Source organism: Brachybacterium sp. SW0106-09 (genome assembly GCF_001293905.1).
Lineage (GTDB): Bacteria > Actinomycetota > Actinomycetes > Actinomycetales > Dermabacteraceae > Brachybacterium > Brachybacterium conglomeratum.
On the sequence record NZ_BCAK01000060.1, the window covers coordinates 1 to 47,800 of the forward strand.

At 72.5% G+C, this 47,800-nt stretch carries 43 protein-coding genes, 2 tRNA genes, 2 pseudogenes and 1 riboswitch; of the genes and pseudogenes, 31 read left to right on the forward strand and 16 right to left on the reverse strand.

Going from position 1 to position 47,800, the window contains the following annotated elements:
- Window positions 1-75 precede the first annotated feature (75 nt).
- Window positions 76-205: riboswitch (FMN riboswitch) on the forward strand.
- 114 nt (window positions 206-319) lie between these two features.
- The 7 genes from ribD to Y09_RS16355 all read left to right on the forward strand — a co-directional run bounded on the left by ribD (window position 320) and on the right by Y09_RS16355 (window position 9,991).
- Window positions 320-1,435, forward strand: coding sequence for a bifunctional diaminohydroxyphosphoribosylaminopyrimidine deaminase/5-amino-6-(5-phosphoribosylamino)uracil reductase RibD (gene ribD, locus Y09_RS16325; RefSeq protein WP_053918931.1), 1,116 nt, complete (start codon window positions 320-322; stop codon window positions 1,433-1,435).
- Between the two features lie 17 nt (window positions 1,436-1,452).
- Window positions 1,453-2,091, forward strand: coding sequence for a riboflavin synthase (locus Y09_RS16330; RefSeq protein ID WP_053918932.1), 639 nt, complete (start codon window positions 1,453-1,455; stop codon window positions 2,089-2,091).
- Window positions 2,088-3,431: a 3,4-dihydroxy-2-butanone-4-phosphate synthase gene (gene ribB / locus Y09_RS16335; protein WP_053918933.1), complete on the forward strand. Its 1,344-nt coding sequence runs from the start codon at window positions 2,088-2,090 to the stop codon at window positions 3,429-3,431. The genes Y09_RS16330 and ribB overlap by 4 nt, the downstream gene beginning before the upstream one ends.
- Entirely contained in the window at window positions 3,428-3,910 is a 483-nt protein-coding gene (gene ribH / locus Y09_RS16340) for a 6,7-dimethyl-8-ribityllumazine synthase (protein ID WP_053918934.1), read from the forward strand. Before ribB ends, ribH begins: the two co-directional genes overlap by 4 nt.
- Window positions 3,911-4,352: 442 nt before the next feature.
- Window positions 4,353-6,482 carry a DNA topoisomerase (ATP-hydrolyzing) subunit B gene (gene gyrB, locus Y09_RS16345; RefSeq protein ID WP_082358941.1) on the forward strand — a complete coding sequence of 710 codons (2,130 nt, stop codon included), beginning with the start codon at window positions 4,353-4,355 and terminating at the stop codon, window positions 6,480-6,482.
- 86 nt (window positions 6,483-6,568) lie between these two features.
- Entirely contained in the window at window positions 6,569-9,433 is a 2,865-nt protein-coding gene (gyrA, locus tag Y09_RS16350; protein WP_053918936.1) for a DNA gyrase subunit A, read from the forward strand.
- A gap of 3 nt (window positions 9,434-9,436) precedes the next feature.
- Entirely contained in the window at window positions 9,437-9,991 is a 555-nt protein-coding gene (locus Y09_RS16355; protein WP_053918937.1) for a DUF3566 domain-containing protein, read from the forward strand.
- A 400-nt stretch (window positions 9,992-10,391) separates the two neighbouring features.
- On the opposite strand, the gene Y09_RS16360 is transcribed toward Y09_RS16355, so the two are convergent.
- Both Y09_RS16360 and Y09_RS16365 read right to left on the reverse strand, forming a co-directional pair.
- The gene (locus Y09_RS16360; RefSeq protein ID WP_053918938.1) at window positions 10,392-10,871 is read right to left on the reverse strand and encodes an aminoacyl-tRNA deacylase; all 480 of its coding nucleotides are present in this window, start codon (window positions 10,869-10,871) and stop codon (window positions 10,392-10,394) included.
- A 49-nt stretch (window positions 10,872-10,920) separates the two neighbouring features.
- Window positions 10,921-11,361, reverse strand: coding sequence for a GNAT family N-acetyltransferase (locus Y09_RS16365; RefSeq protein WP_053918939.1), 441 nt, complete (start codon window positions 11,359-11,361; stop codon window positions 10,921-10,923).
- Window positions 11,362-11,541: 180 nt separating this feature from the next.
- Here Y09_RS16365 and Y09_RS16370 point away from each other — a divergent pair, with 180 nt between their 5' ends.
- Both Y09_RS16370 and Y09_RS16375 read left to right on the forward strand, forming a co-directional pair.
- Window positions 11,542-12,351 carry a hypothetical protein gene (locus tag Y09_RS16370; RefSeq protein ID WP_053918940.1) on the forward strand — a complete coding sequence of 270 codons (810 nt, stop codon included), beginning with the start codon at window positions 11,542-11,544 and terminating at the stop codon, window positions 12,349-12,351.
- Between the two features lie 129 nt (window positions 12,352-12,480).
- Entirely contained in the window at window positions 12,481-13,875 is a 1,395-nt protein-coding gene (locus tag Y09_RS16375) for a deoxyribodipyrimidine photo-lyase (protein ID WP_053918941.1), read from the forward strand.
- 3 nt (window positions 13,876-13,878) lie between these two features.
- Here Y09_RS16375 and Y09_RS16380 read toward each other — a convergent pair whose 3' ends face one another.
- The 4 genes from Y09_RS16380 to Y09_RS16395 form a co-directional block, all read right to left on the reverse strand.
- Window positions 13,879-15,465, reverse strand: coding sequence for a molybdopterin-dependent oxidoreductase (locus Y09_RS16380; protein ID WP_082358937.1), 1,587 nt, complete (start codon window positions 15,463-15,465; stop codon window positions 13,879-13,881).
- Window positions 15,462-16,400: an anti-sigma factor gene (locus Y09_RS16385; RefSeq protein ID WP_053918942.1), complete on the reverse strand. Its 939-nt coding sequence runs from the start codon at window positions 16,398-16,400 to the stop codon at window positions 15,462-15,464. Before Y09_RS16385 ends, Y09_RS16380 begins: the two co-directional genes overlap by 4 nt.
- Complete coding sequence (sigK, locus tag Y09_RS16390) at window positions 16,397-17,029, reverse strand: ECF RNA polymerase sigma factor SigK (RefSeq protein WP_053918943.1); 633 nt, start codon at window positions 17,027-17,029, stop codon at window positions 16,397-16,399. Before sigK ends, Y09_RS16385 begins: the two co-directional genes overlap by 4 nt.
- Before the next feature lie 87 nt (window positions 17,030-17,116).
- The gene (locus Y09_RS16395; RefSeq protein WP_053918944.1) at window positions 17,117-17,815 is read right to left on the reverse strand and encodes a fasciclin domain-containing protein; all 699 of its coding nucleotides are present in this window, start codon (window positions 17,813-17,815) and stop codon (window positions 17,117-17,119) included.
- A 250-nt stretch (window positions 17,816-18,065) separates the two neighbouring features.
- On the opposite strand from Y09_RS16395, the gene Y09_RS16400 reads away from it, so the two are divergent.
- From Y09_RS16400 to Y09_RS16405, 3 genes are all read left to right on the forward strand, one after another.
- Window positions 18,066-18,139: transfer RNA gene (locus Y09_RS16400), tRNA-Ile, on the forward strand.
- A 21-nt stretch (window positions 18,140-18,160) separates the two neighbouring features.
- Window positions 18,161-18,331, forward strand: a complete 171-nt coding sequence (locus tag Y09_RS17745; protein WP_126986023.1) for a DLW-39 family protein — start codon at window positions 18,161-18,163, stop codon at window positions 18,329-18,331.
- Window positions 18,332-18,372: 41 nt separating this feature from the next.
- A tRNA-Ala gene (locus Y09_RS16405) sits at window positions 18,373-18,448 on the forward strand.
- Between the two features lie 80 nt (window positions 18,449-18,528).
- Here the strand turns inward: Y09_RS16405 and Y09_RS16410 are convergent.
- The gene (locus tag Y09_RS16410; protein ID WP_053918945.1) at window positions 18,529-19,665 is read right to left on the reverse strand and encodes a glucose-1-phosphate adenylyltransferase family protein; all 1,137 of its coding nucleotides are present in this window, start codon (window positions 19,663-19,665) and stop codon (window positions 18,529-18,531) included.
- A gap of 165 nt (window positions 19,666-19,830) precedes the next feature.
- Between Y09_RS16410 and Y09_RS16415 the strand changes: the two genes are divergently transcribed.
- Window positions 19,831-21,063 (forward strand): nucleoside permease, encoded by a 1,233-nt coding sequence (locus Y09_RS16415; protein WP_053918946.1) that lies wholly within the window; start codon window positions 19,831-19,833, stop codon window positions 21,061-21,063.
- Between the two features lie 30 nt (window positions 21,064-21,093).
- On the opposite strand, the gene Y09_RS16420 is transcribed toward Y09_RS16415, so the two are convergent.
- Window positions 21,094-21,522, reverse strand: a complete 429-nt coding sequence (locus Y09_RS16420) for an Lrp/AsnC family transcriptional regulator (protein ID WP_053918947.1) — start codon at window positions 21,520-21,522, stop codon at window positions 21,094-21,096.
- A 163-nt stretch (window positions 21,523-21,685) separates the two neighbouring features.
- On the opposite strand from Y09_RS16420, the gene Y09_RS16425 reads away from it, so the two are divergent.
- From Y09_RS16425 to Y09_RS18050, 6 genes and pseudogenes are all read left to right on the forward strand, one after another.
- Complete coding sequence (locus Y09_RS16425) at window positions 21,686-22,315, forward strand: LysE family translocator (protein WP_053918948.1); 630 nt, start codon at window positions 21,686-21,688, stop codon at window positions 22,313-22,315.
- 33 nt (window positions 22,316-22,348) lie between these two features.
- Entirely contained in the window at window positions 22,349-23,041 is a 693-nt protein-coding gene (locus Y09_RS16430; RefSeq protein WP_053918949.1) for an SDR family oxidoreductase, read from the forward strand.
- A 164-nt stretch (window positions 23,042-23,205) separates the two neighbouring features.
- Window positions 23,206-23,982: a CHRD domain-containing protein gene (locus Y09_RS16435; protein ID WP_053918950.1), complete on the forward strand. Its 777-nt coding sequence runs from the start codon at window positions 23,206-23,208 to the stop codon at window positions 23,980-23,982.
- A gap of 1 nt (window position 23,983) precedes the next feature.
- Window positions 23,984-24,748 (forward strand): class F sortase, encoded by a 765-nt coding sequence (locus tag Y09_RS16440; RefSeq protein WP_053918951.1) that lies wholly within the window; start codon window positions 23,984-23,986, stop codon window positions 24,746-24,748.
- 96 nt (window positions 24,749-24,844) lie between these two features.
- Window positions 24,845-25,275, forward strand: a pseudogene (locus Y09_RS18045) (PepSY domain-containing protein); the annotation flags it as partial.
- Window positions 25,276-25,384: 109 nt separating this feature from the next.
- Window positions 25,385-25,840 carry a PepSY domain-containing protein gene (locus Y09_RS18050; protein WP_234695774.1) on the forward strand — a complete coding sequence of 152 codons (456 nt, stop codon included), beginning with the start codon at window positions 25,385-25,387 and terminating at the stop codon, window positions 25,838-25,840.
- 31 nt (window positions 25,841-25,871) lie between these two features.
- Here the strand turns inward: Y09_RS18050 and Y09_RS16450 are convergent, their stop codons facing one another.
- Window positions 25,872-26,546, reverse strand: a complete 675-nt coding sequence (locus Y09_RS16450) for a GntR family transcriptional regulator (protein WP_053918952.1) — start codon at window positions 26,544-26,546, stop codon at window positions 25,872-25,874.
- Between the two features lie 89 nt (window positions 26,547-26,635).
- Window positions 26,636-28,096, reverse strand: a complete 1,461-nt coding sequence (gene tcuA, locus Y09_RS16455; protein WP_053918953.1) for an FAD-dependent tricarballylate dehydrogenase TcuA — start codon at window positions 28,094-28,096, stop codon at window positions 26,636-26,638.
- Window positions 28,097-28,306: 210 nt separating this feature from the next.
- Here tcuA and Y09_RS18270 point away from each other — a divergent pair, with 210 nt between their 5' ends.
- The 4 genes and pseudogenes from Y09_RS18270 to Y09_RS16470 all read left to right on the forward strand — a co-directional run bounded on the left by Y09_RS18270 (window position 28,307) and on the right by Y09_RS16470 (window position 31,516).
- A complete protein-coding gene (locus tag Y09_RS18270; protein ID WP_371440375.1) occupies window positions 28,307-28,849 on the forward strand; it encodes a hypothetical protein in 543 nt (180 codons plus the stop codon).
- A 27-nt stretch (window positions 28,850-28,876) separates the two neighbouring features.
- The gene (locus Y09_RS18275; protein WP_371440376.1) at window positions 28,877-29,290 is read left to right on the forward strand and encodes a Bug family tripartite tricarboxylate transporter substrate binding protein; all 414 of its coding nucleotides are present in this window, start codon (window positions 28,877-28,879) and stop codon (window positions 29,288-29,290) included.
- A gap of 8 nt (window positions 29,291-29,298) precedes the next feature.
- On the forward strand, window positions 29,299-29,994 hold the full coding sequence (locus Y09_RS16465; protein ID WP_148639705.1) for a tripartite tricarboxylate transporter TctB family protein: 696 nt from the start codon (window positions 29,299-29,301) through the stop codon (window positions 29,992-29,994).
- Window positions 29,994-31,516, forward strand: a pseudogene (locus Y09_RS16470) (tripartite tricarboxylate transporter permease). The gene Y09_RS16465 and the pseudogene Y09_RS16470 overlap by 1 nt, the downstream one beginning before the upstream one ends.
- Window positions 31,517-31,653: 137 nt before the next feature.
- Here Y09_RS16470 and Y09_RS16475 read toward each other — a convergent pair.
- Window positions 31,654-33,306, reverse strand: a complete 1,653-nt coding sequence (locus tag Y09_RS16475) for a helix-turn-helix domain-containing protein (protein ID WP_053918955.1) — start codon at window positions 33,304-33,306, stop codon at window positions 31,654-31,656.
- Window positions 33,307-33,473: 167 nt separating this feature from the next.
- Between Y09_RS16475 and aceA the strand changes: the two genes are divergently transcribed.
- From aceA to Y09_RS16490, 3 genes are all read left to right on the forward strand, one after another.
- A complete protein-coding gene (gene aceA / locus Y09_RS16480; RefSeq protein WP_053918956.1) occupies window positions 33,474-34,811 on the forward strand; it encodes an isocitrate lyase in 1,338 nt (445 codons plus the stop codon).
- A gap of 154 nt (window positions 34,812-34,965) precedes the next feature.
- Window positions 34,966-36,651, forward strand: coding sequence for a malate synthase A (gene aceB, locus Y09_RS16485; RefSeq protein WP_010551998.1), 1,686 nt, complete (start codon window positions 34,966-34,968; stop codon window positions 36,649-36,651).
- A gap of 132 nt (window positions 36,652-36,783) precedes the next feature.
- Window positions 36,784-38,247, forward strand: a complete 1,464-nt coding sequence (locus tag Y09_RS16490; RefSeq protein ID WP_234695775.1) for an Hsp70 family protein — start codon at window positions 36,784-36,786, stop codon at window positions 38,245-38,247.
- 18 nt (window positions 38,248-38,265) lie between these two features.
- Here the strand turns inward: Y09_RS16490 and Y09_RS16495 are convergent, their stop codons facing one another.
- Window positions 38,266-38,670 carry a MerR family transcriptional regulator gene (locus tag Y09_RS16495; RefSeq protein ID WP_148639706.1) on the reverse strand — a complete coding sequence of 135 codons (405 nt, stop codon included), beginning with the start codon at window positions 38,668-38,670 and terminating at the stop codon, window positions 38,266-38,268.
- 225 nt (window positions 38,671-38,895) lie between these two features.
- On the opposite strand from Y09_RS16495, the gene Y09_RS16500 reads away from it, so the two are divergent.
- Window positions 38,896-39,282 carry a barstar family protein gene (locus Y09_RS16500; RefSeq protein ID WP_053918958.1) on the forward strand — a complete coding sequence of 129 codons (387 nt, stop codon included), beginning with the start codon at window positions 38,896-38,898 and terminating at the stop codon, window positions 39,280-39,282.
- Between the two features lie 17 nt (window positions 39,283-39,299).
- Here Y09_RS16500 and Y09_RS16505 read toward each other — a convergent pair whose 3' ends face one another.
- The 3 genes from Y09_RS16505 to Y09_RS16515 all read right to left on the reverse strand — a co-directional run bounded on the left by Y09_RS16505 (window position 39,300) and on the right by Y09_RS16515 (window position 44,289).
- On the reverse strand, window positions 39,300-41,186 hold the full coding sequence (locus tag Y09_RS16505; protein ID WP_053918959.1) for a DUF222 domain-containing protein: 1,887 nt from the start codon (window positions 41,184-41,186) through the stop codon (window positions 39,300-39,302).
- Window positions 41,187-41,732: 546 nt separating this feature from the next.
- Window positions 41,733-42,014 (reverse strand): hypothetical protein, encoded by a 282-nt coding sequence (locus Y09_RS16510; protein ID WP_053918960.1) that lies wholly within the window; start codon window positions 42,012-42,014, stop codon window positions 41,733-41,735.
- Between the two features lie 37 nt (window positions 42,015-42,051).
- On the reverse strand, window positions 42,052-44,289 hold the full coding sequence (locus tag Y09_RS16515) for an ATP-binding cassette domain-containing protein (protein WP_053918961.1): 2,238 nt from the start codon (window positions 44,287-44,289) through the stop codon (window positions 42,052-42,054).
- Window positions 44,290-44,351: 62 nt separating this feature from the next.
- Here Y09_RS16515 and Y09_RS16520 point away from each other — a divergent pair, with 62 nt between their 5' ends.
- From Y09_RS16520 to Y09_RS16530, 3 genes are all read left to right on the forward strand, one after another.
- Entirely contained in the window at window positions 44,352-45,449 is a 1,098-nt protein-coding gene (locus tag Y09_RS16520; protein WP_053918962.1) for a YafY family protein, read from the forward strand.
- Between the two features lie 71 nt (window positions 45,450-45,520).
- On the forward strand, window positions 45,521-45,859 hold the full coding sequence (locus Y09_RS16525) for a hypothetical protein (protein WP_053918963.1): 339 nt from the start codon (window positions 45,521-45,523) through the stop codon (window positions 45,857-45,859).
- Window positions 45,856-46,521, forward strand: a complete 666-nt coding sequence (locus Y09_RS16530) for a hypothetical protein (protein WP_053918964.1) — start codon at window positions 45,856-45,858, stop codon at window positions 46,519-46,521. Before Y09_RS16525 ends, Y09_RS16530 begins: the two co-directional genes overlap by 4 nt.
- 60 nt (window positions 46,522-46,581) lie before the next feature.
- Here Y09_RS16530 and fdxA read toward each other — a convergent pair whose 3' ends face one another.
- A complete protein-coding gene (gene fdxA / locus Y09_RS16535) occupies window positions 46,582-46,911 on the reverse strand; it encodes a ferredoxin (RefSeq protein ID WP_010551989.1) in 330 nt (109 codons plus the stop codon).
- A gap of 105 nt (window positions 46,912-47,016) precedes the next feature.
- Here fdxA and soxR point away from each other — a divergent pair, with 105 nt between their 5' ends.
- Window positions 47,017-47,520 (forward strand): redox-sensitive transcriptional activator SoxR, encoded by a 504-nt coding sequence (gene soxR, locus Y09_RS16540; RefSeq protein ID WP_053918965.1) that lies wholly within the window; start codon window positions 47,017-47,019, stop codon window positions 47,518-47,520.
- Window positions 47,521-47,800: the final 280 nt, after the last annotated feature.

Genomic DNA, 47,800 nt, shown 5'->3' on the forward strand with positions numbered 1-47,800 from the left:
CCTGATCCGGCGTTCATCCGCCGTCATCCTCCCGGCCGACCCTGCTACGGTGGGCTCTCGACGAGCTGATGATGCTCGCGTGCACTGGGGTCGGTGAAATTCCGAGCCGGCGGTGACAGTCCGCGACCCGAGGGCCCATGGCCCAAGGCTGACCAGGTGGAACTCCTGGACCGACGGTGAGAGTCCGGATGGGAAGCGCACGCGGTCGATGTCGCCTGGCGTACCTGCCGACCCTCTGGGCCCGGCCGGCGCCCCCGGTGACGTCGTCCCCTTACTTCCTCTCCGTCCGGGACCGCGAGCAGCGGACGGAGGAGAGGCCATGGACCCCGGCACCACGCAGGACGCCCCGCGGAGCGACCGCGCAGGGATCACCCCCGCGGAGACCGCCGCGCTGCGCCGCGCGCTCGAGATCGCCGCGGACCCCGCCGTGCCGCTCGGCCCGAACCCCCGCGTCGGCTGCGTTCTCCTCGCCGCCGACGGGACGATCCTCGCCGGGGGCCATCACCGCGGGGCCGGCACCGCCCACGCCGAGGCCGACGCCCTCGCCCGTGCCCGGGAGCTGCCGGGAGCCCCCGCGGCCCTGCGCGGCGCGACGGCCGTCGTCACCCTCGAGCCCTGCGACCACACCGGTCGCACCGGCCCCTGCACCCAGGCGCTGCTCGAGGCCGGGATCGCCCGTGTCGTCGTCGCCCGGCGCGACCCGAACCCGCAGGCCGCAGGCGGCATCGACCGCCTGCGCGCGGCCGGGGTCGAGGTCGTCGGCGAGGTCCCCGCCGAGCTCGCCGCCACCGCCGCGGCCCTGAACCGAGGCTGGGAGCACGGCCTCGCCCATGCCCGGCCCCTGGTCACGGCGAAGACCGCGCTCACCCTCGACGGGCGCGCCGCCGCCGACGACGGCACCAGCCGGTGGATCACCGGCCCCGCCGCCCGCGAGGAGGTCCACCGGCTGCGCACCACCTGCGACGCCGTCCTCGTCGGCACCGGCACCGCCCGCAGCGACCGCCCCACGCTGACGGCCCGACGGCCGGACGGGACCCTCCACCCCCGCCAGCCGCTGCGCGTCGTGATGGGCACCTCCGAAGCGCCGGACCTGCCCGCCGTCGACGGCGCCGGGGAGGCGCTGCACCTGCCCACCCGCGACCCGTCGGCCGCGCTCGCGACGCTCTTCGACCGCGGGATCCGGCACGTGCTGCTCGAGGGCGGGCCCACCCTCGCCGCCGCCTTCCTCCGCGCCGGGCTCGTCGACGAGCTGATCGTGCACCTCGCCCCCACCCTGCTCGGCGCCGGCCGCCCCGGCGTCGCCGACCTCGGGATCACCACCCTCGCCCAGCGGCTCGACCTCGAACTGGTCGACGTCGCCCCGCTGCCCACGCCGGGCGGCGCGAGGGACCTCCGCCTCACCCTCCGTCCCCGCACCACCCCCACCCCGGCCTGACCAGGAAGGACACCACCATGTTCACCGGAATCATCGAGGAGCTCGGCACCGTCGAGGCGCTCGACCTCGGCGCCGACCCCGCCGCCCTGCGGATCCGCTCCCCGCGCGTGCTCGAGGGCATCGCGCTCGGCGACTCGATCGCCGTGAACGGCTGCTGCCTCACCGTCACCGCCGTCGTCGGCGAGACGTGGAGCGCCGACGTCATCGCCACCACCCTCGCCGCGACCACTCTCGGCACGCTCCGCCCCGGCGACCGCGTGAACCTCGAGCGCTGCGTGCGGGCCGACGGCCGCCTGGACGGGCACATCGTGCAGGGCCACGTCGACGGCGTCGGCGAGATCCTCTCCCGCGACGAGCAGGCCGGCACCACCCTCCTGCGCCTGCGCCTGCCGGGCGGCCTCTCCCGCTACGTGGTGCCCAAGGGCTCCCTCGCCGTGGACGGGGTCAGCCTCACCGTCGCCGCGATCGACGGCGACGAGGTCACCATCGGCCTGATCCCCGAGACCCTCGAGCGCACCACGCTGGGCACCCGCGCCGTCGGCGAGGGCGTGGACCTCGAGGTCGACGTGCTCGCGAAGTACGTCGAGAAGCTCACCGCCGGTCTGCTGCCCGCGGGCGCCCCGGAGGCCGTGACCGGGACGGAGCAGGGACGATGACCGGCCTGCGCCTGGATCCCGTGCCCGCCGCGATCGCGGAGATCGCCGCCGGCCGGCCCGTCGTGGTGGTGGACGACGAGGACCGCGAGAACGAGGGCGACCTGATCCTCGCCGCCGCGACCGCCACCCCCGAGCAGGTCGCCTTCGCGGTCCGGCACTCGAGCGGGCTGCTGTGCGCGCCGATGAGCGCCGAGCGGGCCGACGCCCTCGAGCTGCCGCTGATGGTCGCCGCCAACGCGGACCCCTTCCGCACCGCGTACACGATCACGGTCGATGCGGCGGAGGGGGTCACCACCGGCATCTCCGCCGCCGACCGCGCCCGCACCCTCACCGTCCTCGCCGATCCCGGCTCCGTCCCGACCGACCTGATCCGGCCCGGGCACGTGCTGCCGCTGCGGGCGAAGGCCGGCGGGGTGCTCGAGCGGCGCGGCCACACCGAGGCCGCCGTGGACCTCGCACGGATGGCAGGTCTGCCCGCGGTCGGGATGATCGTCGAGCTCGTCCACGACGACGGCACCATGCAGCGCGGGCCCGCGCTGCGCGCCTTCGCCGACCAGCACGGCCTGGCGATGATCTCCATCGAGGACCTCGCCGCGCACCGGCGGGAGATCGGGGAGGCGGCGGCACCGCTCGCGCCGGCAGCGCCGTCGTCCGCCCCGGCCGCCCCGGCGTCGGCCGCGTCGGCCGGGCCGGTCCCCGCCCTGCTCGAGTTCACCGAGGCGGTGCCGCTGCCCTCGGCCCACGGCGCCTTCCGCGCCCTCGCCGTGCGGGAGGGCACGGCGGAGCACCTGGTGCTGGTGGCAGGGGACGTCACCGGGGAGGAGCCCGTGCTCACCCGCGTCCACTCCGAGTGCGTGACCGGCGACGTGATCGGCTCGCTGCGCTGCGACTGCGGACCCCAGCTGCACGAGTCCCTCGCCCGGATCTCCGCCGCCGGCCGCGGCGTGCTGGTGCTGCTGCGCGGGCACGAGGGCCGCGGCATCGGCCTGGTCCAGAAGCTGCGCGCCTACGCCCTGCAGGACGCGGGCCGCGACACCGTCGAGGCGAACCTCGACCTCGGGCTGCCCGTGGACGAGCGCAGCTTCGCCGCGGTCCCGCGGATCCTCGAGCACCTCGGCGTCGGCGCGATCGACCTGCTCACCCACAACCCCGAGAAGGCCGACGCCCTGCGCGCCGGCGGCACGCGCGTGCACCGGGTCCTCGACCTCGAGGCCCACCCCACCCCCGAGAACCTCGCGTATCTCACCACCAAGCGGGACCGGCTGGGCCACCACCTGACCGGGCTTCCCGCGCTCGATCCCACCACCACCCCTATCACGACCCCCGGAGGAACCTCATGAGCGGCCACGGCGCCCCCACCCCGCAGATCACCGCCCGTCCCGACGCCCGCGTCGCGATCGTCGCCGCGTCCTGGCACGAGGAGGTGATGGACGGCCTGGTCGCCGGCGCCCTGCGCGCCTGCGCCGAGGCCGGCATCGACCATCCCACCCTGGTGCGCGTGCCCGGCTCCTTCGAGCTGCCCGTGGTCGCGGACCGCCTCGCCCGCAGCCACGAGGCCGTGATCGCCCTCGGCGTCGTGATCCGCGGCGGCACCCCGCACTTCGACTACGTCTGCTCCGCGGCGACCGACGGGCTCAGCCGGGTGTCCCTCGACCACGGCGTCCCCGTCGGCTTCGGGCTCCTGACCTGCGACACCGACGAGCAGGCGCGGAATCGGGCCGGCCTGCCCGGCTCCGTGGAGGACAAGGGGCACGAGGCGGCCGCGGCGGCGCTCGCCACCGCCGAGGTGCTCGCGGGGCTCCCGGACGTCGCCCGCTGAGCCCCGTGCGGGACGCCCGAGAGCGGACATCCCAGGCGCGCCTGTGCCGCCTCCGGACCCCCTCGGGCGTACCCGACCCCATCCGAGGCTCCCGGAGCGCGTTGAAGAGGCCGTCACGGAGCGTCTGGGACGCATCCAACGCCGCGTCGTCCACAGGAACGGGGCGTCGACTAGGCCCAGCACCCGTTCTCCGATAGGATGACGGCGGTTCGGCCGACGTCGACCGGGGTCGAAGCAGCCCGGTCACCTCGATGCCGTCGGCCCGATCGCCGAGGCCTGCGGGTGCCGCTCGCGCGCGTGCGCGAGGAGCTCCTGCGGATCCCGCACGCGTCGGGCCGCAGGGACACCGCCGCACGGTGCCGCCGGACCACCCTCGGTCCGTCCGACCGAGGGACGACCGGACTGCGAGGAGCCACATCAGGTGAGCGACAGCGACCGCCCCATGCCCGACCAGGACCTGCCCGAGGGCACCTCGGACCCGTCACCGGGAGCGGACGGCGCAGCACCGGCCCCCGAGGCGACGTCGGCCCCGGCGCCGACCACCGCGGGGGAGAAGGCGGCCCGCGCGCCCGAGCACTACGAGGCCTCGGACATCACCGTCCTCGAGGGCCTCGAGGCGGTCCGCAAGCGCCCCGGCATGTACATCGGCTCCACCGGTGAGCGCGGCCTGCACCACATGGTCCAGGAGATCGTCGACAACTCCGTGGACGAGGCGATGGCCGGCCACGGCGACACCATCGAGGTCACCCTCCTCGCCGACGGCGGCGTGCGCGTCGTCGACCACGCCCGCGGCATCCCCGTGGACATGCACCCCACCGAGAACAAGCCCGCCGTCGAGCTGGTGCTCACCGTGCTGCACGCCGGCGGCAAGTTCGGCGGCGGCGGCTACGCCGTCTCCGGCGGCCTGCACGGCGTCGGCTCCTCCGTGGTCAACGCCCTCTCCATCCGCATGGAGGTCGAGATCCGCCGCCAGGGCCACGTCTGGCGGCAGGCCTACTCCCGCGGCGTCCCCGAGGCCCCGCTGGAGAAGGGCGAGGAGACCGACGAGACCGGCACCACCATCACCTTCTGGGCCGACGGCGAGATCTTCGACTCGACCGAGTACGACTTCGAGACGCTGCGCAAGCGGTTCCAGCAGATGGCCTTCCTCAACAAGGGCCTGCGCATCACGCTGACCGACGAGCGCGCCGACGAGGCCGAGGAGGACCAGGAGGTCGACGTCGAGCTCGAGGCCGAGAAGGCCGAGCAGGGCGAGACCTCCGGCGGCCCCCGCACGGTCTCCTACCTCTACGAGCGCGGCCTGCAGGACTTCGTCGAGTTCATCAACTCGGCCAAGCGCGCCGAGGTGATCCACCCCGACATCATCTCCTTCGAGTCCGAGGACACCGACGCGAAGATCTCCGTCGAGGTCGCGATGCAGTGGACCGGCGCCTACACCGACTCCGTCCACACCTACGCCAACACGATCAACACCCACGAGGGCGGCACCCACGAGGAGGGCTTCCGCTCCTCGCTCACCTCGATCGTGAACCGCTACGGCCGCGCCCAGGGCCTGCTGAAGGAGAAGGACGCCAACCTCACCGGCGAGGACATCCGCGAGGGCCTCACCGCGGTGATCTCCGTGAAGCTCGGCGAGCCGCAGTTCGAGGGCCAGACCAAGACCAAGCTCGGCAACACCATCGCCCGCACCTTCATGGTCAAGGTGATGACCGACCAGCTCACCGACTGGTTCGAGTCCCACCCGAACGAGGCCAAGGCGATCGTCATGAAGGGCCAGGCCGCGGCGATGGCCCGCGAGGCGGCCCGCAAGGCCCGCGACGCGACCCGTCGGAAGTCCCCGCTGGAGACCGGCGGCATGCCCGGCAAGCTGCGCGACTGCTCCTCCCGCAACCCCGCCGAGTCCGAGATCTTCATCGTCGAGGGCGACTCCGCCGGCGGCTCCGCCGTGCAGGGCCGCGACCCGCGCACCCAGGCGATCCTCCCCATCCGCGGAAAGATCCTGAACGTGGAGAAGGCGCGGCTGGACCGGGCGCTGGACAACCAGGAGGTCCGCTCGCTGATCACCGCCTTCGGCACCGGCATCGGCGAGGACTTCGACGCGACCAAGCTGCGGTACCACAAGATCATCCTGATGGCCGACGCGGACGTCGACGGCCAGCACATCTGCACCCTGCTGCTGACGCTGCTGTTCCGCTACATGCGCCCGCTGATCGAGCTGGGCCACGTGTTCATCGCGATGCCGCCGCTGTACCGCCTGAAGTGGTCCAACGCTCCGCACGAGTACGTCTTCAGCGACGAGGAGCGCGACGAGCGCCTCACCGCCGGCCAGTCCGCCGGGCGCCGCATGCCCAAGGACAACGGCATCCAGCGCTACAAGGGTCTGGGCGAGATGGACTGGAAGGAGCTGCAGTCCACCACCATGGACCCCGCCACCCGCACCCTCAAGCAGGTCACGGTCGACGAGGCCGCCGACGCCGACACCATCTTCTCCGTCCTGATGGGCGACGACGTCGAGTCCCGGCGCCGCTTCATCCAGGAGAACGCCAAGGACGTCCGCTTCCTCGACATCTGAGCGGGCCCCGGGGCGGCGCCGACCCCTCTCGCGCGCCCCCGGGACCCCCATGACCCACCGGCCCCACCCGAAAGGCCCTCCCCGCCATGAGCGACACCCCGAACGACCCCACCGGCCCCGAGGACGACCAGTCGTCGGCCGAGACCCCGACCCCCGCCGAGAGCGCCGGGATCGGAGGTCAGGAGATGCCCGAGGGCTCCAGTGAGCTCTCGGCCGACGAGGCCGCCTCGCGCACCGTCACGCTCGTCGACCCCCTCGACGAGGACGAGGTCGACCGCATCACCCAGGTCGACCTCAACCAGGAGATGCAGCGCTCCTATCTCGACTACGCGATGAGCGTCATCGTCTCGCGCGCCCTCCCGGACGTGCGCGACGGCCTCAAGCCCGTCCACCGCCGCATCGTCTACGCCATGTACGACGGCGGCTACCGCCCCGACCGCTCCTTCTCCAAGTGCGCGAAGGTCGTCGGCGAGGTCATGGGCAACTACCACCCCCACGGCGACTCCGCGATCTACGACGCGATGGTCCGCCTGGTCCAGCCCTGGAACATGCGCTACCCGCTGATCCTGGGCCAGGGCAACTTCGGCTCCGCCGGCGACGACGGCGCGGCCGCCCCCCGGTACACCGAGTGCAAGATGGCGCCGCTGGCCCTCGAGCTGGTCCGCGACATCGAGCAGGACACCGTGGACATGCAGGGCAACTACGACAACACCGTCGACGAGCCCTCCGTCCTCCCCGCCCGCTTCCCGAACCTGCTGGTCAACGGCTCCGCCGGCATCGCCGTCGGCATGGCCACGAACATTCCGCCGCACAACCTGCGCGAGGTGGCCGGCGCCGTCCAGTGGCTGCTCACGAACCACGAGGCGACCAAGCCCGAGCTGCTCGAAGCGTGCTTGAGGTTCATCAAGGGCCCCGACTTCCCCTCCGGCGCCACGATCGTCGGCACCGACGGGATCGAGGACGCCTATCGCACCGGCCGCGGCTCCATCACCCAGCGCGCCGTGGTCTCCACCGAGGAGATCAACGGCCGCATGGCGCTCGTCGTGACCGAGCTGCCCTACCAGGTCAACCCCGACAACCTCGCCCGCAAGATCGCGGAGATGGTCAAGCTCGGCAAGATCCAGGGCATCGCCGACATCACCGACGAGACCTCCGGCCGCACCGGCCAGCGCCTGGTCATCACTCTCAAGCGCGACGCCGTGGCGAAGGTGGTGCTGAACAACCTCTACAAGCACACCCAGCTGCAGGAGAACTTCTCCGCGAACATGCTCGCCCTCTCCGGCGGCGTGCCCCGCACCCTCTCGATCGACTCCTTCGTGCGCGAGTGGACGAAGCACCAGATCGACGTCATCGTGCGCCGCACGAAGTTCCGCCTGAGGAAGGCCGAGGAGCAGATCCACATCTACCGCGGCTACCTCAAGGCGCTGGACGCGCTGGACGAGGTCATCGCGCTGATCCGCCGCTCCCCGGACGTCGACGAGGCCCGCACGGGCCTGATCGACCTGCTCGAGATCGACGAGATCCAGGCCAACGCCATCCTCGCGATGCAGCTGCGGCGCCTCGCCGCCCTGGAGCGCCAGAAGATCATCGAGGAGCACGACCGGCTCCAGGCCCTCATCGAGGAGTACACCGCGATCCTCGCCGATCCCGCCCGCCAGCGGCAGATCGTCTCCGAGGAGCTCGGCGAGCTGGTCGACAAGTACGGCGATGACCGTCGGACCCAGATCCTCCCCTTCCACGGCGACATGTCGATGGAGGACCTCATCCCCGAGGAGGACGTGGTCGTCACGATCACCCGCGGCGGCTACGTCAAGCGCACCCGCGAGGACCAGTACCGGGCCCAGAAGCGCGGCGGCAAGGGCGTGCGCGGCGCGTCCCTGCGCGAGGACGACGTGGTCGAGCACTTCTTCACCACGACCACCCACCGCTGGCTGCTGTTCTTCACCAACCAGGGCCGCGTCTACCGCGCCAAGGGCTACGAGCTGCCGGAGGCGCCGCGGGACGCGAAGGGCCAGCACGTCGCGAACCTGATGGCCTTCCAGCCCGACGAGCACATCGCCTCCGTCCTCGCGATCGACTCCTACGAGGACGCCGAGTACCTCGTGCTCGCCACCGAGTCGGGCCTGGTCAAGAAGACGGCGATGACCGCCTTCGACTCCAACCGCACCGGCGGCATCATCGCGATCAACCTGCGCGACATCGACGGCATCGACGGCACCCGCCCCGACCGCGTGATCGCCGCCCGCGCGGTGAACGGCGACGACGAGCTGCTGCTCGTCTCCCGCAACGGCCAGAGCGTGCGCATGCCCGCCGCGGACGACGTGCTGCGCCCGACCGGCCGCGCCACCAGCGGCGTCACCGGCATGAAGTTCCGCCATGACGACCAGCTGCTGGCGATGGACGTGGTGCGCCCCGGCACCTTCGTGGTCACCGTGACCGACGGCGGCTTCGCCAAGCGCACCAGCGTCGACGAGTACCGCCTCCAGGGCCGCGGCGGCCTGGGCATCCGGGTCGCGAAGCTGCCCGACGACCGCGGCCACCTCGCCGGTGCCGCCGTCGTCGAGGAGACGGACGAGCTGCTGGTGGTGATGGAGCGCGGCCGCGTGGTCCGCTCGAAGGTCTCCGAGGTGCCGCCGAAGGGCCGCACCACCATGGGAGTCACCTTCGCCAAGCCCGACAAGGGCGACCGGATCCTGCTGGTCACCACCGGTCCGGAGAGCGAGCTCGACGAGGACGAGGCCGAGAAGCCGGTCCTCGAGGACGCCGGCGACGGCGGTGCGGAGTCCGCGGACAGCGCGGCGAGCCCCGCCTCGGCCGACGAGGCCGGAGGCGAGGAGGATGTGGAGATCTCCGACACCGCCGCCTCCGCGACCGAGGGCGGGCAGGGCGATGCTCTAGGCTCTGACGAGTCCGAGACCTCGACCGACGACGCAGACCAGAACGAGGAGTGACCCGTGAGCACCAGTGACTCCAGGACCGGCACCGGGAAGACCGACGCCGCCGAGTCCACCTCGAAGCTCCCGGCCTTCGACAGCGCCTCCTCGCCGTCGGAGCAGGGACTCGGCTCCGGCAAGGGATCCGCGGCCCGCGGCGCGAGTCGCAGCCCGAAGAAGTCGGCACCGGCAGGCGGGTCGGAGAAGGAGCGCCGCGGTCCCCGCCGGGTGCGCCTGACCCTGGCCCGCCTCGACCCGTTCTCGGTGATGAAGCTGTCCTTCCTCGTCGCGATCGCCGTCGGCATCGCGACCGTGATCGCGGTCGTGCTGCTGTGGAACCTCGTCGAGGCGATCGGCCTGTGGGGCAAGGTCGACCAGCTGGGCCGCGACCTGAACGGCGGCACCCCGCTGCCCTTCATGGAGTTCTTCAGCTTCTCGAAGATGACCAGCTACGGCACCATCGTCGCGGTGGTGAACGTCGTGATCATCACCGCGCTCGGCACCCTGGGCGCCTTCCTCTACAACCTCGTCGCCGCGCTGCTGGGCGGGCTGAAGATGACCTTCACCGACGAGTGAAACCCGGGGCGGGCGGGGACGGCTCACGTGCTGCCCGCGCGCCGGGCACGGACCCGTCCGCCCGCCGGGGACCGATGACCTGACCGACGCCGCCGCGCCTCCCCGAGGCCGGCGGCGTCGTCGTGTCCGGGACGATTCCGGCGGCGACGTGGCGTCGGCGTGCGCCTGGACCCGCCCCGGCTCCGCCGCACACCCTCGGCGGGCCCACGTCGTCGTCCCTCCCCGTGTCCCGTCTCGCCGGCCGGCGAGACGTGGCTTTGTGGCGGAATGGGCCCTCATTCCGACACAAAGCCACGTCTCGGGTCGGCGCGGCCCCTTGGGAGCAACTTCTGCGGCCCCAGGACCGATGTGGGGCCGACATGAGTCGTCAGGGGCGCAGAACCTCTCCGTCAGCCCGGGGTCAGGGCTGCTGGAGCTCGGTGACGTCGGCGATCCGGGCGTCGAGACGGGCGAGGGCCTCCTCGGAGGAGACCGTCGCGGCGACGCCGTGCGCGCCGGCTCCCATCGAGATGCGTCGCTCGGGATCACCGGCCAGGGACGCGTCGGCCACCACCGGCCAGGCCGTCGTTGCGCCGAAGGGCGTGATCGTGCCGCGCTCGTAGCCGGTGACCTCCCTGGCGACGTCCTTGTCCGGCATCGACAGGCGGTTCACGCCCAGCAGTGCGCGCAGCTTCGGCCAGGAGATCTCCCGATCCCCGGGCACCAGCACGAAGAGGAAGTCGCCCTCGCCGCGACGCACCACGAGCGTCTTGACGATGTCGCGGGGCTCGACGCCGCGGGCCGCGGCGGCCTCGGCGAGGGAGCCGACCCTCCCGTGCCAGGTGATCTCGTGGGTCAGGCCCAGGGCCTCCAGGGCGTCGGTCGCGCGCTGCTCGCTCATGGAGCCAGCGTAGGCCCCGTCACCGGGAGTGCAGTGACCGGGCGCGCAGTCACCGGGAGCGCAGCTCCATCCAGTCGTCGGGGCCCTCGAGCGGCGTCCAGCCGGCCCGCTCGTACAGCGGCCTGCCCGCCTCGGACGCCTTCAGCACGATCCGCTTCAGCCCCATCGGGTCCAGGTCCGCGAGGATGCGGTCGACCAGGGCGGCGCCCAGTCGTCGTCCCCGGTGCGCGGGATCCACGATCACGTCGGCGAGCCAGGCGAAGGTGACGCCGTCGGTGACGACTCGGGCGTAGGCGACCTGCTCCCCGTCGGCCCGGCTGTAGAGGCCGTAGTTCCGGGACGCGGCGATGTTCGCCTGCTGCGCCTCGAGGGTCCTGCCCGCGGCCCAGGAGGCGTGCTCGGCCAGCAGGGAGTGCACGCGGCCGGTGTCGATCCGACCGGGGTCGGCGGAGAACTCGTAGCCGTCGGGGAGCGGGGAGGGGCGCGTCATGGCTGCCATTGTGGGGCCGCGGGTGGTCGGCGCGGGAGAGCGTCCGGGTGCCGACGGCGACTCCTGTGCCCGGGGGGCGCGGCGGCGACGCATCCCGGCGCGGGCAGCGCGGGTCGCCGTCGGGGTGAGCGTCGTCGCGAGGGCCCGGGGAGCCCGCCGGCCCCGCGCTATGGTCGAAGGATGCCCTCCGCGACCTCCTCCGACCTCGCACGCCCCGAACCCGTCCTCGCTCCGACCGCCGCACCGGAGGACTATCCCTGGGTGGGACCTGCGGTGCGGTCCGCGCTGCTGCTCGCGGACGGGGTGGTGGATCTCGACCCGGCGGGCGGCGTCGAGGTCCCCAGCGAGGAGCTCGGGGTGCCGCTCGTGGACCGTGCGGCGATCGAGCAGGCCCTCGCCGCGGAGGGGGCCGCGCCGCTCGCCGAGCGGACCCTCGTCCTGGCCGTCGGGTCGAACCAGACCCCGCGGACGATCGCCCGGAAGTACGCTCGCGCCCGGCGCTCCGTGCCCGTGACCACGCCCTTCGTGCGCTGCACCGTGCGTGACCTCGCCGTCGGGCACGTGCCCCGGGTCGCCGCCCCCGGCTACGTGCCGGCCGCCCCGTACCGCGCCGAGGGGGAGCGGATGGAACTGGTCGCGACCTGGTTCGACCAGGAGCAGCTGGCGGTGGTCGACGCGACCGAGCCGAACTACCACCGGCTGCGGCTGGATGCCGCGGACTGCCCGGTCGTCCTCGCCACCGGGCAGGAGCCGGACCACGTGGACGTCTACGCCTCGCGGTGGGGCGTGCTGGCCCGCGACGGGGTGCCGATCCCGCTGCGGCACCGGCAGCAGGAGCTGTTCGACGAGCTCCAGGGGCTCACCGGCGAGACGCGCCTGATCGGCGACGCGGCGGAGGTCTGCGGCCGGCTCGCCGAGCAGCCCGACCTGGTGCACGACCTCGTCCTCGAGCACGGGCTCGTCGCCGCCGACGGGCTGCCGAGGTCCTGAGCTCCGCCCGAGCCCGGGCCGTCCGGGGACCTGGGAAGGCGGATGCCCCGAGCGCCAGTTCGATAGCTAGGCTACAGAGTGGCGGTGCCCCCGCCGACCCGTGATCCGTCGAGGACAGGAGCACCTCCGATGACCGCTCTCTGGTGGGTGCGCGACGACCTGCGCCTGCATGACAATCCCGCGCTCACCGCCGCCGCCGCGGAGGACGGCGACGTCATCGCCGTGCACGTCGACGAGCGCATCGAGGACGTGCGGGACCTGGGCGGGGCGACCCTGTGGTGGCTGCACCACTCGCTGGCGCGCCTCGGCGCTGCGCTCCGCGCGCAGGGCATCCCGCTGGTGCTCGTCAGCGGTGACCCGGAGGAGCTGATCCCGCAGCTGGTCCGCGACAGCGGTGCCGACTCCGTGCTGTGGAACCGCCGGTACCACGCCCCTCGCAGGGCTGTGGATGCTCGGTTGAAGAGTGCGCTGCGCGAGCAGGGCCTGCGGGCGGAGAGCTTCGACGGCTACCTGCTGCACGAACCCTGGACGATCGCCACGCAGTCCGGTGACCCGTACAAGGTCTACTCCGCCTACGCCCGGGCCTGTGGGGAGTCGGGTTCGCCTCGCTCCGCCGACGGACTCCCGCCGAGCCTCAGCGGGCCGCCCGACGGAGTGCGCGCCGGCGGGCACGAGATGCGCACCTGGCTCCGCGCCGAGCACTTCGAGCGGATGCTCGACCGCCGCGGCTGGCTGCCGACGTCGCCGGACTGGGCGGGCGGGCTGCGCGAGGCGTGGTCCCCGGGCGAGGAGGGCGCCAGGCAGCGCCTCGAGGACCTCGACGAGGTGCTGGGCCCGTACGCGGAGGACCGGGAACGGCCCGCCACGGCAGGGACGACCCGTCTGTCCCCGCATCTTCGCTTCGGGGAGGTCTCGCCCCACGAGGTGTGGCATCGGAGCGTCGAGTGCGGCCGAGGCGCGGGCCCGGAGTCCTTCCGCAGGGAGCTGCTGTGGCGGGAGTTCGCCTGGCACCGGCTGTTCCACCTGCCGGATCTGGCGACCCGCAACGTCCGTCGACAGTTCGACCGCTTCGACTGGCGGGAGGACCCGGAGGATCTGCGCGCCTGGCAGCGGGGACGCACCGGCATCGATCTCGTCGACGCCGGGATGCGTCAGCTCTGGGAGACCGGGTGGATGCACAACCGGGTGCGGCTCGTGACGGGCTCCTTCCTCACCAAGAATCTCCGGCAGCACTGGCGGCACGGGGAGGAGTGGTTCTGGGACACGCTGGTCGACGCCGACGAGGCCTCGAACCCGTTCAACTGGCAGTGGGTGGCGGGGAGCGGGGACGACGCCGCGCCCTACTTCCGCGTGTTCAACCCCGTCCGGCAGCAGGAGCGCTTCGATCCCGACGGGAGCTACGTGAGTCGCTGGGTGCCGGAGATCGGCACCGAGCGGCGGGAGGCGCCGATCGTGGACCTGCGAGCCTCGCGGCGCGATGCGCTGGCAGCCTACGAGGAGGTCAAGGGCGCATCGGCCTCCTGACCCTCACGCCACGGTGAACTGCACGGTGTGCCAGCCGCTCGCACCGTTCGGGACGGGGTCGGCGCGCTCCTCCGTCTGCACCTCGCCCTCGCCGTCGGTGGCCCGGACCGAGACGGTGTGGTCACCGGGTGCGGCGTCGTCCCAGCGCAGCGACCACTGCGTCCAGGTGTCGGCGGAGACCTCGGCGCCGAGCTCGGCCTCCCGCCAGTCGCCGTCGTCGATCCGCACCTCGACCGCCGCGATGCCGCGCTGCTGCGCCCAGGCGGTGCCGCCGAGCATCACGGCGCCCTCGGCGTCGGGAGCGAGGTCCGCGAAGGAGCGGGGCACGTCGACGCGGGAGGCGATCTTGATCGGGCCCCGCTCGGACCAGCCGCGGTCGGTCCAGTACGCGGCGTCGTCGGCGAAGCGGGTGACCTTCAGCTCCGTGAGCCACTTGGTGGCCGAGACATAGCCGTACAGGCCGGGGACCACCATCCGCGCCGGATAGCCGTGCTCGGCCGGCAGCGTCTCACCGTTCATCCCCACCGCGATCAGCGAATCGCGGGAGTCGGTGAGCGCCTCTAGCGGTGTGGAGGCGGTGAAGCCGTCGATCGAACGGGAGAGGACCATGTCCGCCCCGTCCTGCACCCCGGCCCGCTCCAGCAGGGTCCGCACGGGGACGCCGAGCCAGGTCGCGTTGCCGGCGAGATCCCCGCCGACGGCATTGGACACGCAGGTCAGGGTCACGTGCGCCTCGACCATCGGCTCCTCGAGCAGCTCCGCGAAGCTCATCTCGACCTCTTCGCGGACGAGTCCGTGGATCCGCAGCGTCCACGACCCCGGGTCGATCCGCGGCACGGCGAGGGCGGTGTCGATGCGGTAGAAGTCCTCGTTCGGGGTGACGAAGGGCGGCATGCCCTCGAGGTCGATGTGGGCATCCGGCGGGATCGGGTCCGCGGCGGTCCGCGGCTCGGGCAGGACGAAGCGGGCGAGCTGGCGGGCCCGGTCGCGCCCCGCGCTGACCCCGCGCGCACCGGCGGCCGCGACCACGGCGAGCAGCCCCACCGCGCCGACGCCGAGGAGGGCGCGTCGTCGCCTCCAGCCCGCGCCGGGCTCCTCCTGCGTGGAGGGGGCGGTGACGGTGCGGCGCAGGAGCAGCAGCGTCGGCACCGCGACCAGTGTGCCGAGCAGCGTGGGGAGCACGTCGAGCACGGTGTTCTGGGCGCGGGTGAGCACGACGGCCATCGCGAAGGCGCCGAGAGCGGCGAGGGCGAGGGCGCCCAGGACCGGGCGACGTGCGGCGAGGCGGCCGATCAGCGCCGTCAGCAGCACGTACACCGCGATCATGCAGGCGTTCAGCACGACCTTGTCCCACGTGCCGAACAGGCCCACCACGAGGTCCTTCACCGCCGGCGGGACGATGTCGACGAACCCACCGCCGACGGCGACGAACGGTGCGGAGGAGGAGCTGAAGGCCAGGGAGACGAGCTCGGCGACGGCCAGCAGGACCACCCCGGAGATCACCCCGACCAGGGCCGTCCACCGGCGCGAGACGCGCCCGGCGGGGGCCTCACCGCCCCCGGGCACCCCGTCCCGGGCCGGGGTGCTCATGTCAGCACCTCGGAACCGATCGGATCCATGGTCGGCTGGTCCGAGCCGCCTGCCGGCTCGATGGTCAGGCCGACCACGACGCCCTCCGGGATCGCACCCGGACGCATCACCGCGGCCGCCGGGTCCTCGAGCAGACCGGCACTGGTGATGTCGTCGTCGCCCTCGATCATCCACAGCTGGTAGGTCCGGTCGGCGGGGAGCGCCTCGAGACCGTCGGGCTGGACGATCATCGCCTGCTGCTCGCGGGAGTACATCAGTGCGAGCGACCCGCCGTCGGCGATCGGGACCGCCACCTGGGTGGAATCGTCGGCGGCGAGGATGCTCGAGAGCATCTCCCGCTCCTCCTGCGCCTCGGCCTGCTCCGACTCCATCGCGGCGAGGGTCGCCTCCATGTCCTCCTGCGCCGCGCGCTCGCCGTTCCACAGGCCGACGCCCGCGATCGTCGTCAGCAGCAGCGCGCCGGCGGCGACGGTCGTCCAGCGGCTGCGGCGCACACTCGCGCGATAACGGTCGAGGGGAATGAGCTTCCCCGCCGAATCCGAGCCCTCCGCCGGATCCTCGGCGGCCGAGGGTGCGTCGGGCGGTGTCGGTTCCACGTGCTCGGTGGGCTCCGGGGAGGTCGTCGAGACGGCCACCGGGGCAGCGCCCTCGGTCTTCGCCGGTTCCTGGCGAGGAAAACCCGGCTCGTCCTCCTCGGGCAGAGGGGAGAGCTGCCGGGTGGTGGCGATGCGCGCCATCACCGCGGCTTTCAGCTGCGGCCGGGGAGCGAGCGGGGGCAGGCTCGCGGCGAGCTCCCCGGCGGTCTCCTCGAAGGCGCGGGCCTCGGCCGCGGCCTCAGGATCCTCGGCGAGAAAGCGCCGCATCTCCTCGCGCTCGGCGGCGCCCAGGGCGTCCAGCGCCCAGGCGCCGGTCATGGTGTGCTTCTGCTCGTTCACGAGGTCACCCCCAGCCTGTCACGCAGCACGATCATCCCGTCGCGGATGCGAGTCTTCGCCGTCCCGACCGGGATGTCGAGCAGCGCGGCGACCTCGCGATGGCTGTAGCCGCCGAAGTAGGCGAGGCGGATCGCCTCGGACTGCGCCGAGGTCAGCGTCCTCATCGCCTGTCGCACGCGACCGCTCTCGACTCTCATGATCCCCTCCTCCTGCACATCGACCACCTGCTGCTCCAGAGTGAGCAGTCCGTCCTCGGAATCCCTGCGCCGCGCCGCCTCGCTCGAGCGGACCGTGTCCACCGCGCGACGGTGGGCGATCGTGCACAGCCAGCTGCGCGCCGAGCCGCGTCGGGCGTCGAAGCGGGTGGCCTGACGCCACACCTCCACGTACACCTCCTGCAGCACCTCCTCGCTCATCGCCACATCCCGCACCACGCGCCTGATCAGCGCGAACAACTGCGGCGCGGTCTCGTCGTAGAGACGGGAGAAGGCGTCCTCATCGCCGAGTGCCGCGCGGTGAAGGAGGTCGGCGGAGAGATCCACCCCGGTCTCCTCTCCCGGCAGCGCTCGCGGAGCGGCATCGTCGGGAGATGGTTCTTCCTGCTCCGCCGGGGAGGGCTCGGGAGTCATGCGGCTCCTTCGGTGAGGGTGCCCGAGCGGGCGAGCACGGGCGGTGCGCCCGTCGCCCGCTCGGGCCGACAGTGCAGTCTGCTCCGCTCAGCCCTGCTCCGCCATCGTCGGAGGCATCAGAACGGTATCGATCATATAGACCGTCGCGTTCTGGGTCTTCACGCCGCCGCAGACCACGGTCGCGCCGTCGACCATCAGCTCATCGCCCTCGCCGGTGACCTCGACGTCCTCACCCTGCACCGTGGTGTGGGTGCCGGCGATCTCGTCGGGCGAGAGCTGGCCGGGCACGACGTGATAGGTCAGCACGCCGCTCAGTGCGTCGGGATCCTCGGCCAGGGCGTTCAGGTCCTCCTCGGGGATCGCCGCGAAGGCGTCGTCCACCGGCGCGAACACGGTGAACTCGTCCCCGTCGAGGGTGTCGGCGAGGTTCACGTCAGGGTTCAGCTCACCGGAGATGGCGGAGGTCAGGGTGGTGAGCATCGGGTTGTTCGAGGCCGCGACGCTGACCGGGTCCTGAGCCATGCCCTCGACGGATCCGTCGCCGTCGGGGGCCATCGCGGCATAGTCCGCGCAGCCCGCGCCGACGAGATCCGCCGCGGGGTCGCCGCTCATGTCGCCACCGCCGTCGGAGGCCATGCCGCCGTCCGTGGTCTCCTCCTGGCCGGCGGCGGGCTGCTCGTCCGCGGCCGGCGACGAGTCATCGCTCATCCCGCCGGAGCAGGCGCTCATCAGAGCGACGGTCGCCGCGAGGGCCCCGAGGCGGGGGAGCATCTTCCGAGTCTTCATGACGGTCTCCTTCATCATGCCTGTCGCACTCGGAGGACCGAGGGCGGGACTCCCGGGAGGGGGGTCACACAGGCTGTTCGGAGCCGACGACCCGGCGGATTGGGACCGGGACGAGGTGCGGGTCAGGCGCCCTCGGCGATGGTGTGACCTCGCGAACAACTGCCCGTGCCGGTTGGACTCGGCGGGCAGGGTCGAGGTAGCGTTGTGCGTCGGCGGTCGTCCCCGGGCAGTCCCGGTGATCGCCCAGCACGGGCCTATAGCTCAGTCGGTTAGAGCGCTGTCCTGATAAGACAGAGGTCGCTGGTTCAAGTCCAGCTAGGCCCACTTCGAGGATCGGAGGAACTCATGAAGAAGTTCATCGCGACCACCGCTGTCGTGCTCACCACGGCCGTCGCCGGGATCCTCACCTGGCGGAAGGTCGAGTCCGACCGGATCCGCAACGATCTGTGGAACGAGGCGGAGCGCGTCTCCGTCGAGCAGGACATGGCGGCGCGGAAGCAGGCGCAGCACTCCTGATCCGCACCGGTGCCGCAGCGAGTACGATCGGCACCACCCACGGGGACTTAGCTCAGTTGGTAGAGCGGTAGCTTTGCAAGCTTCAGGTCAGGGGTTCGACCCCCCTAGTCTCCACCAGTGACCACGAGGGCCCCTCCTCCGGGAGGGGCCTTCTGCGTGTCCGGTCGGGTCCGCACGGCTGCCGCCTCCGGCCGGCCTCACTCCCGCGCCGTCGTCTCCGCGACCGTCCCGTCGACGCCGACGAGCGTGACGACGTCGTCGGCGCCGAGACGGGCCCCGGGCGGGACCTGCGCGTCGTCCTGCACGAGACAGCCGCGCAGACGGGCTCGGGCACCCACGTGCGCACCGTCGAGGACGACGCACTCCACCAGCTCGGCACCGGCCTCGACGACCGCGCCGGGACTGATCACGCTGCGGGTCACGCTGCCGGCCACGTCGCTGCCCTGGGCGAGCAGGGAGGTGCTCACCGCGGCGCCGTCCCGGACGCGGGCGGGCAGCAGCTGAGGCTGGGCGGAGAAGATCGGCCAGTCGGGATCGTCGAGGGTCACGCCGTCGCCGTCGAGCAGGTGCATGTGCGCCGCCCAGTACGAGGCGAGGGTGCCGATGTCCCTCCAGTACCCCTCGAGGCGGTGCTCGACGGTGCGGTGGTGCTCGACGAAGTGGGGGATGAGGTCGTCGCCCCAGTCCTGCAGCTCGCCGACCTGCTCCGGCAGGGTCTGCAGGGCCTCGAGCAGCGCGGGGGCGTCGAAGCAGAAGATCTCGGTGGCGACGAGGTCGGTGGGCGGGTCCTCCGGCTTGTACCAGAACTCCTCGACGAGGCCGCCCTCCCCGGTGCGCACCACTCCGTGGCGGGAGGCGTCATGCGGGAGGCGGGTGGTGACCATGGTGAGCGCGGCGTCGGCGGCCGCGTGCGTGTCCAGCACGTCCAGCAGATCGATCGTGTAGAGGTGATCGGCGCTGAGCACCAGCACGATCTCCGGGGCGAACTCGGCGATGAGCTCCTTCTGCCGCCACAGGGTGTCGCTGTTGCCGGTGGCGAAGCCCTCGCCCTCGGCGCCCTCGAAGGGGGTGAGGGTGCGCAGCCCGTCGTGGGTGCGGTCGAGGTCCCAGGGCCGACCGGCCGACAGGTGCTCGTTCAGCGAGTGCGGGAGATACTGCTCGACCACCCACACCGCCCTGAGGTGGCTGTTGGCGAGATTGGACAGGGCGATGTCGATCAGCCGGTAGGAGCCGCCCACGCGGAGGGCGGGCTTGGCCTGCTCGTCGGTGAGCGCTCCCATCCGGGAGCCCTGTCCGCCGGCGAGCACGATCGCGAGGGTGCGGGGGATGCGCATACGGGCCAGGGTACGGCCGTGACGCGCGAGGGGGGAGTGTACCGACCGGCGGGTCCAGCCCGTCGGCCGCCCCGTCGAGACGCCGCCGGACCGCGACCCGGTCGCGCGGAGTCCCTGTCAGCGCCCCCTCCCGTTCCGGTGGACGGTCGGCTAGATTCTCCCTGCATGACACTCGACCCCGTCATCCGCCTCCGACTCTCGACGATGATGTTCCTGGAGTTCTTCGTGTGGGGCGCCTGGTTCGTCACGCTCGGCACGTACCTCGCCGCGGACCTCGGCGCGAGCGGCAGCCAGATCGCGCTGGCCTTCCTCACCCAGTCCCTCGGCGCGATCCTCGCCCCCTTCATCGTGGGCCTGATCGCGGACCGCTGGTTCGCCGCGCAGCGCATCCTCGGGGTGCTGCACCTGTTCAGCGCCGTGATGCTCTTCCTCGCCGGCCGGCAGGGCGAGTTCGGGGCGTTCTTCGTGTTCGCGCTGCTGGCGATGATCTCCTTCATGCCGACGCTGGCTCTGGCGAACTCGATCTCCTTCCGCCGCCTGACCAGCCCCGAGCGGCAGTTCCCGGCGATCCGCGTGTTCGGCACCATCGGCTGGATCGTGGCGGGGCTCCTCATCGGCTGGCTCGGCTGGGAGGCCGGGGGAGCGCTCGAGAACACCTTCGTCATGGCCGCGATCGGCTCGGCGCTGCTGGGCGTCTACGCCTTCACCCTCCCGCACACCCCGCCCGAACCCGGCCAGGGCCGCGTCACCGTCCGCGACGTGCTGGGCCTGGACGCCCTCGCGTTGCTGAAGTCCCGCTCCTACCTGGTCTTCTTCCTCGCCTCGATCCTGATCTGCATCCCGCTGGCGTTCTACTACAACTTCACCAACCTCTACCTCAACGAGATCGGGGTGCAGTCGGCCGCGGCCGTGCAGTCCCTCGGCCAGGTCTCCGAGGCGCTGTTCCTGCTGGTCATGCCGCTGATGCTGAGGAAGCTCGGCGTGAAGCGGACGCTGCTGATCGGCATGCTCGCCTGGGCGCTGCGCTATGCCCTGTTCGCGTTCGGGGACGCCGGCTCACTGCTGTGGCTGGTGATCATCGGCCTCGTGCTGCACGGGGTCTGCTACGACTTCTTCTTCGTCGCAGGGCAGATCTACACCGACCGCTTCGCCCCGAAGCACGTGCGCAGCGCCGCCCAGGGCCTGATCTCGCTGGCGACCTACGGCGTGGGCCTGCTGATCGGCTCCCTGATCTCCGGCCCGATCGTCGACGCCTTCCTCGCGGCCGACGGCACCCACGACTGGCGCACCATCTGGCTCATCCCGGCGGCGCTCGCCGTCGGCGTCGCGCTGTTCTTCGCCGCGCTCTTCCGGGAACGGGAGACGGCCGAGGCGGCGGAGGTCCCGCAGGGGGCATGAGGCGGCACGGAGCCCGGCGGAAGCCCCACGTCACACCGTCCGCAGCGAGCTGAACAGCAGGTTCGTCTGCGTGGTGCGCACGCCCGGGATCGCCCGGACCCGCTCCAGCACGAGGTCGAACTCGGCGAGGTTCCTCGCCCGGATCTGCAGCACCAGGTCCCAGGTGCCGGTGGTGGAGTGGAACTGCTCGAGCTCGGGATAGCCGCGCAGCTCCCGCACGATCTCGGGGCTGCGGCTGTTCTCGGTCGCGACCAGCATCACGCCCTGGACCGAGTCGTGCTCGATGTCGCCGCTGACCCGGATCGTGAACCCCTCGATCACGCCGTTGTCCACGAGGCGATCGATCCGCGAGGTGACGGTGGAGCGGTTGACCCCGAGCTCGCGGGCGAGGACGGCCACCGGGGTGCGGCTGTTCGCGCGGAGGAGGGCGATGAGGCGGTAGTCGAGATCGTCGAGCACGCAGACAGCCTAATACCGCCCAGCAGACTGCTCGTCCTGGTGCCGTTCTGCCAGGCATCTCGATCATTGCGACGCTGCATCGCCGCCTCCTAGAGTCGCTGTCGGCCCAGGTGAGGGCGTGATTCCGGGAGCTCCTCCCGCAGTGAGATCAAGGTGGTGAGAAGTGCTCGACGTGTCCGTCCTGCCCGCTTTCCTGCTGGCCGTCACGGTCATCCTCGTGACTCCCGGCCCGGACATGGCGTTCATGGTCGCCACCGGCATCAACCAGGGCAGGCGCGCCGCGGTCCAGGGCGCCTTCGGGGTCACCTCGGCGATGACGATCTGGGTGCTCGTCGCGGCGACGGGGCTCGGTGTCGCGCTGACCCAGCTGCCGGCCGCGCTGGACGCGATCCGGCTGGCCGGCGCCGGCTATCTGGCCTTCCTCGCGATCACCACCTGGCGGCGCGCCGGCGCCCCGCTCGCGGAGGCCTCGGTCGTGCCGAACGTCTTCCGCCGCGGCTTCGTCGTCAACATCACCAACCCGAAGATCGCGCTGTTCTTCGTCGCCTTCCTGCCCCAGTTCCTGGGCACGACGGGCGACTCCGGGGAGAACCCCTTCGCGCAGATCCTCATGCTGGGCCTGCTGCTGCAGCTGACCGGCCTGCTCACCGACCTCGCGATCGGCAGCGCCGCGGGGCTCTTCCGCGACGCGGTGCTCGGCCGCCCGCGCGTGCGCTGCCTGCTCGACGGCGCGGCCGGCACCGTCTACGGCGCGCTCGCGGTGCTGCTGGTGATGGGGGTCGTGCACGGCTAGACCCGCGCCGCCGGTCGGCAGCAGACTGGACGCATGACCACCGCCGACCAGCACAGCACAACCCCTCGCACGGCTCTCGTCACTGGCGCGACCAGCGGGATCGGCCGCGAGATCGCCCTGCAGCTCGCCGAGCTCGGCTGGAGGGTGATCGCCGTCGGCCGCGACCGGGAGGCCCTCGCGCAGCTCGAGGAGGCCTCCGCGCTGATCACCCCGCACGCCGCGGACCTGCTCACCGGCGACCTCGCCGCGCTCGTGCCCGACCGCGTGGACGCCCTGGTCCACGCCGCCGGGATCTCTCCCTCCACCCGGGTCGAGGACACGGCCGATGCGGACTGGGAGCGGGTCTTCGCCCTCAACGTCACCGCCGGTGCGGCGCTCGTCCGGCACGCCCTGCCCGCCCTGCGCGACGCGCGCGGCACCGTGGTGCTCGTGAACTCGGGCGCCGGCACCGCCGCCCGTCCCCGCAACGCCCCGTACGCCGCGAGCAAGCACGCGCTCCGGGCGCTCGCCAACGGCCTGCGCGCCGAGGAGGAGGGGAACGGGGTGCGGGTCTCGACCGTGTACCCCGGCCCCACGGACACCCCGATGTTCGGCGGGGACGTCGACCGGGGTGAGCTGATCCGTCCCTCCTCCGTCGCGAGGGCGGTGGTCATGGCCATCACCGCGAGCGAGGACGTGCAGCTCACGGACATCCACGTCCGCCCCCGCCGCGAGCTGTCCTGGTGAGCAGGCGGCCGGTGGTGCGCAGGCCCGCGTGACCCCAGGGCCGTCCCCCTCGAGAGAAACTCGCAGAAAACTCTCCCATCCGATCTCCCGACGGCTCCGAACCCCTCCTGGAACGCCGCCCCCGACGGCCGCAGGGTCGTCCGGCGTCCGACGAAGGAGTCACGATGCGCACGACGACGAAGCGACTGCTCCCCCTCTTCGCGGCCACCGCCGCGCTCGGCATGTTCGGCGCCTCCGGCGCCGCCCTCGCCGAGGGCCACGGTGGCCACGAAGCGACCACACTCGAGGCCCACCTCACCGAGCTCAACGACTCCGGTGCCTCCGGCACCGCCTGGGTGACGGTCGAGGGCAACCAGGTGACCGTGAAGATGGAGAACACGGGCCTGCTCGCCGGGTCCCCGCACGCCCAGCACATCCACGTCGGCGGGAAGAACCAGTGCCCGGACCCGGCCATGGAGGGCAGCGGCGAGGACGGGGCCATCCAGGTCTCCGACGCCCATGACGACTACGGCATGATCGTCTCCTCGCTCACCACCGAGGGCGACACCAGCCCCGACAGCGGCCTGGCCGTGGACCGGTTCCCGGTCGGCGATGACGCCTACGAGCGGACCTTCGAGGTCAGCGACGAGGTCGCCGCCGACATCAGCGCCGGTGACGGCGTGATCGTGGTCCACGGCGTAGACCACAACGGCAGCGGGGCGTACGACGGCGACGTGATGTCCGATCTCGACCCGACCCTGCCGTCGGAGGCCACTGATCCGGCCGCCTGCGGCACCCTCGACGTCGCCCAGATGCAGGCCTGGCCCGAGGGCGGCGCCGAGACCGGTGACGGCACCACCGCCGGCATCGAGCAGTCCGGTGCGATGCTCGCCGGCGGCGGCCTGCTGACCGCTGCGGCCGCGGGCGCGTTCGCGCTGCGCCGTCGTCGGACCCAGCAGTGACATGACCCCTCAGGGAGATCCCCGACGGAACGGCGGCCGTCGCACGACGGTCGCCGTTCTGGCGGTCCTGGCCCTCGCGGGCGCGGCGCTGCTGGCCTTCGCCCTGAGCAGCCAGGTCGCAGCACCCCCGCAGCCCGAGCTGCGCTCGCAGGGCGCGGCGTCGGACGGGGGAGGGACGGGACCCGCCGGGAGCGGCCGCACTGACGGGCTCGATGCCGGCACCGATCCGGCGACCGTCCCCGGCCCCGGCGCGTCGGAGCCGTCGGCGCAGCCGACCTCGCAGGCGCCAGACGCCTCCGGCTCCGCGGCGCTCCCGGCCTCCGAGCCGACGAGCCTGCGCATCGACTCGATCGGCGTCGACCAGCGGGTCTTCCCCATCGGACTCGGCCAGGACGGCGCGCTGCTCGCCCCGCGCGGCGAGCAGGCGGACCTCGCGGCATGGTTCGAGGGCTCGCCCACCCCGGGGGAGGCCGGACCCTCCGTCATCGAGGGGCACGTGACCTGGGGCGGGGACCCGTCGGTCTTCTTCGAGCTCGGCGCACTCGCCCCGGGGGACCGGGTCGAGGTCGACCGGGAGGACGGCACCACGGCGACCTTCGAGGTGTACGACTCGGCACGCTATCCGAAGGACGAGTTCCCCACCGTCGCCGTCTACGGACGGACCGACGGGCCCGAACTGCGCTTGATCACCTGCGCCGGAGACCTCGACGAGGACGGCCACCACCTGGACAACACCGTGGTGTTCGCACGGCTCATCGAGAACTGAGGTCCGCTCACGACCACCACCCGCCCTGCCCAGGGCTGGCTCGGCCCGCTGCTGCTGCGCCTGCACTTCTACGCCGCGATCCTCGTCGGTCCCTTTCTGCTCGTCTCCGCCGCCAGCGGCGCGCTGTACGCGCTGAGCCCGCAGCTGGAGAAGGTGATCTACGCCCACGAGCTGAACGCCTCGTCGGCTGCCGCGCCGCTGCCGCGCCGCTGCCGCTGGCCGCCCAGGTGGAGGCGGCCCAGGCCCACGTCGGACCGGATGCGCAGCTCGCCGCCGTGCGGCCGGCGCCGGAGCCCGGCGACACCACGCGCGTGATGTACGCCGACGACGCCCTCGGCGAGAGCGAGACCCGCGCGATCTTCGTGGACCCCGCGACCGGGGAGATCCGCGGCGACCTCACCGTCTACGGCACCAGCGGCGCGCTGCCCCTGCGGGGCTGGATCGACCAGCTCCATCGGAACCTGCACCTCGGGGACGCAGGGCGCCTCTACAGCGAGCTCTCCGCCTCCTGGCTCGGGGTGATCGCGGTGGCGGGGCTCGGCCTGTGGATCCGCCGCGCTCGCCGCGGGGCAGGCCGTCAACATCGACACCGGCCTGGTCGAGATCCTCCCGCCGGCCGACGAGGGATCGGCCTGGGTGGTGCAGGAGATCCAGCGCAGCTTCCCGACCGAGGTCGACGCGGTGGCCGTCGACGGCGCCACCCTCGAGGTCGTCGACCGCACCGACTTCGCCGACCAGGACCTCGCCGCGAAGCTGACGCGCTGGGGCATCGACCTGCACATGGGGACGATGTTCGGCCTCGCCAACCAGATCGTGCTGTTCCTCATCGCCTCGACCCTGGTCCTGACGATCCTCTGGGGCTACCGGATGTGGTGGCAGCGCCGCCCCACCCGCGGCGGGCGCGGTCCGGGCAGGCCCCCGCAGCGGGGCGCGCTGCGCCGGGCGCCCTGGTGGGGAGTGGGGCTGGTGCTGCTCGTCGCGGCGGGCATCGGCGCGGCGCTCCCGCTGCTGGGGGCCAGCCTCGCCGGCTTCGTGCTCGTCGACGCCGTGGTGGGGCGCCCGGGGCCGGCTCGTCCCACAGTCCGGGCGTGAGCGTCAGGAGCTCAGCGGTGCTGCCGCCGGCTCAGCGGTCCTCGTCGGCTCTCGCCGTCTCCTCGAGCGCCGCGGCGCGCAGCAGGTCCAGCCGGATCCCGCGCGCGGTCTCGAAGTGGCCGCGGGCGGCCGCTCGGGCCGCGTCCTCGTCCCGCTGTGAGATCGCCACGACCAGGCGGGAGTGCTCCGCGAGCGCCTCGTCCCAGCGCCCTCCGACGGTGAGCGTCGAGTGGGGCGCGTGCACGAGTTGGCGCGAGAGCTGGGCGAGCAGGTCCTGCAGGACCGGGTTCCGGCTCGCCTCCCACACCGCGCTGTGGAACTCGAGGTTCGCGCGGATCAGGGTCGCGTCGTCCCGCTCGGCCAGGCCCCGGTCCCGCTCCAGCAGCGCCTCGAGCCGCAGCACGTCCTTCATGGTGCGGTTCAGGGCCGCGTCCCCGGCGATCTGCTCCTCGAGCAGGATCCGCGCGTCGTAGACCTGCATGATCGTCTGCGGATCCACGCTCTGCACCTCGAGGCCGCGCTGGGCGCGGGTGAGCAGACCGGCCTGCTCGAGCCGTGAGAGGGCGTCGCGCACCGGGGTGCGGGAGACCTCGAAGCGCTCGGCGAGGGCGACCTCGCGCAGGTGCGTGCCCGGGCCGAGGGTGCCGTCGAGGATCTCCGCGTGGAGCGTGCGGTAGATGCTCTCGCGGTCGTGGCGCGTGCTCATGCGATGCCTCCTCGTCCTTGCGATGTTCCTGCGGCGGTGCTGCGGTGGTCGCCCTGCGCAGGGAGCCTAGACCCTGCGCAGGGCGGGGATCAGGCGATCGAGCCGGCGCGACGGCCGAACACGGCGCCCGCCGCGAGGCCGGAGCCGCCGGGGTAGTTCGAGGAGAACAGCCCGCCGAGCATCTCGCCGCACACGAGCAGGCCCGGGATCGCCGTGCCGTCCTCGTCGAGCACACGGCCCTTCACATCGCCTTTCAACCCGCCGAAGGTGAAGGTGATCCCGCAGGTCACGGGGTAGGCGTAGAAGGGCCCCTCGGCGATCGGGCTCGCCCAGTTCGACTTCGGCGGGGTGACCGCGGCGGCCTTGCCGTCCTTGACCGTGGGGTCCAGCTCCGCATCGTTCGTCGCGGCGTTGAACTCCTCGACGGTCCGCACGAACTCCTCGGCCGGGACCTCCATCAGTGCGGCGAGCTCCTCGAGGGAGTCGGCCTTCAGCTCGGAGACGCCGGGCATCTCGTACTCCTCGGCGCGCAGCAACGGCCGGGTCGCGGCGTCGAAGACCTGGAAGGCGAGGGAGCCGGGCTGCTCGAGGATGACCTTGCCGTACTTGGCGTAGGTGAAGTTGCGGAAGTCGGCGCCCTCGTCGAGGAAGCGGCGGCCCTCGCGGTTCACCAGGATCCCCAGCAGGTAGGACTGGCGGGTGAGGCGGTTGGTGAGAGAGAGGTTACCCTCGTTCTCGGGGTGGAAGGCGTCCCACTGCACGCTGTGGCAGGAGCTCCAGTCCCCGCCCTTCACCGCGCCGACGTCGAGGCCCGCGCGGATCATGTCGCCGACGTTGAACGCCGTGCCGCGCACCTTCGCCGCGGCCCAGCGCTCGCCGAGGTGCTCGGCGCGCAGCGCCGCGTCGGACTCGAAGCCGCCCGCGGCCAGGACCACGGACTCGGCGCGCAGGGTCACCCGCTGCCCGTCGTGCTCGGCGACGACGCCGACGACGCGGCCGTCCTCGACCACGAGCTCGAGGGCGCGGTGGCCGTAGCGGACGTCCTCGCCGAGCCTCTCGGCGACCGCGGTGTGGTCGGCGACCAGGCCCTCGCCGCCGCCGACGTTCCCGACGTGCAGGCCGCCCCAGAAGAGGAAGCTGCCGTCGGGCCGGGAGTAGGCCTGCCGCTCGTACATCAGGCGGTACTTCAGCCCCAGCCCCGCCAGCCAGCGCAGGGTGGGCTGCGCCTCGGCGACCAGGACGGCGCTGAGCTCGGGGTCGTTGCGGCCCTCGGTGACGCGCTCGAGGTCGTCGAGATAGTCCTGCTGCGAGTAGGGCGGGACGGTCGAGGCGCCGTGGCGCTCGTCGGCCTCGACGAACTCCTGCAGCTGCGCGAGGCCTTCGTGGGCGATGCGGGTGGCGCCGGCGGTGAAGAAGCTGTTGCCGCCGGCCGTCGGCCCCTCGCCGCGCTCGAGCAGGATCACCGAGCGTCCCCGCTCCGCCGCGGCATGGGCCGCGCTGAACCCGGCGTTGCCGCCTCCGACCACGATGACGTCCGCGTCATTGTGCATGTCCGACTCCTCCGCTGCTGCGTCGTGTCCGGCCGGCCGCGTGCCGGACCGACCATGTCACCAAGGCTGTATCCCAATGTGTCCATGAGAGTACAGATGAGTACCGAACGTAGGCATGGCGGACATGTTGCGTGAGTAACTCCCCATGTGCATACACTCCCGGGACCCTCCGCCGACCGGTGAGACAACGACGTTTCAGGAGAGTGGAGCATGCAGCGAAGGACGGTCCTGCAGGGCGCGTTCGGCGCCGTCGTGGCCGCGACCACGGGAGCCGCCCTCGTCGGCGCCGCCCGGTCCAGCGGCCGCGCGGAGGCGCGGAGCACCCTGACCCTCATCGCCCCCGCCGCGCCGGGCGGCGGCTGGGACGGGTTCGCGCGCGAGGCCCAGCAGGTGCTGCGCAGCGCCTCGATCGTCAACAACGCCCAGGTCGTCAACATCCCCGGCGCCGGCGGCACGATCGGCCTGAGCCAGTTCGTGGGGATGACCGGCGCGGAGGACACCCTGATGGTCACCGGCGGCGTGATGGTCGGCGCGATCGCGCTCGGCGAGGGGGACGCGAGCTTCGAGGACGTCACCCCTGTCGCCCGGCTCGCCGACGACTTCGCCGCCCTCGTGGTCCCCGCCGACTCCGAGATCCAGGACCTCGACGGCTTCCTCGAGGCCTGGCGCGCGGACCCCCGCGGCACCTCGATCGGCGGCGGCTCGCTCGGCTCGATCGACCACCTCCTCAGCGGGCGGCTCGCGCAGCTGTAGGGGATCGACCCGACGGACCTCAACTACATCGCCTACTCCGGCGGCGGCGAGGCCCTGAACTCGCTGCTCTCGCACACCACGACCGCCGGCTGCTCCGGATACAACGAGGTCAGCGACCAGATCGAGGCCGGCACCCTGCGGGCGCTGGCGATCTCGTCGGAGGAGCGTCTGCCGGGCGTGGACGTGCCCACCTTCCGGGAGCTCGGCGTGGACGTGGCGATGTCGAACTGGCGCGGATTCCTCGCCGCCCCCGGCGTCAGCGAGGAGGCGCTCGCCGAGTTCGTCGCGATCGTCACCGAGATGCGCGACAGCGCGGAGTGGCAGGAGACCCTCACGCGCAACGACTGGACCGACTCCTTCCTCACCGGCGAGGAGTTCGAGCAGTACATCGCCGACGAGAGCGCCGTGGCCGAGGACATCGTCGAGGACCTGGGACTGTGAGGAGCACCGTGAGCACATCCACCACCACCCCCTCGCCCGTGCGGCGCGCTCTGCGGCGCCGCAAGGAGCTGATCATGGTGGCGATCCTCGCGATCGTCGGCCTGACCCTCCTGATCGGCGCGCAGACCATGAACGTCCTGGGCGACTCCGCCCCCGGGCCGCAGTTCGTGCCGGTCATCGTCGGCGTGCTGATGCTCGTCACCGCCGTGGCCGTCGGCCAGGACGTGATCCGCCACCCAGAGGACGAGCGTGCCGAGCCGGGCACGCGCCACGACGTCTCCCGCGACCTGCTCCAGGACCTCTCCGACACCGACACCGCGGAGTTCAAGGCGGTGGGGACCGTGGATCTCGAGTCCGACGGGCCGGCCGGCGGGAAGGCCGACGCGTCGGCCGGCAGCGCCGCGCCCGCCGATGCCGCCGCCTCCGTCGCGACCGACGAGGACGCGCCGTCGGCCCCGGTCGCGAGCGACCTGCGGACCACCGGGTTCGTGCTCGCCACCCTGATCGGATTCGTCCTGGTCCTGCCCTGGGCCGGGTGGGTGCTCTCCGGCGCCGCCCTGTTCTGGTGCGTCGCCCGGGCCCTCGGCTCGCGCAATACCTGGATGGACATCGGCGTCGCGCTGCTCATCTCCTCGATCATCCAGCTGATCTTCGGCGGGCTGCTCGGCCTGTCGCTCCCGGTCCTCGGCGGAGGTGCCCTCTGATGGTACAGATCTCCCTCCTCCTCGACGGCTTCGGGGCGGCGCTGACGCCGTACTGCTGTTCGTGCTGATCGGCGCGGTGCTCGGCACCGCCGTCGGCGTGCTGCCGGGGCTCGGCAGCTCGATGGCCGTCGCGCTGCTGCTGCCGATCACCTTCGCGCTCGACCCCACCGCCGCGTTCATCATGTTCGCGGGCGTGTACTTCGGCGGGCTCTTCGGCGACTCGACCGCCGGGATCCTGCTGAACACCCCGGGCCAGTCCTCCGCGATCGCATCCACCTTCGAGGGCCATCGCATGGCCCGCAACGGCCGCGCCGCCGTGGCGCTGGCGACCGCGGCGATCGGCGCCTTCATCGGCGGACTCATCTCCACCACGATCGTCGTGTTCTTCTCGCCGGTGCTGGTGCGGATGGCGACCCAGTTCGGGCCCGCGGAGTACTTCGCGCTCGCCGTCTTCGCGTTCCTCGCGATCTCCTCGGTGGTCTCCGAGTCCGTGCTGCGCGGCATCGGCGCGCTGCTGCTCGGCGTGGCGCTCGCGCTGGTCGGGATCGACGGCCCCAGCGGCACCGAGCGCTACACCTTCGGGATCCCGAACCTCTTCGACGGCATCGACATCGTCGTGGTCACGGTGGGCCTGCTGGCCCTCGGCGAGGTGCTCCACGCCGCCTCCCGCATCCACCGCGACCCCACCTCGATCTCCCTGCCCACCGGGGGGATCGCGAAGATCGGGAAGGCGGACTTCCGCAAGGCGCTGCCCTCCTGGCTGCGCGGTGCGGGCTTCGGCGCCCCCTTCGGCATGATCCCCGCCGGCGGCGCGGAGGTCCCCACCTTCCTCGCCTACGGCACGGAGAAGCGCCTGGCCGACCGGCGCAAGGACCCCGAGTTCGGCACGACCGGCTCGATCAAGGGCCTCGCCGCCCCGGAGGCCGCCGCGAACGCGACCGCCGGCACGGCGCTCGGCACCCTGCTGGCGCTCGGCCTGCCCACCTCGGCGACCGCCGCGATCCTGCTGGCCGCCTTCCAGCAGTACGGCATGCAGCCCGGCCCGCTGCTCTTCCAGCGCTCGGGCGAGCTGGTGTGGACGCTGCTGGCCTCGCTGTTCATCGGCCTGGTGGTGCTGCTCGCGCTGAACATGCTGCTGGCACCGGTGTGGGCGCGGCTGCTGTACATCCCCCAGCACTACCTCTACGCGGGGATCACCGTGCTCGCCATGCTCGGCGTGTACGCGGTCTCCTCCTCCTACGTGGACCTGTACCTGCTGATCGGGCTCGGCGTGCTCGGCTTCCTGATGCGCCGCTTCAACATGCCGCTCGCGCCGCTGATGATCGGCGTGATCCTCGGCCCGCTCGCGGAGACCGAGCTGCGCCGCGCCCTCGCGGTCTCCGAGGGGGATCCCTCGATCCTCGTCTCGAGCCCGATCACGATCGGGGTGTACGTGGTGCTGATCGGCATCGTGGTCGTCTCCGTGATCCAGCACGTGCGCCACGCCCGCGCGGACCGCAGGGAGGCCGCGGCGGCGGCCTGAGCCGCGGGCTCCTCGTCTGCTGAGCTCTCCACGAGGCCGACGGCCCCGGGACCGACGCGCTCTGCGCGGTCCCGGGGCCGTCCTGCGTCCCGGATCCGCCGTCGCGCGCGGAGCAGGGCCTGTTCCCTCCTGCCCGTTCAGCTCCCGTCGGCCGACGACGCCTGCGGCTGCACCGTCCCCTGCGGCTCCGAGGGCGCGTGCCGCTCGAGGAACTCGAGCATCGCCACCCGGTCCACCCCGGTGAAGGTGCCCGTCGGCATCGCGGCGAGCAGCGAGGCGTGCAGTCGCGCGACCGGCCAGACCGAGCCGTGCCAGCGCTCGACCAGCTCGGGCGCGGGGCGGCGGCAGCAGTCCGGGTCGGGGCAGCTCGAGGAGTGACGCACGCTCGTCTCCCGGCCCCGGAACCACTTCGTGTGCGCGAAGTCGGTGCCCACCGAGATGGAGAACTCCCCGCCGGAGCCGGACTCGATGCGGGAGGTGCACCAGTAGGTGCCGCCGGGCTTGTCGGTGTACTGGCTGTACTGCCGCATCCGGTCCTCTGAGCGGAACACCCGCCGCGCGCTCCACCAGCGGCACACCAGCTGCCCCTCCACCGCGCCGAGCGCATCGGTCGGGAAGCGGACGTGGTCGTTCTGGTACGCCTTCACGATCGCGCCCGAGGAGTGCACCTTCAGGAAGTGCACCGGGATGTCGAGGTGATGGGTGGCGAGGTTCGTGAAGCGGTGCGCGGCCAGCTCGTAGGTCACGGCGAACTCGTCGCGCAGATCCTCGACCGACAGCTCCCGCTGCGCCTTCGCCCGCTGCAGGAGCTCGCTCGCCCCCGCTTCCGGCACCAGCATCGCCGCAGCCAGGTAGTTCACCTCCACCCGCTGGCGCAGCAGCTCGCCGTAGTCCGCGGGCTCGTCCATCCCCAGCACGTGCGCGGCCAGGGCCTGCAGCACCGTGGTGCGGGGATCGGCGGCGTCGCGCCCGAGCGGCAGGTAGATCCGCATCGAGGACGCATCGGTGATCGAGCGGGCCGAGTGGGGGAGGTCCGGCACCGAGTGGAGGGAGAAGCCGAGCTCCTCGGCCAGCAGCGAGACCTTGCGGTGCGAGAGCGGGCCGCCGCTGTGCCCGATCCGGGCCAGCAGCTCCCGCGCCGTCTCTTCGAGGGCGGGGTAGTAGTTGCCCGCCTCGGACTGCTCCTGGCGCAGCTGCCCGTTGACGCGCCGCGCCTCCTCCGGGGTCGCGGCACGCTGCTCGTGCAGGCGCCGCAGCTCCTCGTGCAGGGTCAGGATCGTCTCGATCGCCGCGTCGGAGAGGGACTTGCGCACGGGCAGGTCCGGCAGGCCGAGCCCCTGGTACAGGGCTCCGGCCTGCGCCTTCTCGAGTGCGATCTCGAGCGCCGCCCGACGCGACGGGGGCTCCGGGTCCAGCAGGTCCTCGACCCCCACCTCGAGCACGCGCGCGATGCGGCGCAGCTCGCCGAGGCGCAGCTCGCGCCTGCCGTTCTCGATCACGGACAGCTGCGAGGGAGCGCGGTCCAGGGCCGCGGCGAGCTCGGCGAGGGAGAGGCCTCTCGCGGTGCGCGCGGCACGGATCCGTCGGCCGATGAGCAGCGGGTCGACGTCGTCGTCGGGATCGGGCGCGAGCGCGCCGGGGGCTGGTGCGCCGGGCGCGGGCCCGTCGGCCGCGGGGGAGGGGCGGCCGGCGGGCCGGCGGTCGCCCGTGCCGGAGCCGGGGGCGCCGGCAGCGAGCCGTCGTGCGGCGTCGTCGGGGCGTCGGCCGGAGGTGCGGGGCTGCGCGGTCATGCGGGCCAGAGTGACACAGATAACTTCTGAAGAACAGAAATATGGCGGAAGTTCTTCCGGATCGGGCCTTCTGAGGGGGCTCTGGAGCGGCAATAGTGTGACCACTCGACGAAGTTCGCCGAGGACGGCAGCCCCACCGGCCGCCGGAGCAGCCCGAGGAGCCGACGATGACCACCCCGACCCCCTCCGCCCCGCGCAGCACCACCCGCCCCGGGGACCCCACCATGACCGCCGAGGAGCTCGCCCGCGACTGGGAGATCGACCCGCGCTGGTCGGGGGTCCGCCGCGACCACAGCGCCGAGGACGTCCTCTCCCTCACCGGCCCCGTCCGCGAGGAGCACACCCTCGCCCGCCGCGGCGCCGAGCGGCTCTGGGAGATGATCCGCGAGAACGACGAGAACCCCGGCTCCTGGATCTCCGCCCTCGGCGCGCTCACCGGCAACCAGGCCGTCCAGCAGGTCCGCGCCGGGCTGAAGGCCATCTACCTCTCCGGCTGGCAGGTCGCCGCCGACGCCAACCTCTCCGGCCAGACCTACCCCGACCAGTCGCTCTACCCCGCCAACTCCGTCCCCTCCGTCGTGCGCCGGATCAACAACGCGCTGCTGCGCGCCGGACAGATCGAGTTCGCCGAGACCGGCACCACCAGCCGCGACTGGCAGGCGCCGATCGTCGCCGACGCCGAGGCCGGCTTCGGCGGCGCCCTGAACGCCTACGAGCTGATGCGCTCGATGATCGAGGCGGGCGCCGCGGGCGTGCACTGGGAGGACCAGCTGGCGAGCGAGAAGAAGTGCGGCCACCTGGGCGGGAAGGTGCTCATCCCGACCTCCCAGCACGTGCGCACCCTGAACGCCGCTCGTCTCGCCGCGGACGTCGCCGGCACCCCGACGGTGATCATCGCGCGCACCGACGCGCTCGCCGCGACCCTGCTGACCAGCGACGTCGACGAGCGCGACCGGCCCTTCCTCACCGGGGAGCGCACCGCGGAGGGCTTCTACGAGGTCACCCCCGGGATCGAGCCCGTCATCGCGCGGGGCCTCGCCTACGCCGAGTACGCGGACCTGCTGTGGGTCGAGTCCTCGACACCGGACCTCGAGCTCGCCCGCCGCTTCGCCGAGGCGATCCATGCGCGGTTCCCGGACCAGAAGCTCGCCTACAACTGCTCGCCGAGCTTCAACTGGAAGCGGCACCTGGACGATGCGCAGATCGCCCGGTTCCAGCGCGAGCTCGCCGCGATGGGCTACGCATTCCAGTTCATCACCCTGGCCGGCTTCCACTCCCTGAACCACGCCATGTTCGAGCTGGCCAGCGGCTACCGCGACCGGCAGATGAGCGCCTTCGTCGAGCTGCAGGAGGCCGAGTTCGCCTCCGCCGAGCACGGCTTCACCGCCCATCGCCACCAGGCCGAGGTGGGCACCGGCTACTTCGACCGGGTCGCCACCGCCCTGAACCCCACCTCCTCCACGCTCGCCCTCGCGGGCTCCACCGAAACGGCCCAGTTCCACTGAGCGCCGTCGGCCCCGTCCCCGGGGCCGCGAGCGGAGACCCCGCCGCCCCCGGGCGAAGAACCAGCGTCCACCTGACCCGTCCCCTCGGCCCGCCACCCCGCGCCGGACCCCAACGACCATCCTGACCAGCCACGTGTCCCGGAAGGACCTCGCCATGACCCTCATCGACTACCGCCGCCCCCTCTCCGAGCAGCGCCCCGCCGCCGGCACCTCGACCGACCCGTCGGCCCCCGACCGCAGCACCCCGCGCGGACGCCTCGAGGTCGTCGGCCCTCTGGGGCCCCGCTTCGAGGAGATCCTCACCCCCGAGGCGCTCGACTTCCTCGCCCTGCTGCACGACCGCTTCGCGAGCCGACGCACCGAGCTGCTCACCGCCCGCACCCTGCGCCGGGAGTCCATCGCGGGCGGGGCCATGTTCGACTTCCTCCCCGCCACCCGTGCGATCCGCGAGGACCGCAGCTGGCGCGTCGCCGGCCCCGGGCCCGGCCTCGAGGACCGACGCGTCGAGATCACCGGCCCCACCGATCGGAAGATGACGATCAACGCCCTGAACTCCGGGGCGAGGGTGTGGCTCGCCGACCACGAGGACGCGCTGAGCCCCACCTGGGACGCCGTCATCGACGGGCAGCTGAACCTGCACGACGCGATCCGTCGGCAGATCGACTTCACCGGCGAGAACGGCAAGGAGTACCGCCTGGCCGAGGAGACGGCGACGATCGTGTTCCGGCCCCGCGGCTGGCACCTGCCCGAGCAGCATCTGCGCTGGGTGCGGGCCGACGGCCGCTCGATGCGGGCCTCCGCCTCGCTGGTCGACGCGGGGCTGTACCTCTTCCACAACGCGCGCGAGCTGATCGAGCGCGGCTCCGGCCCCTACCTCTACCTGCCCAAGCTCGAGTCCCATCTCGAGGCGCGGCTGTGGGACGAGGTGTTCGCCACCGCCGAGCGCCGGCTCGGGATCGAGCACGGCACGATCCGCGCGACCGTGCTCATCGAGACCCTGCCCGCGGCCTTCGAGATGGAGGAGATCCTCTACGAGCTGCGCGATCACTGCGCGGGTCTGAACGCGGGGCGCTGGGACTATCTCTTCTCGATCATCAAGATGTTCCGCGACCGGGGCCGACGCCGCGTGCTCCCGGACCGCTCGCAGCTGACGATGACCGTGCCGTTCATGCGGGCGTACACCGAGCTGCTGGTCGCGACCTGCCACCGCCGCGGCGCTCATGCGATCGGCGGGATGAGCGCCTTCATCCCCGACCGCCGGGACCCGGAGGTGACGCGGCAGGCACTGGTCATGGTCGCCGAGGACAAGCAGCGCGAGGCGAGCGACGGCTTCGACGGCACCTGGGTGGCGCATCCGGACCTGGTGCCCGCCGCGCAGGCCGAGTTCGACGCGGTCCTGGGCGAGCGCCCGCACCAGGTGGACCGGCTGCGCGAGGACGTGCACGTGACCGCCGAGGACCTGCTCGACCTCGAGGTCGAGGGCGGGGCCATCACCGCCCAGGGGATCCGGCAGAACATCCGCGTCTCCCTGCGGTATCTGGACGCCTGGCTGCGCGGCTCGGGCGCGGTCGCGATCGACCACCTGATGGAGGACGCCGCGACCGTGGAGATCTCCCGCTCGCAGCTGTGGCAGTGGATCACCCAGGGGATGCTCACCGACGAGGGGATGCCGGTGACGCGGGAGAGGGTCGAGTACTTCATCGACCGGGCCGTGCTCGAGCTCGACACCGAGCAGGGCAGCCGCCTCCCCGAGGCGGCCGAGCTGCTCAAGGAGGCGGTCCTCGGCGAGGAGTTCCCCGCCTTCCTCACCAACGGCGCGTACGAGCGCCACCTGGGGTGATGTCGGGCAGGTGACGGTGCACCGGGTCGGCGCACGGGTGAGGTCCGGAAGGTGCTCGGTCGAGCGTTCCGGACAGATCGGACACCCGTGCGCCGACCCGGCTATGTTCAGGCCATCCGCATCGGCATCGACATGGGCACCACCCGCACCATCGCGGCGGGCGTGGACCGCGGCAACTATCCCGTCCTCCCGTTCACCGACCCCGACGGGGACGAGCACAGCCACTTCCCGTCCGTGATCGCCGAGGTCGACGGGCAGCTCGTCCACGGCTTCGAGGCGGAGCGCGCCGCGCGCGCCGGCGCCCCTCAGCTACGCTCCTTCAAGCGCCTGCTCGGCGATGCGGGCACCCATCCCGGCACGACGATCCGGCTCGGCGGGCGCGAGCACCTGCTGCTGGACCTCGTGACCGCCTATCTCACCGCGGTGCGGGAGGCGCTGCCGGTCCCGGTCGGCCAGGTCGCCGCCTCCGTCCCCGCCCACGCTCACTCCGCCCAGCGGATCATGACGCTCGAGGCCTTCCGACGCGCCGGCATCGACGTGGTCGCCCTGCTCAACGAGCCCTCCGCGGCCGGCTTCGAGTACACCCACCACCAGTCCCGCAGCCTCACCGCCCGACGCACCCGCATCGCGGTCTACGACCTCGGCGGCGGCACCTTCGACAGCTCGCTGGTGGAGGCCGACGGCGGCGGGCACGCCGTGCTCGGCAGCCACGGCGTCAGCCGTCTCGGCGGCGACGACGTCGACCAGGTGCTGCTCGAGCTGGTGCTGGAGCGGGCAGGGCTGACCGTGGAGGAACTCGGGGCGCCCGCCGTGGATGTGTTGCGCGAGGAGTGCCGGGCCGCGAAGGAGCGCCTGCTGCCGCAGACGCGTCGGATGATGATCGACCTCGGGGAGGAGCACGACCCGGTGATCCTCCCGGTCGAGGACTTCTACGCCGCGGCCGCGCCGCTGATCGAGCGGACCCTCGAGGTCATGGCCCCGCTGGTGGGCGAGCTCGACGCCGAGTCCGGCATCGCCGGGATCTACCTCGTCGGCGGCGGGTCCGGGCTGCCGCTGGTGGGGCGGATGCTGCGCGAGCGCTTCGGCCGCCGCGTGCACCGCTCCCCGTACCCGGCGGCCTCGACCGCGATCGGCCTGGCGATCGCCGCGGACCCGGACTCCGGCGTCACCCTCGCCGACCGCCTCTCCCGCGGCATCGGCGTGTTCCGCGAGGTCAGAGCGGGGGAGGGGGTCTCCTTCGACCAGGTCCTCACCCCCGACGCGCCGCTGCCGACCACCGGCGCCACCACCGTGACCCGGAGCTACACCGCCGCGCACGACCTGGGCTGGTTCCGCTTCGTGGAGCATGCGGCGCTGGATGCGAGCGGCGAGCCGCGCGGGGACCTGGTCCCGTTCGCGGACGTGCTCTTCCCCTTCGACCCGGCGCTGCGCTCGCTCGACGAAGCGGCGCTCGCCGAGGTGGAGGTGACGCGCCGCGAGGGCGGGCCCCGCATCGAGGAGCGCTACGAGCTGCACCCCTCCGGTGCGGTGACGCTGCGGATCACGGACCTGGACAGCGGGTTCAGCCGGGAGTACGGCCTCGCCCGGCGGGGGTGACGGCGGGGGCGGGCGCGCTCAGCGAGCGCCGGGGAACTCCTCGAGCACCTCGTCGAGGATCTCCGCCGTGTCGCGGAGGCGGGCGATCCGTCCCTCGAGCTCGCGGCGGTGGGCGCGCAGCGAGTTGATCCCGTCGGCCGCGCCGTCGGACCTCCCCAGCAGCGGCGGCAGCAGCGGTGCGATCTCGGTGCTCGTGAGGCCGGCGGCGAAGAGCCGCTGCACGAGCAGCACGCGGTCCACCGCCTCGGCGTCGAAGCGTCGGTGGCCGGCGGCGGTGCGGGCCGGGGTCAGCAGGCCCTGCTCCTCGTAGTAGCGCAGTGAGCGGGCGCTCACGCCGGTGCGCACGGACAGCTCGCCGATGCCGAAGCGTGCGGGAGCACCGGTGCTCACAGCAGGGTTCACACGGGTGTCAACAGCGGTCATGGCGCCACAGTATGTCCGAGTCGCCATCAGATCGTGCAGGTCAGGGGCGTGTCGCGATAAGTGACATCGATGTGATGCCGCTCCTGCCGTCGACACCGGTGAGGCGTCCTCTCGGTGCAGGGGGCGTGGCCCGGTCACGGTCTGAAGGAGGCGGAGCTCGGGCCTGTGGAGGGCGGGCCGAGCGGATCGACGCTTTCGGGAGAGCCATCGGGAGAGACTGTCCCCATGCTGACCCTGCGCCTCGATGGCCTCCGCATCTGCGACATCCCCTCGTTCTACGACGAGATCAACAGGGTGTTCATGGCCGGGGAGGACTGGCGGCTCGGGCCGAGCCTCGATGCGCTGGACGACATGCTGCGCGGCGGCTACGGCGCACTGCATGCCGCGGAGGAGGCGCGGGTGATCTGGGCGGAGCACGCCGCGTCCGCGGAGGCGCTCGGCGTGGAGGTCACGCGTGCACAGCTGCTGGCGAAGCTCGAGGATCCACGCTTCGATCAGGCGATCGCGCGTCGGAAGCTGGATCGGCTGGAGGCGGAGGGCGGGCCGACGTACTTCGACACGGTGCTCGAGGTGTTCGCGGACCATCCCCGGATCGAGCTCGTCCTCGCCTGATCTGTGCGGTCTCCGGATCAGTGCGCTGGGGGCTCGGGAGCGTCCGTCGGTCCAGGTGGCTGCGACGGTCTTGGAGCACTGCCCCCGGCCATGTCGTCCAGCAGGACGAGAACGCCGTCGCTGACAGGGCGGGGCCGGATGATCGGCAGGTCCGTGATCCGCAGCTGCAGGCGGTCGAAGGCCCGGTAGATCGTCGACCATCCGTTCGCCGACGAGCCCTCGTCCAGCGCTGGTTCCTCTCCGGTCGCTCCGGTGCCGTGGGGCGATGCGACGGGCGGGGTCGCCGTCTCGAGGGAGCCCTCGACGACGGGAGGAGTCTCGGCAGCGGACAGCGGGACGCCGTCGACTGCGGTGGCTGCGGGGAGAGCAGGGCGGGCAGAGGTGGAAGAGTCTGCGGCGGGAGGCGCCGACAGGCCTGCGATGCCGGACTCCGCCAGCTGACGCCGGCGCTGCCGTCGGTAGGTGCCGACCGGGTCGAAGTTGATGCCGCCCCGCCGCGACTTCTGGCCGTAGCGGGTGGTCCACTCGACCGTGCGCCGCGTCCCGTCCTCGTCGTGGATGACGCCGACGCTCTCCCCGGACTCCTCCTTCTGGTTGTCCCCGCCGCAGGTGCCGTTGCCGTTGTCGAGGCTGGTCGCACCACCCTGCGACCAGGGCACGATGTGGTCCATCTGGCGGATCGGGGCGTTGCAGAACGGTGCACGGCACGTCTGGTGGGCGAGCGTGAGGAAGCGCCTCAGGGAGGCTGGGAAGGTTCTGGACCTTGCCTCTACCCCCACGAGCTGGCCGTCGTCGAGGTCGGCGTAGAGGTTCCGGATCGTCAGGGCGAGGTCGGTGTCCTCGTTCCCGGAGTCCAGGGCCCGCAGCATCGCCTCGCGGACGTGGTCGTAGGGGACCGGCCCGAATCCCTCGATCGTCGCCGCGTCGGCGTGCGCCGGGGCGAGCAGGGACCGGTCGGTGATGATGATCCCGATGTCCAGGGTGGTCGGATCGATGCCGTCGCTCCGGCCGACCAGGGCGTCGGCGAACATGTCCGACATGATCTGCTGGTGGCCGCGCCGATCGCCGGCCGCGCGGGCGCCCTCCGCCGCGACGGACAGTCCCTTCCGGATCCGGGCGGCGTCGATCGCCGGGATCAGCGCCCGCACGGAGGCCATGCCGTGGTCCTCGCGGGTGATCGTGACGTGTCGGTCGTTCATCGCCCGACGGTGGCGCTCCGCCGCACCCTCCGGATCCAGCGCATGGAGCATCCGCGCGACATGGTCGGAGATCTCCCGGGTGCCGCAGTCCTGCAGGTCGGGGAGCTGTGCGGTGAGCATCGTGTCGACCATCTCCCGCACGTGCGGCGGCACCGGCCCCATCGCCGAGCCGACGGTGTGCACCGAGCGGGGGTTCAGCGTGCCCTCGGCCAGGGCGGTGAGCATGCCCGGCATGCTCTGGACCAGTCGACGGCAGGTCGCCAGGCTCCGACCGGCCACGGACCGCGACTCCTTGAGCATCCGCGACGCCTCGGAGCGGGCGACCTGCATCGCCTGTCGCGGGCTCTCCTCGCGCTGCAGGCAGTCCTCCTTCACCGCGGCCTCGAGGCGCACCAGCGCACGGGCTCGCACCGCATCCAGAGCAGCTTCGATCCCGACGATGCTCGACAGCAGCGCCTTGGTCTCTGCTACGGACAGGCGGTCGAGCGACGGGGAGCCCTGCACGCCGAGCGTCATGAGGGCTGTCCGGGCCGCCGCGATGTCGACCTCTCCGACGAGGACCGCTCTCACCTCCACGCGCACGGGTACGTCCACCGGCATCGGCGCGCCCTCAGCGGCACCGTCCGCAGGCGAGACGTCGTGCACCGGATGGTGGCCGTCGTCGGCCTCCCCGGTGTCGTCGCGTCGCTGCGGATCCTCTGTCATGTGACCAGTATCGCATGTCAGTTGGATAGAGGGAAGGGTCCGTCAGAAACCCCTCCACAGCTGTGCATAGAATGTGGAAAAGCGGGGCGTGTGGAGGAACAGTGGGGAGGGTGGTCCTGTCCGGATGTGGCGGCAGCGGCGGGATCCGCGTCAGGAGAGTGCGGCCGGCGAGCTGCTCCGACGTGCGATGCTTCGGACATATCGTCCGGTTCGCCTGGGCCGATGTCGAATGCCAGATCTGCGGGGGAGTCGTCCCGCGAGAGGCAGAGAGAAACGGGGTTCAGGGAGGTCGCACTGCTCACGAAGCAGGAACGGTCGCCGCGGTCGGCTCGGAGAGAATCCGAGACACGCGCCCGGAGGTTGCTTTGCGTGTATCGACGATGGTGTCACCCGAGAAACTGTCGAGTCGCCGTGATCGTCCAATCGAACAGACGTACGAGGTGACGGTGAGTGCTGCGCGAGCATGCCGAACCGGTCCGCGCGAGCGCACCCCACCCGCCCCGGCGACTCGCGGGGTGGCCGGAGGTCGGGGCCGTCCCGTCGGCCTCAGGCGGTGTCGTGCGTGGCGATGAGCGAGACCGCCACGAGGAGCAGTGCGATCGCGCCGAGTCCCGCGCCGGCATAGGCGGGCAGGGCGCGGTGCTCGAGACCGCGGTCGTGGCGGCTGACCCCGACATATCCCAGGACGACGGCTGCGAGGCCCGGCGGCACGGCGAGCACGTCGCCGATGATCGGGATCAGGGCGCAGAGCAGCGCGATCAGACCGAGGGCGAGGGAGAGGTCCCCGGGGGAGCGCCGCCCGCGTCGGGGCGGACGGGCATCGTCCATGGGGGAATCGTAGAGGGGGCCGGAACATGCCGCGTGCTCAGGAACCCGGGAGTCCCAGCGCCTCCGCGGTCGCGGTCCCCCGGATCTCCGCGACCGGCCCCTCGTACAGGATCCGTCCGCCGTGCCGGCCCGGCCCGGGCCCCAGGTCGATGAGGTGGTCGGCCCGGCGGATCACCTCCAGGGCGTGCTCGATCACCACCACGGTGTGCCCCGCCTCGAGCAGCTGATCGAGCACGCCCATCAGGGTGTCCACGTCCTCGAGGTGCAGCCCGGTCGTCGGCTCGTCCAGCACGTAGAGGCTCCCGGGCGCCGCGGAGCGGAGCTCCCGGGCGATCTTCACCCGCTGGCTCTCCCCGCCCGAGAGCGTCGAGAGCGCCTGGCCGAGCCGCAGGTACCCGAGCCCCACCGCCTCGAGATCCGCCAGCCCCTTCCGCACCGTCGCCGACGGGAGCCGCTCGACGGCCTCGCTGATGGTCAGCGCCTCGACGTCGGCGATGCTCAGCCCGTCCAGCCGCATCTCGAGCACCTCGGGCGCGAAGCCCGTGCCGGAGCAGTGCTCGCACTCCGTCTCCTGGCCGTTCATGAACGCGAGGTCCGTGCGGAGCACGCCGAGTCCCTCGCAGGCCGGGCAGCCGCCGCGCGAGTTCGCGCTGAACATACCCGCCTCCACCCCGTGCCGCGAGGCGAACAGCTTCCGAATCGGGGCGGCGATGCCGGTGTACGTGATCGGGGTGGAGCGCCGGTTCCCGGCCACGGGCCGCTGGTCGACGACCACCGCCTCGTGCTGCGCAACCAGCTCCGCGGCGAGGCTCGACTTGCCCGAGCCGGCCACCCCGGTGAGCACGGTGAGCACGCCGAGGGGGATGTCGACGTCCAGGTCCTGCAGGGTGTTCCGTCGGGCCCCGCGCACCGGCAGGCTGCCGCGCGGGCTGCGGGCCGTGCGGGAGAGGTCGAGGGGCCGACGCAGCGCTCGTGCGGTCGCGGTGTCGGCGCCTGCGAGCTCGTCGGGCGTGCCCTGGAAGACCAGGCGACCGCCCGCGGCGCCGGCGCCGGGACCGATCTCGAGCACGTGGTCCGCCGCAGCGATCACGGTCGGATCGTGCTCGACCACGAGCACCGAGTTGCCCTTGTCCCGCAGCTCCTCGAGCAGGCGCAGCATAGCGCCGACGTCCCGGGGGTGCAGGCCGATCGTCGGCTCGTCGATCACGTACAGCATCTGCACGAGGCTCGAGCCGAGATGCTTGACGGTCTTCAGCCGCTGGGATTCCCCGCCGGAGAGCGAGGTCGTCGCTCGTGCCAACTGCAGGTAGCCGAGGCCGATGTCGCACATCGCCCGCAGACGGCGCACCAGGGCATCGCGCACCGGCGCCACCGCCCGCTCGTCGATCCCGGCGATCACCCTGGTCAGCTCCGTGATCTCCAGCCGCGACATCTCGCCGATCGTGTGACCGGCCAGGCGGGCGGTGCGGGCGGGGGCGGCCAGGCGATCGCCCGCGCACTCCGGGCAGGGCTCGGAGCGGGTGAACTCGCGGACCGTGGCGGCCTTGCGCTCGGAGAGCTCGTCGGAGGTGTGCAGGTATATGCGCTCGAACCGTTCGACGACCCCCTCGTAGTCGGACGGCGGGCGGGGGCCCAGCCGCGCCGCCGCCTCCCCGCCGCGCAGCAGCGCCTGCCGCTCGTCCTCGCTCCACTCCCGCAGCGGGGTGTCGGGGTCGAAGCTGCCGATGTCCGCGTACTGGCGGTACCAGTAGCCGCCGTTGCCGAAGCCGGGCAGGCGGATCGCGCCGCCTGAGAGGGAGCGGTCGAGGTCCAGGAAGCGGTCGACCGCGCTGGTGACCACCTGGCCGAGCCCCGAGCAGGTGGGGCACATGCCGCCCGGCAGGTTGAAGGAGAAGCGGCCGGAGTCGCCGACGTGCGGGGTCGACAGGCGGGAGAACAGCAGCCGCAGCGCGTTCCACGCCTCGCTCGCGGTGCCCACGGTGGAGCGGGCCGAGCCGCCCAGGCGCTTCTGGTCGATGACGATGACGGGGGAGATGCCGTGGATCTCGTCGACCTCGGGCCGGGACCAGCGCGGCAGACGGTTCCGCGTGAACGGGGGATAGGTCTCGTTGAGCTGGAAGCCCGCCTCCGCGGCGATCGTGTCGAACACCAGCGAGGACTTCCCCGAGCCGGACAGTCCGGTCACGACAACCAGGCGGTCGCGGGGGATGTCGACGTCGAGGGCGCGCAGGTTGTGGGTGCGGGCGCCGCGGAGGCGGATCGTCGGAGTGCTCATGGAGGCGACGCTAGCGAGGGATCCGGTCAGGTTCCGGCCGCAATCCCGGGTACTCTCCGACCATGACGGAGACGACCGGACGTGCGCTGGAGATGCTCGCCGTGCTGCAGACGGGACGGGAGCTGTCGGGGCCGGAGCTCGCCGCCCGACTCGGGGTGAGCGAGCGGACCCTGCGCCGGGACGGGGAGCGTCTGCGCAGGCTCGGCTACGGGATCGAGTCCCGGCGCGGCCCCGGCGGCGGGTACCGGCTCACCGCCGGCACCAGGATGCCGCCGCTGCTGCTCGACGACGACGAGGCGGTCGCGATGCAGGTGGGGCTCGCGATCGTGGCGGCGTCGGGCGCTCGCCGCGTCAAGGAAGCGGGCGGCGGGATGAACGACGGATCGGCCGACGGAACTGCCGACGGGCCGGGCGGCATCGCCGAGGCCGCCGAGCAGGCCCGCGCGAAGCTTCTCCAGCTCCTCCCGCCCCGGCTCCGTCCCCGGGCCGGCGCCCTCCACGAGGCGCTCGAGGTCGGGGTCCCGTCGGCCCCCGACGTCGAGGCCGGAGCCCTCTCCGCGCTCGCCCAGGCTATCTACGACCACCGCGCGGTGCGCGTCGCGCATGCACGCGATGGGGAGGAGTGCACGCGACGGGAGGTCGAGCCGCATCGGCTCGTCCACCGCTACGCCCGCTGGTACCTGCTGGCCTGGGACCGCACGCGGGAGGGCTGGCGGACGTTCCGGGTGGACCGCCTGCACGTGATCGCTCCCACCGGAGCGCGCTTCGTCCCGCGGGCCGTGCCGGAGGGCGCGGGCGGCGAGCACCTGCGCGAGGCCGTGCGCCGAGGGCGGCAGCGGGTGGAGCTCGAGGTCTCGGCCACGCCGGCGGAGATCGCCGATGCCCTGCCCTACGAGGAGCTCGAGCTCTCGCCTGGGGAGGGAGGGGCCACGCGGGTGGTCGCCCATGTGCGCGACGCGGCCTGGGTGCCGCACCTGCTCGCAGTGCTGCCGGGCACCGCGCGGGTGCTCGGGCCCGCTGAGGTTCGCCAGGCGGTGCTCGCGCAGGCGCGCGCCGTGCTCGCGGCGCACGACGAGGGCAGTACGCTCCGCGGTGACGAGCTGGAGCGCCGTGGTGCACCGAGCCCGGGACGAGTCGACGAGGATCAGGAGCCGGGATGAGCGCACCGCAACGGGCTCGAGGAGAGGACCCGAGACGGGCTGGAAGGGATGAGCCGCGTCGCGTCCGCTTCATGTGGGATTACGCCCTGCTCTTCGAATGGGCGGACGAAGAGCCGGACGAGCTGCCGGACCTCGACGAGGTGCTCCCTGCCGACCTCATCGCGCGGATCCACGCGTGGGGCGAGGAGATGGAGGGTGCGTACGGCGAGCTGTATCTCGACGATCCTCCGCCCGTCGCCCGGGAGCTTGCGAAGCGGCTGGAGGCCGAGTACCGCGGGTTCCGACAGGAGATCCGCGGGCTGGGGTTCGAGGTGGTCCGCGAGCGTCCGGGGTGGCCCTTCGGCGTGCGGGAGCGCCCGACGTGGCTGCTCCGTGCGCGGGCTGGGCGGGCGGCAGGGGAACGGGCGTGAACCGGCTGCTCGCCGGGCTGGGCAACGTCGTGCTCTTCATCGTGCTCGCACCGCTGATGCTCGGTGCGATGATCCTCCTTCTCCCGTACGCAGCGGCCGTCTGGGTGGTGGCGGAGGTCCTGGTCAGGGTGCGAAGGGAGCCGAGTCTGCATCTGCCTCAGACAGGGGTCGTCCTGGTCGGACGGCCTGATGCGGAGACGAGCCGCGAGATCGTCGCGGCGGCGATCCACTCGCGGTGCTCCGCCGAGGTGGCCCGTCATGTCGGAGAGGACGGCGACGTCACGCTCACCTCGGACGCCGCGGCGGAGCTTCCGGTCGTCGTCCGGCAAGCCGAGGAGCCCGTCGACGAGGAGGACGAGATCGAGGTCGACATCGGCCCCTGGACGGTGGGGTGCCCGGAGGGCTATGACTACGGCGAGGGTGATGCCGCGGTCGCGATGGCCATGGCGTACCTGGATCGCGGCCTCACCACCCGCGTGATCGGGCAACGCACCGTCGCACTGCTGCGACTCGAGGAGTCAGGGGTCTGGTGGCGTCCCGAGGCCGACGGCGGTGGGAGCTTCGCGCAGGCCGGGTTCCGGGACCTGCCGGGGAGGGCCGCGACCGATGCCGAGCGTGCACGACACCTCACGAGGACCAGGGCCCGGCAGGACGAGCACTGAGTGCGCGACGGGTGCCCCGCCGGACCGCTTCCGCGGCACCGCGCCGGGCACTCCCTGACCTCACTCCAGCGGGTTCTCCTGTGGCGGCAACGCCGCGACCAGCGGGTGGTCCTTCTCGATGACGCCCATCTTCGCCGCGCCGCCGGGCGCTCCGAGCTCGTCGAAGAACTCGACGTTGGCGTTGTAGTACTCCGCCCACTCGTCCGGGGTGTCGTCCTCGTAGAAGATCGCCTCGACCGGGCAGACCGGTTCGCAGGCGCCGCAGTCCACGCACTCGTCCGGTTGGATGTAGAGCATCCGGCTGCCTTCATAGATGCAGTCGACGGGACACTCGTCGACGCAGGCGCGGTCCTTCACGTCGACGCAGGGCAGGGCGATCACGTAGGTCATCGGAGGCGGTCCTCCCAGGAGCGGTGGGGCGGTGCGGGCTCTTCCCGCCGTGCTGCGAGCACCGTAGGATCTCAAGTGCACTTGAGGTCAAGGCGGAGGGAGGGGATGCTCGTGAATGCGCCCCACGAGCCCGAGCAGCTCATGACCATCGGTGAGATGGGCCGACGCACCGGCGTCGCCGCGAGCGCCCTGCGCTACTACGAGGACCTGGGGCTCATCGCCTCCGTGCGCACCGCCGGGAACCAGCGACGCTACGCCCGGCACATGCTGCGCCGCGTCTCCCTGGTCTCGGTCGCCAAGCGCCTCGGGATCCCGCTGGCCGACGTCGGCGCAGCCTTCGGCGACGTCCCCATGGACCGCACGCCCTCCCACGCCGACTGGCAGCGGGCCTCCCGCCGCTGGCGCCGCACCCTCGAGGAGCGCCGACGTGCGATCGAGCGGCTCGAGCACGAGCTGACCGGCTGCATCGGCTGCGGCTGCCTCTCGCTGAAGGCCTGCGCGCTGCTGAACCCCGACGACGCGCTCGCCGCGACCGGCGCCGGGCCCCGCCGGCTCGAGGACGTCATCGAGGACGACGAAGGAGACGACGGCGGCGACGAGCGGACGTGAGTGCGGGGCGGGCGGCCGGCGCCCTGCAGTCGCGCGAGACGGCCGCCGAGTGCGGGGCGTCGGCCGCCGGGCCGTCGCGCGCCGGTCCACAGCCGTCCGCTGATGGCGAAGTATGACGCTCCGGTTTGCCCTCAAGCGGACTCGAGGTTCTATGGTCGAGCTGTTGCTCGCCGGGCGGACCGGCGGGGTTCGACGAAAGGAAGGACTGATCATGGCTGAATACACGCTTCCCGATCTCGACTACGACTACGGCGCGCTGGATCCCTCGATCTCGGGGAAG

Coding starts and splice junctions, on each gene's coding strand:
- ribD (WP_053918931.1), top strand. CDS start 320: ATGGACCCCGGCACCACGCAGGACGCCCCGCGGAGCGACCGCGCAGGG.
- Y09_RS16330 (WP_053918932.1), top strand. CDS start 1,453: ATGTTCACCGGAATCATCGAGGAGCTCGGCACCGTCGAGGCGCTCGAC.
- ribB (WP_053918933.1), top strand. CDS start 2,088: ATGACCGGCCTGCGCCTGGATCCCGTGCCCGCCGCGATCGCGGAGATC.
- ribH (WP_053918934.1), top strand. CDS start 3,428: ATGAGCGGCCACGGCGCCCCCACCCCGCAGATCACCGCCCGTCCCGAC.
- gyrB (WP_082358941.1), top strand. CDS start 4,353: ATGCCCGACCAGGACCTGCCCGAGGGCACCTCGGACCCGTCACCGGGA.
- gyrA (WP_053918936.1), top strand. CDS start 6,569: ATGAGCGACACCCCGAACGACCCCACCGGCCCCGAGGACGACCAGTCG.
- Y09_RS16360 (WP_053918938.1), bottom strand. CDS start 10,871: ATGAGCGAGCAGCGCGCGACCGACGCCCTGGAGGCCCTGGGCCTGACC.
- Y09_RS16365 (WP_053918939.1), bottom strand. CDS start 11,361: ATGACGCGCCCCTCCCCGCTCCCCGACGGCTACGAGTTCTCCGCCGAC.
- Y09_RS16370 (WP_053918940.1), top strand. CDS start 11,542: ATGCCCTCCGCGACCTCCTCCGACCTCGCACGCCCCGAACCCGTCCTC.
- Y09_RS16375 (WP_053918941.1), top strand. CDS start 12,481: ATGACCGCTCTCTGGTGGGTGCGCGACGACCTGCGCCTGCATGACAAT.
- Y09_RS16380 (WP_082358937.1), bottom strand. CDS start 15,465: ATGAGCACCCCGGCCCGGGACGGGGTGCCCGGGGGCGGTGAGGCCCCC.
- sigK (WP_053918943.1), bottom strand. CDS start 17,029: ATGACTCCCGAGCCCTCCCCGGCGGAGCAGGAAGAACCATCTCCCGAC.
- Y09_RS16395 (WP_053918944.1), bottom strand. CDS start 17,815: ATGAAGACTCGGAAGATGCTCCCCCGCCTCGGGGCCCTCGCGGCGACC.
- Y09_RS17745 (WP_126986023.1), top strand. CDS start 18,161: ATGAAGAAGTTCATCGCGACCACCGCTGTCGTGCTCACCACGGCCGTC.
- Y09_RS16410 (WP_053918945.1), bottom strand. CDS start 19,665: ATGCGCATCCCCCGCACCCTCGCGATCGTGCTCGCCGGCGGACAGGGC.
- Y09_RS16415 (WP_053918946.1), top strand. CDS start 19,831: ATGACACTCGACCCCGTCATCCGCCTCCGACTCTCGACGATGATGTTC.
- Y09_RS16430 (WP_053918949.1), top strand. CDS start 22,349: ATGACCACCGCCGACCAGCACAGCACAACCCCTCGCACGGCTCTCGTC.
- Y09_RS16435 (WP_053918950.1), top strand. CDS start 23,206: ATGCGCACGACGACGAAGCGACTGCTCCCCCTCTTCGCGGCCACCGCC.
- Y09_RS16440 (WP_053918951.1), top strand. CDS start 23,984: ATGACCCCTCAGGGAGATCCCCGACGGAACGGCGGCCGTCGCACGACG.
- Y09_RS16450 (WP_053918952.1), bottom strand. CDS start 26,546: ATGAGCACGCGCCACGACCGCGAGAGCATCTACCGCACGCTCCACGCG.
- tcuA (WP_053918953.1), bottom strand. CDS start 28,096: ATGCACAATGACGCGGACGTCATCGTGGTCGGAGGCGGCAACGCCGGG.
- Y09_RS18270 (WP_371440375.1), top strand. CDS start 28,307: ATGCAGCGAAGGACGGTCCTGCAGGGCGCGTTCGGCGCCGTCGTGGCC.
- Y09_RS16475 (WP_053918955.1), bottom strand. CDS start 33,306: ATGACCGCGCAGCCCCGCACCTCCGGCCGACGCCCCGACGACGCCGCA.
- aceA (WP_053918956.1), top strand. CDS start 33,474: ATGACCACCCCGACCCCCTCCGCCCCGCGCAGCACCACCCGCCCCGGG.
- aceB (WP_010551998.1), top strand. CDS start 34,966: ATGACCCTCATCGACTACCGCCGCCCCCTCTCCGAGCAGCGCCCCGCC.
- Y09_RS16490 (WP_234695775.1), top strand. CDS start 36,784: ATGGGCACCACCCGCACCATCGCGGCGGGCGTGGACCGCGGCAACTAT.
- Y09_RS16495 (WP_148639706.1), bottom strand. CDS start 38,670: ATGACCGCTGTTGACACCCGTGTGAACCCTGCTGTGAGCACCGGTGCT.
- Y09_RS16500 (WP_053918958.1), top strand. CDS start 38,896: ATGCTGACCCTGCGCCTCGATGGCCTCCGCATCTGCGACATCCCCTCG.
- Y09_RS16505 (WP_053918959.1), bottom strand. CDS start 41,186: ATGACAGAGGATCCGCAGCGACGCGACGACACCGGGGAGGCCGACGAC.
- Y09_RS16510 (WP_053918960.1), bottom strand. CDS start 42,014: ATGGACGATGCCCGTCCGCCCCGACGCGGGCGGCGCTCCCCCGGGGAC.
- Y09_RS16515 (WP_053918961.1), bottom strand. CDS start 44,289: ATGAGCACTCCGACGATCCGCCTCCGCGGCGCCCGCACCCACAACCTG.
- Y09_RS16520 (WP_053918962.1), top strand. CDS start 44,352: ATGACGGAGACGACCGGACGTGCGCTGGAGATGCTCGCCGTGCTGCAG.
- Y09_RS16525 (WP_053918963.1), top strand. CDS start 45,521: ATGTGGGATTACGCCCTGCTCTTCGAATGGGCGGACGAAGAGCCGGAC.
- fdxA (WP_010551989.1), bottom strand. CDS start 46,911: ATGACCTACGTGATCGCCCTGCCCTGCGTCGACGTGAAGGACCGCGCC.
- soxR (WP_053918965.1), top strand. CDS start 47,017: ATGCTCGTGAATGCGCCCCACGAGCCCGAGCAGCTCATGACCATCGGT.